Raw genomic sequence first — 57,671 nt, forward strand, 5'->3', positions numbered from 1 at the left:
CGATGGATACCGCTGACCGAACGCAGTCCGATGTTGCTGAGGCCAAGACCAGCCGCCTTCAGGACAAAATCGAGAAGCTCCGGCAGCAGATGCAAGCGCTCAAGGAGATGGAGCAGCAGCTACGTGAAGCGCCGGATGGACAGGTGTCATTGACCGATCCGGATGCGCGCTCCATGGCCACCAGTGGAAAAGGCACCGGCACGGTTGGCTACAACGTGCAGACTGCGGTCGATACCCGGCATCACCTGATCGTCGCTCACGAAGTCACTAACGTCGGTCATGACCGCATGGCGCTAGCCACAATGGCCGAGTAGGCACGCGAAGCGACCGGAGCTGAAAGTCTCACCGTCGTTGCCGACCGTGGCTACTTCAGCGGGCTGGAAATCCTGGCCTGCGAGCAGGCCGGCATCACGCCCTTCGTACCCAAGCCGATGACCTCAAGCAGCAAGGCCGAAGGGCGCTTCGACAAGCAGGACTTCGTCTACCTCCCGGCTGATGACGAGTACCGCTGTCCCGCCGGCCAGCGTGCGATCAAGCGTTTCTCGACAGTGGAGGACGGCCTCGAGTTGAATGCTTACTGGAGTTCTGCGTGTCCGCGCTGCCCGATACGCAAGCAGTTATCGGAGACTCAAGCGCTGGCGACACGAGGCGGTACTGGAGGCCATGCAGCAGCGGCTGGACCGTCAGCCGGAGATGATGCGCGTGCGCCGCCAGACCGTGGAGCACCCGTTTGGCACGCTCAAGCACTGGATGGGCGCGACGCACTTCCTGACCAAAACGCTGCCTCGGGTGAGCACGGAGATGAGTCTCCATGTGCTCGCCTACAACCTCAAACGGCTGATGAACATCTTTGGCATCCGTGGTGCGGTAGAGGCCCTGCGGGCCTGAGGCGGCCCATTTTGACTCGTTCCCCCGCCTCAGGATGCCGTAGATGGCGCCAGGCGGCTCAGGTAGCGGTCTGCACCGAGCTGCCGTGCCTAAACCTCACCCGACCTCGGGTCAAAGGCTGCTTGTAGCTCTGGTGTTCGCACTTCGCTGTTTTCACACAGCCTGGGTCGACTCCGGCCTTTCATGACCGGCAGCACGCGACCCCTAGCAGTCAGAGGCCGCAGTTATTCCGTATGAGCTTGGAGGTTCCCAAGGATACGAGGTCGGAGCAAAGGAGCCTTGCCGCCCAATCGATCTTGAACCTCTTTCCGATTGTCATCCGACGGGATGAGTTCTACGCGAAGCGAACTGGCGTCGACGAGCCCCCAATTATCGAGGTCGTGACATCTGGATCCGGAGCAAATCGCCTGAAACAGTACTTTGGGGACACCGTGCGCATCGAATACGCAAGCTGCGCCCAGAAAGTCGACATTTTCACGATATTGCAGAACCGTTTGATGTCCCTGCGTCTCGACAGTCAGTACACCAGCGTAATCGAAGTCTTTAGTGCGATCATTGTTGAGCTCGGTAGCGACAACCACCCGCGCAGGTCCACAGGAGAACTGCTGACCTGCCATGGCCGCAGTGCAAGTCATGACACACAGAAGCGAAAGGATAGAGCGCTGAATAAACTACCTCCTTGTTACTGGCGCGCATTCTGCACGAGAGTAGGCACGCTTGGAATCACAGTGGTGGCCAGTATTCACATGCCTGTTTCTGGCCGATTTCTGCCGGGCATGACAGGCCGCTTAGGACCACGAGAGGCGCGGAACCAACACTTTCCTGTCCCGGCCGCCTTGCTCTCTGCGCGGTGAGGATGGAGCCATTTCATTCCGCTCGGCAGACCGGCGCTCCGGCCTTCGATTGATCAGTCATCGCCAATTTCACGCCAAAGCTGGCGCTGCGCCCGCACCAGCTTCTTGTTATCCAAGATCGGCAACACTTCATTCATGGCCTGTTCTGCTGATATTCCATCTGGCTCAAACCATCTGGCGAGAATGTCCTGGGCCTGCTCCAGGGCGGATAAGACGGCCTTGCTGCTGGTGGTCATGGGCGTTTGAGGTAGCAAATTGATAGCTGTCTAGGGTAGCAAAGTGAGCGTTTCTACAGGAGGGAATTGATTGCTCGGACGGGCGAGGAGGGGCAAAAAAGAGTGCTAAAAGTCAAACAGGGAGGCCCGTAGAATGGGGCCTGCAGAGGCGTTATTTTCTTTCCGTTTTAGCACGCCGCTTCGCCTGTAAGCCTCGTGATGACTGGCTTTTTATTTGCGCGCCGGAAAGCTCCCTGTGACTGTTCATTTTGGGACGCATCCCAAAACTCTTCTATTTTGCGGACTACGTAACAGCTCCGCCGCGGCTGTAGTTGCGCTTTGCTGGGTGTTTTTTTCTCTGGCGCGAGTCTCGAGACTCCTGGCTGCTCGTAAGGCCGAATAGCCGCAGCAGCTTGATGGCGGTGACCTTGGTTGGCTCTCTTCAAGAAAGTCGAGGCTTGACCTCTTGATGCGCTTTGATGCGCTCCCGCAGCACTTTATGGCGCTGCGAGGCTTCGTGGCGGGTGTTCAGTGCTGAGCTGTAGCATCCGGTCCGTGGGGCGGCATCGGTTTCGCTGCGGCCGGTTTGATCTCTGCACTCGGGTTGGCCAGCTCGTGTTGCAGGCGCTCGCTGTCCAGCTGGCCGCACCATTTAGCTACGACAATGGTGGCTATTCCATTACCGATCAGGTTGGTCAGCGCCCGGGCTTCCGACATGAAGCGGTCGATGCCGAGAATCAGCGATAGACCAGCTACCGGTAGACCGCCCACGGCCGATAGTGTGGCGGCCAGCACGATGAAGCCGCTGCCGGTGACGCCGGCGGCGCCCTTGGAGGCGATCATCAATATCGCAATCAGTGTTAACTGATGGGTCAGATCCATCGGGGTGTCGGTGGCCTGGGCGATGAATACCGCAGCCATGGTCAGGTAGATGGAAGTGCCGTCCAGGTTGAAGGAGTAGCCGGTGGGGATCACCAGACCGACCACCGACTTGTGGCAACCGAGTTTCTTCATCTTATGGAGCATGTGAGGTAGCGCCGACTCGGACGATGAAGTGCCAAGGACAGTCAGCAGCTCGTCACGGATGTACCTGATGAAACGCAGGATGCTGAAACCGTTGGCTCGGGCGATGCTGCCCAGCACCATCAGAACGAACAGGATGCAGGTGATGTAGAAGCACAGCATCAGTTGGCCGAGCTGCACCAGGGAGCCGACGCCGTACTTGCCGATGGTGAAGGCCATGGCGCCGAAGGCGCCGATGGGCGCCAGCTTCATGATCATGCCGATGATGCCGAACATCACCTGGGCGATGCCGTCGATGAATTCCAGTACGGGCTTGCCGTGTTTGCCCATGCGCTGCAGGGAGAAGGCGAACAGCACGGAGAAGAACAGCACTTGGAGGATGTCGCCCTTGGCGAAGGCGCCGATCACTGTCTCGGGAATCATGTTGAGCAGGAAGCCCGCGGCGCTCTGCTCGGTACCAGGCTTGGTATAGGCAGCGATACTGCTGGCGTCCAAGGTAGCAGGATCGATATGCATGCCGGTCCCCGGCTTGATCAGGTTTACCACCACCAGGCTGATGGCCAATGCGACGCTGGACACGATCTCGAAGTACAGCAAGGCGATTCCGCCGGTCCTGCCCACGGCCTTGACGTCCTGCATGCCGGCGATGCCGCTCACCACGGTACAGAAGATGATCGGCGCGATAGTCATTTTGATCAGTTTGACGAAACCGTCGCCTAGCGGCTTCATGGTGGCGCCGATTTCCGGATAGAAAAAGCCCAGTGCAATACCGATCGCGATCGCGAGCAATACTTGGGCATACAGGCTCTTGTAGAGCGGTTGACGAGACACGCAGGTTCTCCTCTGAGGCAACTCCGAGCAGCTCCCTGCGCACGGATGTCACCGAACATTTCCCTCGGTACAGGGACATGGGTTCCTTTGGGAATGTTACGCCTCAGGCTCGGGCCCTGCGTCAATCTTAAGGCGTAGCCGGCGGCTGAGAGCGCCGTACTCGTGATGGTGGCCGTAACCTAGGTGGGTAGGAGGACCGGCTGGAGTTCATCGTTCCTGACGTTCTTTTTGGCTCTGTGGCGCGGTGATAAGGCGCCTCTACCGGGCAATCGGGACCCGGCAATCCAATAGGTGAGGGATTACAGTATCAACGAGTCGGGAACGTTTATGACCGTGCCGAGACTTGCGGTAACTATCACTCGGCAGGCGGCGATCAGCGGGGTTTCTGCGGTGCAGCTATCGAAACTGACGCTGCCCTCCTGATCGGAAATGCGGATAGTCGCTTCCCATTTTTCTCCGATCACTTCGATCCGACACACTTTCTCTATCAGCGGTCCTCCCTGGCCCCAGTCGCAAGATGGCCTGTAGCTGCCGCAGAACTCCAGGCTTGATACGCCCACAGCGGCTTGTGGCCCGACGAAAACCACGGGCGGTCTCGTTCCGGCGGCTGCTTCGGCAATGATGTGCGGATTGTCGCTTTCTTCCAGCCCCAAGCTGATGGCAACGGCCCAGTCGAGGGGTGGCCCCAGCAGATCGCACGTTTTTATCGAAACCCTTGCCATAGGGAACTCCATGCAGACTTGGCTATGGCGGTGATGTGATAAGGATAGCTCTAGATCATGCCAAGGTGCGTTGACGCCGCCTGTGTCTCCGGTTGGGCGACCTGGGCATCTACTTGTTCTTGGGGCTGAGCCAATAGGGCCTGTTCGCCGCTGTGTCGACTCCTTCAAGTCAGGCTGCGGCCGATCAGCGGTAGAACTTCGGAAGGGGGTTGGCGGTCTGTTATGACCCAACTGACTTTTCGAGAGGACGGAACCTGTGAGTCGATCAGTGAGAAGCTTTCGCAAGACCCTGGATTCAGTGGCTGCCAATAATGAATCGGCCGCCATCGAGGTGATGCGTGTGGTTGATCAGGTGAGTGATCAGCTGCTTCGGCAGAAACTGCTGAATGTCGTCCACCAGCTAAACCGGGATGCTGATGATCTGCGGGTTATCCGTGACGATGTGCCGGGTCAGGCTCTGCTTCGGGCCTGACCCTCGGAGCGAAGCCGCCGCATCTGTCGGCCGGCGGCATGCTGATGCGCGGGGAGTTGGCATCAGGTGGAGGAGGGAAGCTTCCCCTGGCGTTCCAGTTGTTCGCGCAGGGCACTGAGTATGATTTGAAGCTCGGTATGGCCGTCCAGGTAGCTTTCGAGCGCCTGGACTGCGAGGGTGTTCATGCTGACGTGCCGTGCGAGAGCCGCATCAGCAAGGCGGTTGCGCATTCCCTCTGGAAGACGGACGACAAACTTATCGGTATCACGGGAAGTAGACATAGGCTCCGCTCTTCAAATCAAGGGCGACCAGGGGCTGATCGCAACGTCACTGGCACCGTGAAACCTTCTTTTTAAGTCGCTCGGGCTTATCGATGCCGGTTCTCTATTGTACGGATCAGCTGATCCCTTTTAGAACCTTGTTTCATAAAAATGGTGGCTGGATTTTACTGCGAATGATTCAGCGCCTTCCCGATATGGAGTTCGCGACCACCGCGTCCCTGCTAATGATTGCAATGTGGCTCTAGCGCTGATCGAGCGATTGCCGGCAGCTGGGGTCATCGTGGTGGACACGAGTCGCGGCGGCGAGCGTATCCACGAGCGATTCGAAGCTGGAGCGCCTGCTTCGTCGTTTCCCCGGGTGGAATTCGCTCTAGGCAATGCGGATCTGGATCGAGGGCTATATCGCTACCGGCACCTGGTCGAGACGGTTTTGGCTCGTCGTAAGCGGTAGCGGGCTTCGTCGTTCTCCGATACGAGAAGCTATAGCAAAGTCGTGAGGGCAGGGTCCCGATGGCTTGTTCGCTCCGTCGCGAGCCCCTGGGCTGGTACGTGATTTGCAGCGTGCAAGGTGTGGTTCGAGGTATCCTTCCGCCCGCTTCCTTGTTGTTGTTCATAGGAGATTGCAGTTTTGGTACATCACTGGCTTGTCGTTGTATGCGAGTGGTTGCTCGTGGGGTCGTTCCTGTTCACCGTCGCATCGACTGCGCAAGCGTCGTCCAGCAAGGGTAAAGCCAGCGCCTATCCCCATATCCCGGAGCCAATGGTCTTTGACATGATTCGTCCGCTCGGTGCGCACCAGGGCGAGTTCGAGACCAATGCGCTGGCCACCTCCCCATTGTCCGGATCCGATCGGGTGACTCACTGGGCTCCGGAGGCCGAATTGGCGTTCGCTGATGGCATGGCCATCGAGTTCGAATTTCCCTTTCAGGATGACCGGTTGACCGAATACAAGCTGGGACTGCAATCCACGTTCGGCACCTTCAATCATGGCCGCTCCGTCCATGGCGTCCAATATCTGGGCATTTACGATCGTGAGCGTCACACCTATCTCAACAGCCTGGTCTATATGCTGGGCAACCGTTTCAACAGCCGCTGGAGCACCATGAGCATGATCGGACTTGCCGATATCAGCTGGTCACGCTCCAGCCGGCGCAATGATCTGATCCTCAATCATTCGACCTTCTACGATGCGACCGACAGCACCGTTCTCGGGCTGGAGGTCAATTATCTAACCGGACATGATAGCCATATCCTGTTGATGCCCCAGATTCATCGGCGGCTCACTCGGCTGGCGAACATCCAATTCGGTCTCGGGGTCAACAAAAACCGTAGTGAATCGGCACGCCCCGAAGTCGGCATGCGCCTCATTCACCAGTTCTGAGCGATAGCTACCCCGACAGGCACGTCGGCGTGCGGCTTGCGCGGTTTGGATCAAGCGCTACACCAAGCCGGGCTGCGGAGCGGGCAGGTCGAGCTGCTGCTATATGCTGCTGCCTGTGAAATTTGAAAGGCGCTACTTCCAGACTCTGAAGAATATCTAGGAGAGCCAGTGATTCATCCTGGCACGTAGAGATTCTGGGCCGTCAATTGCAGATACCCGCAATGGCAACCGGCCCCCTCCAAGGCAGAAAACCCGCTGCTGAATCCCGGACATGACAAGGCCCCTGCCGGAATAGCAGAGGCCCTTGTCAGAAGGGGCAACGGCATTCACTGATTCGGGGAGCATCAATAATCCTCGAATCAGCAACCATGCCCACTCCTGTGCTCAAGTAGCGGGCGTGGCTCTGTATCAGCGCAGGAAACGCCGTACTAACCGCGCTATCTTCGGCATGAAGGTCGGACGCAGCAGGCGCGAATCGTAGCCATCCAGCCGGCGCCAATCCTCTGCCAGGCACAGCTCCAGTAACTCGGACAGATTGAGATCAATGCCGATCTGTTGGTGGCCGGTGAGAGTGAAATTGGCATCCTGCATTTCACCACCGTTATCCAACCCTCTGGCGATGCCGATGCGCTCCCAGATCAGGAAGGCCCATACCCGGGCGACCTTCAGCTCGAAGGCGATTCGGCGCCACCAGGACAGCTGGCGACGATGCCAGGCGATCCAGTTGGCGAAGAACAGGATGTGCCGGGCCTCTTCCTGCATGACCGGCTCGAACGTTTCGACGAGCTCCTCCGGGAAATAGCCGGTCCGTTTGGCAGCTTCGAACAGGCCGAAGGCGAAGAAGCTGTCGATACACTCGCTGTAGCCGGTGACCAACCATCCCCATTCGATATCTTTGGGCATTTGGTAGATCGGCTCTGGGGCCAAGGGGATGCCGTAGGCTTCGACCAGCTTGCTGAGAACCACCTTATGGCGCTCTTCTTCACCGCCATCCATGATCATCGCTTCATGCAGGAGCGGATCTCTCACCCTCTTGGCGTAGGCGTGTACCCGCAGCTGGGCCCGGCCCTCGGTCTGCACGGCGATGTCCCAGATCGGCAGCGAAGTAATACGCTTCAGCGCTTCGGGTTCCAGCTTCGGCCAATCCATCACCGCCGGCTTATAGGGGTTGTGGGTTTCCAACAGCATGCGGCAGAACAACCGCTTGTGCTCCTCGCTGCCAACCCAGATCCAACCCGGCTCTTCACTGCGCCAAAAGCGTGACTTGCGGTCGATTTCGGCTGCTTCTGCATCAGTCGGACGCAGAGGCTTGCTTTCCTCTGCCTCAGATACCTTGCTTTCCTCTGCCACTAGCGTATCACTCAAAACGAGTACCTCTTTTCTTTGAAAAAATCACCTACGCCGCTGAGAACAGCGTGCGGGCCGCGTCGCTGGGCTCTTTCGTCCGCCAAGCGGGCTGATGGCAATGTATTTCCCAACATTGGTGCTTCGCCATAGCACCAGTGTCTGACGCCAGGCATACGGAAGGGGATGCAAAGCCAGGATCAGGTATCAGGCCTATGGCACATCACTCTGAGCAAGGGCAGATCGCAACGGCAGCCAATCATTGGAAATGTACTAAAGTGCAGCCTTGATTGTTTGACTGGAGTCAAAGCCCAGGCCGTTCATTCGGCACGGTATAGGGCTCGCGACTGGCCAAAATGAATGTCTGATGTCTTGCACACCAGGTTGACGTGCTACCACCGCTCTGCATGGCTGCGCTGATACGGTAACGGAAGCTAGTTTTTTCGATTCAGGCCGCATCGATCTCGATCGCAATACAGCGGCTTTTTAGGTGCCCGGCACCAAAAAGCTGTTTTCTTTTGCAAATCAGTTGGATAGAATGCATCGCCCGCATGCATCGCCCATGTAGCTCAGCGGTAGAGCACTCCCTTGGTAAGGGAGAGGTCGGCGGTTCAAGTCCGCCCATGGGCTCCATCTCACGCAGCTTGGCAGTTACCTGTCAGCGCGATCTCAGCGTAATCTCACGCATCACCCATTCATGTCATCGAATGCCTACTCAAGGCAGGCGAAGCCTGTATGAGTATTCAGCCGTCTTCAATGCTTCTGGACCGGCGCCGTAGTGCTTGCAGTGCATTGACTCAGGCCAAGCCTTCCCCTAGTAAACGAGGGTAAATTGCACTCGCTGAAAGTCTGTCGCCAAGGATGGCTCACTCCAGCATGATCTTTTCGCTAGCTGTCATTTCTCTGCAGGTTCTTCACGGGGCCTGTCCGGCGATTCAGGCCACAATCATCAACTTCAATCTGCGATTCCTAACGATGGCCATCTCCGGCCAGATCATCCCGCTATCCATGACGGCTCGAGCTCTGTCCGCTCAACACAGCAAAGAGGCTGCGCATTAGGTGATCGACTGGGATACCGCAGGAAGCTTTGTGAGTGCGACGAAGCGGCCAACTGGCCAAGCCTCTGCTGATATCAGAAAACGAGTGTGCCTAATGAGTTTTTTGCTTCGCGGAGGCGTTGGGCGCCGAGTTGGTCGAGGAAAAGCTCCGCATTGCGTATGAAGTCGAGTTCCTCGCATGGCAGCTGACGGGCTTGGCCTGTTGCCAAGTCGAGTTCCAGTAGGCTGCGCATCAGGATGAGGCTTCGCAGCTGGCTATCCAGGCGTTTGACGATCTTTCCCGGCTCTTTATAGAGCCCCCACTTATGCTCGTAGAAATCGTCCAGCACTGCTCGGGTATCGCAGATGAGTCTATCCAGGCGCGCCTTGAACTGAGGGCCGAGAAGCGCGTCGGTTGGGGTTGATCTTGTTGCTGGCTGTTGAGCGGGTTGCCTGCTCTTGGTTAAGAACATGCTCATGCAGACGGTGTCCATGCGGTTCTAGTGTGAACTGCATCACTGTATCAAGTCTTTGCTTTATGGCGAAGGGCCATCATTTGAGTTTATAGGGATTTTTCGCTTGCTGAGGGATTGCCTGGACGAGAGAAGCGGGTGCATCTGTGCGATGGCCCCAGTCCGCATTGTTCGCGGCTCTGGGGGCGCTGGCCGATGGGAGCTCCTGTTTCAAGCACCTGTCGGCCGAGCAATCGGGGAACTGGCAAAACCGGGAATCGTCCCTGTCGCTTACAGCTCCGGTTCATTCAACCTCGTCGAGTAGTAATCCCGAAGCTGCTCTTCGAGAGCGCGCAGCATCTCCTTGTCGATTCTCACGCAGCCTTCTGAAAGGAAAATTGCGGAGCCTGGCAGATAGCCTCCTGCAATGAGTGCATTCATGGTGTCTCGGGCATGCTGCTCGATCGTTTTGTCGGTCATATCGGCCTCCAATATCTCAGTGGCAAGTAAAGGCGAAACCATATCACGCCAATCCTGCACTGAATTGATTGGGAGCATGGGTAGCGGGGAAGCTATTGTCAGGGGCGATGAGGGCGGCGGTAAGTTGCCCGAGCGAGGCGGTGAAGGAGCTATAAAACTGCAATTGCGGTAAGGTTTTTATTTGCGGAAATAAAATGAGCGGGAAGAGAGGGGGCTGAATAGCTGTAACCCGCGCAATTACTGGTGCCCGGAGCCGGGATCGAACCGGCACGCTGTTGCCAGCGAGGGATTTTAAGTCCCTTGCGTCTACCAATTTCGCCATCCGGGCGGAGGCTGGGGATGAGCACCCCAGCGGCGAGAGGCAGGAATATATACAGGCGTACCCCATGAAGCAAGCGGCCATGTTTGCGAATGAGGGTGGTCTATCCAGCCGAAGCGGAATCAAAAGGCTCGATGAATCAGTCGGATACGAGGTTTTCCGGCAGTAGCGCTGTTTCCGGGCTAACTGGACGGGATCTCTGCCAGCCTTGAGTCGACATGCCATCGGCCGTCACATTCCGCCTCCAACTCATCTTTCAAACAGGTCTGGTCCTCTACTGGCGATCCATTGGACGGCCGGCAGCCCGAGTCTGCGAACGCCAAGCCGGAAGAACTCTCTCACCTACATGGCCAATCCATGGGCCAGTAAGGAGGTGCGCATGGCTGATCCAAATAATCCGAACGAGATCCCGGTCGAGGGTGAGATTCCCCGGTCGCGGGACGAGAAGGGCGAGCGCGAGTCCGAAGAGGTCGCGGAGGTGGAAAGCGGGCACAGTCCGGACGACATCGATACCGAGGGTGATTTCGGCGGCGAATCCGTAGTCGATGCCGAGGGCGTCGCACTGGGCATGCCCGATGCGCCGAGCCTGGCTGGGGCGTCACTGTCACAGGAGGATGACGGCGACGAGTATCTACCCGATCCGGATCTGCTGGTGGAGGACAAAACGAAGGTTGCCCACACCAGCCGGCGTTGAAGCGGCCGACTCTCGAAGTCGCGTACGGGGCGGGGCTCCGAGCCGGGCACGGAATCAGTCCAAGGCTTCGGGCTGCTTGGCTGCCGTTGCCCGGCCCTCGGCCTCCGCCAGCGCGGCGCGGCAACGCTCCTCGGCGGTATCCAGTTCCAGCTGCATCTGGCGGATGTCCAGCAGTTGCTGCTCCAGATGGCGGCGCCGTTCGGCGATCAGGGCGAGCATCGTGTGGAGCTGTTTCTGGTTGCCGGTCTGCGGGTCGTAGAGTTCGATCAGCGTCTTGCATTCGGCCAGGGAGAAGCCCAGGCGCTTGCCGCGTAGGATCAGCTTGAGGGTCACGCGATCCTTGGGGCTGTAGATCCGCTCCTGGCCACGGCGGGTGGGGGATAGCATGCCTTGTTCTTCGTAGAAGCGGATGGTCCGGGTGGTGACATCCAGTTCCTGGGCCAGTTCGGAGATGCTATAGGTCTGCTTGTTCATCGGATTTCCTGATACTTCATAGGGAGACCTCACCGCCGGGATCATCTGCGGCGCGGTCGGCATGGCCTCAGTCCTGCTGGCAGCGCCGGGCGCGGGCGACCCGCGAGCCGTTTTCCCGGCCGAGTACCGCGCAAATGCGCTCGCCGGCCGCAATCAGCCGTTCGAGGTCGACGCCGGTGTGGATGCCGAGTCCGTTCAGCAGGTACAGCACGTCCTCGCTGGCCACGTTGCCGCTGGCGCCCCTGGCGTAGGGGCAGCCGCCCAGACCGGCCACCGAGCTGTCGAATATCTGGATGCCTTCCAGGAGGCTGGCGTAGATGTTCGCCAAGGCCTGGCCATATGTGTCGTGGAAGTGGCCGGCGAGCTTGTCGCGCGGGACTTCCCGCGCCACCGTCTCGAACAGTTGGCGAGTCTTGCCGGCGGTGCCGGTGCCGATGGTATCGCCGAGCGACACTTCGTGGCAGCCCATGTCGAACAGTTCGCGCGCCACTGTGGCGACCCGATGCGGCGCAACTTCGCCCTCGTAGGGACAGCCGAGTACGCAGGAAACGTAGCCGCGCACGCGGATGCCCTGCTCGCGGGCGGCGTCCATCACCGGTACGAAGCGATCCAGGCTTTCGGCGATGGAGCAATTGATGTTCTTCTGGGAAAAGCTTTCCGAGGCGGCGGCGAACACCGCGACTTCCTGCACGCCGGCGGCCATCGCCGCCTCGAAGCCCTTGAGGTTGGGCGTCAGCGCCGCGTAGGTGACCCCCGGTCGCCGCCGGATGCCGGCGAACACCTCCGCACTGCCGGCCATCTGCGGCACCCACTTGGGCGAGACGAAGCTGCCGGCTTCGATGTATTCCAGGCCGGCGGCGGTCAGATCGTCGACCAGTCGCACCTTGTCGGCCACGCCGATCGGCTGTTGCTCGTTCTGCAGGCCGTCGCGTGGGCCGACTTCGACCAGGCGGACGTGGCGGGGCAGGGCAATGGTTGTCTTCATGGTTCGGTTTCCGTCTCGACGTACAGGCCTGGTGGGGCGAGTAGGGTGGACAACGGCGCCGCCTTGTCCACCAAGGCGGGGCGATGGTGGAAAATCGCTGCGCGAGTTTTCCACCCTATCGGCCTAGGCTTCCTCCAGCTCCACCAGCGCGGCTCCTTCGCTGACCATCTCGCCCTCGCTGCAGTACAGGCCCTTGACCACCCCGGCCTGCGGCGCGCGGATGCTGTGCTCCATCTTCATCGCTTCGAGCACGACCAGGGCGGTACCGGCCTCGACGCGCTGGCCGGCTTCCACCAGCACGCGGACGATGCTGCCGCTCATCGGCGCGCTTAGGCCCCCGTGCTGGGCGTGGCTGGCCGCCGCCTCGGCGATGGGATCGACGCGGGTCACGGCATGCAGTTCGCCCTGCCATTCGAGATAAAGGGTCTCGCCCTGGCGAATGGCACGCAGGCGGCGTTGAACACCGGTCGGGGCCGACTCGCTCATCCCTGCACCCTGGCGAGCGATTTCGCCGGGGCATGAGAGCCATTGGCCTTCGAGCCGGGCGCTGCCGCCGATGCGGACCTTGCGCGTCGTCCCCTCGCAGGCCAGCTCCAGCATGGTCTGCGGCGGCAAGCCGGCTCTCCAGGCCATGCGGGACGACCAAGGGGACTGCGGGTCGTCGCTGCGCAGGCCGGGTTTCCCACTCTGGACGAAGGCCTCGCCGGCCAGTCGCCAGAAAGCGTCCGGCAGTTCGCCGGACAGGGGCAGCAGCTGCGTCTGGTGGCGCGGGATGAAGCCGGTGTCCAGCTCGGCGCGGGCGAAGGCCGGGTGGGCGAGCACGCGGCGCAGGAAGGCCAGGTTGGTCCTGATGCCGCCCACGGCGGTCTCGGCGAGCATGGCCAGCAGGCGCTGGCGGGCTTCCTCGCGGCTCTCGCCCCAGGCGATCAGCTTGGCCAGCATCGGATCGTAGAAGGGGGAAACCGTATCGCCTTCGGCCACGCCGCTATCCACCCGGCGGCCAGGGCCGGCGACCGGCTCGCGGTACAGGTCCAGGTTGCCGGTGGCAGGGAGGAAGTCCCGCTCCGGGTCTTCGGCGTACAGGCGCACCTCGATGGCGTGGCCGTTCAGCGGCACCTGCTCCTGGCCGATCGGCAGCGGCTCGCCGCGCGCGACGCGGATCTGCCAGGCGACCAGATCGAGTCCGGTGATGGCCTCGGTGACCGGGTGTTCGACCTGCAGGCGAGTGTTCATTTCCATGAAGAAGAACTCGCCGCGCGAATCCAGAAGGAATTCCACGGTGCCGGCGCCGACGTAGCCGATGGCCTTGGCCGCCTTCACCGCCGCCTCGCCCATGGCGCGGCGCAGCACCGGCGACAGGCCCGGGGCCGGCGCTTCCTCGACCACCTTCTGGTGGCGGCGCTGGATCGAGCAGTCGCGCTCGTTGAGGTACAGGCAGTTGCCGTGCTTGTCGGCGAACACCTGGATCTCGACGTGGCGCGGCTTGAGCACGTACTTCTCGACCAGCATGCGCGCGTCGCCGAAGGCGGACTTGGCCTCGCGCTGTGCGGAGGCCAGCGCCTCGGCCAGTTCGCTCTCCTGTTCGACCACCTTCATGCCCTTGCCGCCGCCGCCGGCGGCTGCCTTGAGCAATACCGGGTAGCCGATCACCTCGGCGGCGGTGCGGAAGGTCTCGTAGTCCTGCGCCTCGCCGTGATAGCCGGGCACCAGCGGCACGCCGGCCTTCTCCATCAGCGCCTTGGCCGCCGACTTGCTGCCCATGGCCTCGATGGCGCTGGCCGGCGGGCCGAGGAAGATCAGCCCGGCCGCCTCACAGGCGCGGGCGAAGACTGCATTCTCGGAGAGGAAGCCGTAACCGGGATGGATGGCCTGGGCGCCGCTGGCGCGGGCGGCGGCGATCAGCTTGTCGATCTGCAGGTAGCTGTCGGCCGGCCTGGCGCCGCCCAGGTCGACGCGGATGTCGGCTTCCCGAGCGTGGCGGGCTTGCGCATCCACGGCGCTGTGCACCGCCACCGTGGTCAGACCCAGCGCCTTGGCGGTGCGCATCACCCGACAGGCGATCTCGCCGCGGTTGGCCACCAGGAGGGTGTCGATGGGCTGGCTCATGGCTGGCTCTCCTGCCAGGCCGGGCGGCGTTTCTCCAGGAAGGCGCGCAGCCCCTCCTGGCCTTCGGGACTGACGCGCAGGTGGGCGATGGCGCTCTCCGTGCAGCGACGCAGTGCGGGGGCCAGGGTGCCGCTGCCGACTTCCTTGAGCAGGTCCTTGGTCGCCCTCATCGCCTTCGGGCCGTTCTGCAGCAGGGTGGCGATCCACTGCTCCAGCGCGGCATCCAGCTCGGAGGCCGGGTAGCACTCGGCGAGCAGGCCCAGCTCGCGGGCGCGCTCGCCGCTGAAACGTTCGCCGGAGAGGGCGTAGCGGCGCGCGGCGCGTTCGCCGATTGCCTGCACCACGAAGGGGCTGATTACCGCCGGGGCCAGGCCGATGCGCACTTCGGACAGCGAGAACTGCGCGTCGCTCGCGCCGATGGCGATGTCGCAGCAGGCCGTCAGCCCCACCGCGCCACCGAAGGCGGAGCCCTGCACCACGGCGAGGGTCGGCAGCCTGAGGTGGTAGAGGTTGTACATCAGTTCGGAGAGGATCTGGGCATCGTGCAGGTTGGCGTCGTAGTCCAGCTCGGTGGCCGTGCACATCCAGGCGAGATCGGCGCCGGCGCTGAAGTGCCTGCCCCGCCCGCGCAGGACCAGGAAGCGCAGCGTGGGGCTGTCCTTCACGGCGTCCAGGGCACGGATCATCTCGCCGATCATGACGGCGTCGAAGGCGTTGTTCTTGTCCGGACGGTCCAGCCAGAGGGTGGCGAAGCCGCGCGGGTCGAAGTCGAGCTGGATGGTTTGGATAGCGCTCATGGTCAGGTTCTCTCACATGCGGAATACGCCGAACTGGCTCGGCTCGATGGGGGCATTCAGGCTGGCCGAGAGGGCCAGGGCCAGCACTTCGCGGGTCTGCGCCGGGTCGATCACGCCGTCGTCCCACAGCCGCGCGCTGGAGTAGTAGGGATGGCCCTGGCGCTCGTACTGCTCGACGATGGGCCGCCGGATCGCTTCCTCCTCCTCGGCGGACAGCGCCTGTCCGCTGCGTTCGGCCTGTTCGCGCTTGACCTGGGCCAGCACGCCGGCGGCCTGCTGGGCACCCATCACGCCGATCCGCGCGTTGGGCCACATCCACAGGAAGCGCGGGTCGTAGGCGCGCCCGCACATGCCGTAGTTGCCGGCGCCGAAGCTGCCGCCGACGATCACGGTGAACTTCGGCACCTTGGCGCAGGCCACGGCGGTGACCAGCTTGGCGCCGTGCTTGGCGATGCCCCCCGCTTCGTATTTCTGCCCGACCATGAAGCCGGTGATGTTCTGCAGGAACAGCAGCGGGATGCCGCGCTGGCAGGCCAGCTCGATGAAATGCGCGCCTTTCTGCGCCGCCTCCGAGAACAGAATGCCGTTGTTGCCGAGGATGGCGACCGGATAGCCGTGCAGGCGGGCGAAGCCGCAGACCAGGGTGGGGCCGAACAGCGCCTTGAACTCGTCGAACTCGCTGCCGTCGACCAGGCGGGCGATGATCTCGCGCACCTCGAACGGCTGCTTGGCGTCGGCCGGGATCACCCCGTACAGCTCGCTGGCGGAATACAGCGGTGCGCGCGGTTCGTCGGCTTCCAGACGGCCGAGCTTGCGCCAGTTGAGATTGGCCACGCAGCGGCGGGCGATGGCCAGCGCGTGGGCGTCGCTCTCGGCGTAGTGGTCGGCCACCCCGGAGGTCTTGCAGTGCACGTCGGCGCCGCCCAGGTCCTCGGCGGACACCACTTCGCCGGTGGCGGCCTTCACCAGCGGCGGGCCGGCGAGGAAGATGGTGGCCTGCTCGCGCACCATGATGGTCTCATCGGCCATCGCCGGCACGTAGGCGCCGCCGGCGGTGCAGGAGCCCATAACGACCGCGATCTGGGGAATCCCCATCGCGCTCATGTTGGCCTGGTTGAAGAAGATCCGCCCGAAGTGCTCGCGGTCGGGGAACACCTCGTCCTGGCGTGGCAGGTTGGCGCCGCCGGAGTCCACCAAGTAGATGCACGGCAGGCGGTTCTCCCGGGCGATGGCCTGGGCGCGCAGGTGCTTCTTCACCGTCAGCGGGTAGTAGGTGCCGCCCTTCACCGTGGCGTCGTTGGCGACGATCATGCACTCGACACCCTCGACGCGGCCGATACCGGCGACTACCCCAGCGGCCGGTACGTCCTCGCCGTACACCTCGAAGGCGGCCAGCGGCGAGAGTTCGAGGAAGGGCGAGCCGGGATCGAGGAGGGTGTCGATGCGCTCGCGAACCAGGAGCTTACCGCGCGCGCTGTGGCGCTTCTGCGCCTCTCGGCCGCCGCCTTCGGCGATGCGGGCGAGGCGGGCGCACAAATCCTCGACCTGGGCCAGCATGGCGTCGCGGTTGGCGGCGAAGTCGGGGCTGTTTCTATCCAGGGAACTGGTCAGGATGCTCATGTTCACCTCAGCTCGGCGTGCCCAGGTAGGCGAGAGTTTCGTAGTCGAAGCGCACGCGGCCCCCTTGCTGGTGGCGCTCGAACAGCGCCCGCAGGCCTTCGCGCAGCGACAGGTAGCCCGGCTCGTCGGGGCCCGGCACGTAGGACGTGGAATGCAGGCGGGCGAGCAGGGCCTCCCAGTCGTATTCCAGCGGATTGGCGAAGGCCAGCAGGCGGCAGCCTTCCGGGCCGAAGAAGTGCGCGAGCACGGCCGGATGGAGGTTGCGGTGCTCCACCTGGGCGTAGTCGGTGCCGTACTCGCGCAACAGCGCCTCGTAGCCGCGCATGAAGTCGCTGCTGTCGGAGAGGCGGTCGTTCCAGACCAGGGCGATCTGCCCGCCGGGGCGCAGGATGCGCAGGAACTCGCGGCGGGTCGCCGCGCGGTCGAACCAGTGGAAGGCCTGGCCGACGACGATCAGTCCGACGCTGGCCGATGCCAGGCCGGTGGCCTCGGCGCGACCGTTGCGGATCAGAACGCCGGGCTGGCCGGCGAAGCGGCGTGCCGCGGCCTCGCGCATCGCCGCGTTGGGCTCGACCGCATGGAGCGGGTGGCCGCGCTCGACGAAGGGCTCGCCGAGCAGGCCGGTGCCGGCGCCGATGTCGGCCACCACCGCCGACTCTGCCAGACCGCGGCACAGCCGGTCGATCAGGGCCCGCGGATAGCGCGGGCGGCCGCGGTCGTAGGCGGCGACCCGGCCGGTGAAGCGTTCGCTGCTGTCCATCGGGCTTCCTCAGCGGGTTTCCTGGAAGAGTTCGCGGCCGATCAGCATGCGGCGGATCTCGCTGGTGCCGGCGCCGATCTCGTAGAGCTTGGCGTCGCGCAGCAGGCGCCCGGTGGGGAAGTCGTTGATGTAGCCGTTGCCGCCGAGGATCTGGATCGCCTGCAGGGCCATCTGGGTGGCGGCCTCGGCGGTGTAGAGGATCACCCCGGCGGCGTCCTTGCGGGTGGTCTCGCCGCGGTCGCAGGCCTGCGCCACCGCGTAGAGGTAGGCGCGGCTGGCGCCCAGCTGGGTGTACATGTCGGCCACCTTGCCCTGGATCAGCTGGAATTCGCCGATGGCCTGGCCGAACTGCCGTCGCTCGTGGATGTAGGGCAGGACCACGTCCAGGCACGCCTGCATGATGCCGACCGGGCCGCCGGACAGCACCACGCGCTCGTAGTCGAGCCCGCTCATCAGTACTCGCACGCCGCCGTCGATCTGGCCGAGGACGTTTTCCTCCGGCACCTCCACGTCGTCGAAGAACAGCTGGCAGGTGTTGGAGCCGCGCATGCCCAGCTTGTCGAACTTCTGGCCGCGGCTGAAGCCCTTCCAGTCGCGCTCGACGATGAAGGCGGTGATGCCGTGCGAGCCCTTGTCCGGTGAAGTCTTGGCGTAGATCACGTAGGTGTCGGCGTCCGGGCCGTTGGTGATCCAGGTCTTGCTGCCGTTGAGGACGAAGCGATCGCCCTTCCGCTCGGCGCGCAGCTTCATGGAAACCACGTCAGAGCCGGCATTGGGTTCGCTCATGGCCAGCGCGCCGACGTGCTCGCCGGAGATCAGTTTGGGCAGGTAGCGGGCCTTCTGCGTCGGATTGCCGTTGCGGTTGATCTGGTTGACGCAGAGATTGGAGTGGGCGCCGTAGGAGAGGGCGACCGAGGCCGAAGCGCGGCTGATCTCCTCCAGGGCGACCACGTGGGCCAGGTAGCCGAGGCCGGCGCCGCCGTACGCTTCGGGCACGGTGATGCCCAGCAGGCCCATCTCGCCGAGCTTGCGCCAGAGGTCGGCGGGAAACTGATTCTCGTGGTCGATGGCGGCGGCGCGCGGCGCCAGTTCGGCAGCGACGAAGGCGCGTACCTGGTCGCGGAGCATGTCGATGGTTTCGCCGAGGGCGAAATTGAGGCTGAAGCAAGTCATGGAACCACCTTGTCTGTCTTGTTGTACCGGTGCTGCCGACTTGGCGGGGCGGGCCGGAGCCACCCCGAGCGGCACTGTCTCGCCTTGACGCGGCTTGGTTCGCCGGTCATTGCTTATGGGGTCGTCAGGTGCCTTGGCATCCTTGTTTGGTCATTACCTTTACGTTAACGTAAAGCCGTCTTCGGCCGACTGTCAACCCGTTCCAACGGCACGAGGGGCACGAGGAAGTCTGATGATGTGAAGTAGTAGTACGCCCGATAACAACTATAAGACCGAGGGATTCTATGAACCTTCCGAGTTACACCTGCGGAGCGCAGGACAAACCGCTATTGGCCATGACCATCGGCGAGGCGTTCGACCGCACGGTCGCTCGCTACCCCGAGCGCGAGGCGCTGGTCGTCCACCACCAGGGATTGCGCTACACCTGGAGCGAGCTGGCCGAGGCGGTGGATCGCTGCGCCCGTGGCCTGCTGGCGATCGGCATGCGACCGGGCGAGCGCCTCGGCATCTGGGCGCCGAACTGCGCCGAGTGGTGCATCGCCCAGTTCGCCAGCGCCAAGATCGGCGTGATCCTGGTCAACATCAACCCGGCCTACCGTCTCGGCGAGCTGGAGTTCGCCCTCAAGCAGTCCGGTTGCCGCTGGCTGATCAGCGCCGACACCTTCAAGACCTCCGACTACCACGCCATGCTCGCCGAGCTGCTGCCGGAGCTCGCCGGCGCCTCTCCCGGCGCCCTGCAGAGCCCGACATTGCCGAAGTTGCGCGGCGTGATCAGCCTCGGCGGCCAGCCGGGCGAGGGCATGCTCGGCTGGCGGCGGCTGCAGGAGTTGGCCGAGCGGGTCGGCCCCGAGCAGCTGCGCGAGTGCGGCCGGCGGCTGCAGTTCGACGAGCCGATCAACATCCAGTACACCTCGGGCACCACCGGCTTTCCCAAGGGCGCCACCCTCAGCCATTACAACATCCTCAACAACGGCTACCTGGTCGGCGAGAGCCTCGGGCTGACCGAGCGCGACCGGCTGGTCATCCCGGTGCCGCTGTACCACTGCTTCGGCATGGTGATGGGCAACCTCGGCTGCCTGACCCACGGCAGCACCATGATCTACCCGAGCGCGGCCTTCGATCCGCTGGCCACCCTGCGCGCGGTGGCGGAGGAGCGGGCCAGCGCGCTGTACGGGGTGCCGACCATGTTCATCGCCATGCTCGACCGGCCCGAGCGGGCGGACTTCGACCTCACCAGCCTGCGCACCGGGATCATGGCCGGCGCGACCTGCCCGGTGGAGGTGATGAAACGGGTGATCCGCGAGATGCACATGGCCGAGGTGCAGATCGCCTACGGCATGACCGAGACCAGCCCGGTATCGACCCAGACCGGCCCGGCCGACGACCTCGAGCGTCGCGTCACTACCGTCGGGCGCACCCAGCCGCATCTGGAGAGCAAGATCATCGACGAGCAAGGGCGGGTCGTGCCGCGCGGGCAGATCGGCGAGCTGTGCACCCGCGGCTACAGCGTGATGCTGGGCTACTGGAACAACCCGGAAGCGAGCCGCGAGGCCATCGACGGTGCGCGCTGGATGCACAGCGGCGACCTGGCGGTAATGGACGAGGAGGGCTACATCAGCATCGTCGGGCGCAACAAGGACATGATCATCCGCGGCGGCGAGAACATCTATCCGCGGGAGATCGAAGAGTTCCTCTACAGCCACCCGGCGGTGGCCGACGTGCAGGTGGTCGGCGTGCCGGACGACAAGTACGGCGAGGAGATCGTCGCCTGGGTCAGGCTGCATCCCGACCGGGCGGTGGAGGCCGAAGCGCTGCGCGCCTACTGCAAGGAGCGCCTGGCCCATTTCAAGACGCCGCGGCACATCAAGTTCGTCGACGACTTCCCGACCACCATCAGCGGCAAGGTGCAGAAGTTCCGCATGCGCGAGATCAGCGCCGCCGAACTGGGGCTCGCCCCCCAGCATTGAGCCGGCGCCGTGCCGTCACGCTCCGTTGCCGCGCTCCGTCCGGCGCGCGGTGCGGAGCCTTGATCGCGGATATTCCGGGATTCCGGCAGGCCGGCGTCCGCTGGCGGTCCGGTGCCGGTAGACAGCTATACCGGCAGCAACGGCATCGAGTCGTTGTGCCAAGCAATCGGCAACTTGGCCGGCCGCTCCCGGATATCATCGGCACTTTGCCGATGCCGCCTGGCGATCGCCCCCTCACTGCCTCATCGAGAATCCCCCGCCAGATGCCGAGCAAGACGCCTTCTCCTCCCGCTCTGGTCCATGCCGCGCTGACGGTCGTGGGCCGCGTGCGCCAGCACAACGAAGACGCGCTGCTCTGCCAGCCGCGCCTGGGCCTGTGGGCCGTCGCCGACGGCATGGGCGGGCACCGGCGCGGCGAGGTGGCCAGCGCCCTGGGCCTGGAGACCCTGCGCAAGCGGATCGCCCGGGGCGACGACCTGCTCCGGGCGATCCACTGCGCGAACGAGGCTATCCTGAGCGCGGCGAAGGAGGAGGACGGCAGTCGCGGCATGGGCACCACCCTGGTCGCGGTACGCTTCCAGGGAGCCGATTTCCAGCTGGCCTGGGTCGGCGACAGCCGCGCCTACCGGGTCGGCGCCGGCTCCATCGAGCAGCTGAGCCGCGATCACAGCTGGGTACAGGCGATGGTCGACGCCGGCCGCATGAGTCCCGAGGAGGCCGGCCGGCATCCCCGGCGCAATGTCGTCACCCAGTGTCTCGGCCAGGAGGGGCTTGATCTCGACGTGGATTCGTTGGAGGGGACGCTGGGCCGCGACGAGCTTCTGCTGCTGTGCAGCGACGGGCTGACCCGCGAGCTCAGCGATGCGCGCATCCAGGAAGTCTGCGCCCGTGCCGGCACGCTCGAGGAACTGGTGTCGGAGCTGGTGGACACGGCCAACCGCATGGGCGGCAACGACAATATCTCCTGCATTGTGCTGGGACTGGCTCCGTCGTCGTCTGAATCCCTGCCCGAGCGGCCGCGCGGCTTCCTCGACAAACTGTTCAAACCCGCTAAAACCTGATTCGGCGCCCCATCCATGAGCGACAGCGCACTCGAAATTCCCGGCTACACCCTGCATGGCCTCCTGGGCAAGGGCGGCATGGCCGAGGTGTATCTGGCCACCCAGGAATCCCTGCGACGCAAGGTGGCGATCAAGGTCCTGAGCAACATCGAGGACCGGGCCTACATCCTGCGCTTCATCAAGGAAGGCCATCTGGTCGCCTCCCTGCATCACCCGTCGATCATCACCATCTACGACATCGACCAACTGGCCGACGGCCGTTATTACCTGGCCATGGAATACCTGTCCGGCGGCGATCTGACCCGCCACAAAGGCGAAGTCTTCGAGCCGGAGCGTGCCCAGGCGATCATCCGCCAGATCGCCAGCGGCCTGCAGGTGGTGCACGACAAGGGCCTGATCCACCGCGACGTCAAGCCGGCCAACATCCTGTTCCGGGCCGACGGCACCGCGGTGCTGACCGACTTCGGCGTGGCCAAGGACGTCGATATCGACAGCGAGCTGACCCATTTCGGCATCGCCGTCGGCAGCCCGGCCTACAGCAGCCCGGAGCAGGCGCAGTGCGAGCCGCTGGATGCGCGCAGCGACATCTACAGCCTCGGCGTGATCTTCCTGGAGATGCTCACCGGCAGCAATCCGTTCCGCGGCGGCAGTTACACCCAGACGGTGATGAACCATCTGCAGATGCCGGTGCCTGAGCTGCCCCAGGCCCTGGCGCCGCTGCAGGGCGTGCTCGAGTGCATGCTGGCCAAGGAGCCGGCCGAGCGCTTCTCCGATTGCCGCGAGCTGCTGGCGGCGCTGGACGAGAGCGAAGCCCACGACCTCGGTAAGACCCGCATCTCGCCCACCGCAGCGGCGTCCCGGACGGACGGCACCAAGCGGCGCGGCCGGCTGCTGCCGATCTCCCTCGGGGTTCTGCTGCTGGCCGCCGCCCTGGCCAGCGGGGGCCTTTACCTGCGCCAGCAGATGCGGATCGACGACCTGCTGGCCCAGGCCGAGTTGCGCCTGGGCCAGCACCAGCTGGTGGAGCCGGTGCAGGACAGCGCCGAGCACTACTTCCGCGAAGCGCTGCGCCTGGACAGCGACAACCCCGAGGCGCTGGCCGGCCTAGAGCGGGTGCGCCAAGCCCGCATCGACGACTGGCTGGCGCTCGGCGAGCAACGCCTGGCAGAGGGCCGTCTGGTGGCACCGGCCGACGACAACGCCGATTTCTACTTCCGTCAGGCCCTGGCCCTGGAGGACGGCAACGCCAGGGCGCTCGACGGCCTGCAGCGGGTGCTCGAGGCCCGAATCGCCGGCAACCTGGCGCGGGCCGAGCAGCGCATCGCCGAGCGGCGCCTGCTGCAGCCGGAGGAGGACAGCGCCGTGCATTACTACCGGGAAATCCTCGGCTGGGTGCCCAATGAACCGCAGGCCCTGGCCGGTCTGCAGCGCATCGCCGCGCTCTTCCGCGACCAGGCCAACGGCGCCTACCGGCGCGGCAACTTCCCCGAGGCGCTGGCGATGATCGAGCGCGGGCTGCAGGTGCAACCGGAGGATCCCGAGCTGCTGGCCATGCAGCGCGAGCATCGCCAACTGCTGGCGTCCGCCCGGGCCGAGAAGTCGGCCCGGGCGCGTCGCGCCGCCGCTATTCCTGCCAAGGCCAGCGAGCCCGAGCTCGAAGAGGCCCCCCAGGAAAATCCCATCAAGCGCGTCTGGAACAACCTGTTCGGCAACTGACCGGCAGCGCCGCGGACACGGCGACTGCAGACAAGAAAAGAGTTCACTGCCCATGCTCAAGCTGCATTTCAAGGACAATCGTCAGGCCCCCATCTGGCTGGTCGAGGGACGCTTCACCATCGGCACGGACCGGCGCAATCACCTGGCGGTCAACGACCCCGGGGTCGGCGCCTTCCATGCCGAGATCAGTCACCGCGACGGTCAGCACTACCTTTCCGACTGCAACAGCGCCAGCGGGACTTTCGTCAACGAGCAGCGCATCACCAGCCAGTATCAGCTGCGCTCGGGGGACTGGTTGCGGCTCGGCACCCTGGAGCTGCAGCTGCTCGCGCCGAGCCAGCCGCGGCCGATGGTCGGGATGGGCGCCACCGTGCGCTGGTACCTGCAGGTGCTCTCCGGCGAGCAGGTGGGCAAGAAGTTCCAGATCCAGCCCGGCAGCATGAGTCTCGGCCGCTCGACCAAGTGCGAGCTCTGCTTCAGCGATCCCGAGCTGTCGCGCCGGCATGCCGAGTTCTTCCTCAAGGACAATCTGCTCGAGATCAGGGACCTGGCCTCGGTCAACGGCGTCTTCGTCAACCAGAAGAAGATCAACACGGTCCTGTTGCAGCCCGGCGACCAGGTCCGCACGGGCTCGGTCACCCTGCTGGTGATCGGCCCCAGGGTGGAAGTACCGCAGCCCGAGGACGAGGACGCCACTCTCTTCGTGCCGATGGTCGATCTGCTCAAGCCGACCAGACCCAGGTCCTCGGGCGCAGACGTGGCCAATCCGCTGCGCGCCGCGGCGCAGGCCACTGCGGCTCCGACGCCGGAAGCCGGGACGGGGAGCGCTCTGCCATGGGCGGTCTGGGTGGGCGGCGGGGCACTGGCGATCGGGCTGGCGGTAGCGGCGGCACTCCTGCTGTAGCGAGCGAGTCTCCCGCTTGTTGCAATCCAGTGGCCCGCCGTTCGCCGCGGGTCACTTCCGCTTTACAGCGGCATGGCCGTTCGCTCCGAACTACATGGCATATTCCGATGGCATATCGGCCGATTCATTCGGCCGTATCGCACTTCGACTCGATATAACTTCCGCTCGATAAAGAAGTTTTTCTTCGAGTGGGGTGAATGAACTTCCTATATGTTAGTCGATGTTCCGTTAGTGTTGGTCTGCTTGTTTCGATTGATCTGATATTCCCTTGATACTTGAATGATGTTTTTTAAGGGTGTTTTGCCGTCATGTGGGATGGCAATTGCAATGCCGGCCCGTATATATGATTTTTCAATGGAATCGCCCGGATATGGTCGGCGGATATTGATGAAGTGATGAGCGGCGCTTCATTGAGTTGAACCCATCATGGGGAGCGGTCGTAACTTGGTAGTTAACTATCGATATCGGAGTGGCGCAGTGTCAGTGGCTTCATATTGATGTTAACTAGTTGATCTGGCGGGATTTACATGTTTGCGCTTGCCCGGTCGCCAGGTTTGCGGTTTCCTCAGGCTCGTGTCATGCGGGCGCGGTCGAGGGGGTGGGTATTCGGCAACTCCGGCGATAGTCTTCAGGCGATAGCAACCCATATGCCCCGAACGATCTTGGCGGTCGAGAATCAATTTCCCGTTACATGGGAATAAAATCCGGCGATTAGTTCAATGTGGTCTATGATCGTATTTACCGCTTCAAGACAAGAAGAAGTGGTCGTGAAGTCGGCGGCCATTGTGCCTGGCACAACTCCATGTAAATAACGGCCGTTGAATAGGCCGGTTTCTCTTCACCTTGGCTCGCCAGTCCGGCAATGACTGGTTCTGTAAATTGGACTTACAACCCCGTATCCGGTCGCGATATCGGCCATTCAGGTGCGCGATGCGGTTTGTATTCGACTCGGGGCACGAACAAAAAACCGTGCACTAGTTGCACCTTTTTTGAGAGCAGGACGATCACATGCCTAGTCATATCTCCGTAACACCTGTCGGGTGCCTCGATCCTCGCATTGCCATCGCTGCCTGTCGTGCGGGGGAAATCGGCATCCTCGATCTCGGATGCCACAACGCCCCGGACACCATCCGGGACGCCGTTGACCGCCTGGCCGGCGCCGCCGGGACGGGCGCCCAGTGGGGGATCCGCTGGGACACCCTGGGCTCTCCGCAGCGCGGTCTGGCGCAACTGGCGGAAATCGTCAGCAAGCGCGTGCCGATCCTGGTGCTCGCCGGGCTCAAGCCGGACGACCTGGTGTTCGCGGGGATGCAGCCGAAGGAGCGGGCGGTGCTGAAGAAGCGTCTGAAGCGGCTGGCGCGCAAGATCTTCGTCGAGGTCTGGGATCTGCCCTCGGCGATGGCCGCCGAGGCTTCGGGCTGCGACGGGCTGATCGTCAAGGGCCACGAGTCCGGCGGCTGGGCCAGCCGCCACTCCAGCTTCATCCTGCTCCAGGAGCTGAACGGCCGGGTCAACATCCCCTACTGGATCCAGGGCGGCATGGGCCCGCACAGCGCCGTCGCGGCGGTGCTCGCCGGGGCTAGCGGCGTGGTGCTCTGCGAGCAGCTCTGGCTGGCCGACGAGAGCCCCTTCGCCGGTGCTCCGCAGGCCAGGACCTGGGCCGCCCTGGATGGTAGCGAAACCGTCCTGCTCGGGCCGGAGCAGCGGCAGTTCCGCCTGTTCAGCCGCAGCGCCCGCGAGCAGCTGGAAGCGCTCGAACAGGCGGTGATCAAGGGCGAGCCCTGGGAAGAACAATTGCTGCAGCAACTGCAAGATGGCGTCGAACTGCAGCCGATGGGCGAGGACATCGCCCTGGCCGCCGGTCTGGCGCACCGCCACGGCACCGTCGGGCGGATTCTTGCGGCCTTCGCCGAGACCATTGACGAGGCCCTGCGTCAGGCCCGCGGGCAGCAGGCGCTGGGGCCGGATTCGCCGCTGGCGCGTATCCACGGCACCCGCTATCCCATCGTCCAGGGCCCGATGACCCGGGTCAGCGACGTGGCCGGCTTCGCCAAGGCGGTGGCGGACGGCGGCGGCCTGCCGTTCATCGCCCTCTCGGTGATGCGCCAGGACCAGGTGCGCAGCCTACTGGTCCAGACCAAGGCCGATCTGGGCGGGCAGCCCTGGGGCGTCGGCATCCTCGGCTTCATGCCGCTGGAACTGCGCCAGCAGCAACTGGAGGTGGTGCGCGAGGTGCGACCGCCGTTCGCCCTGATCGCCGGCGGCCGTCCCGGCCAGGCCCGCGAGCTGGAGGAGCTGGGCATCAGCACCTACCTGCACGTGCCGTCGCCCGGGCTGCTCAAGGGCTTCGTGAAGGACGGCGCGCGCAAGTTCATCTTCGAGGGCGGCGAGTGCGGCGGCCATACCGGGCCCCTGAGCAGCTTCATCCTCTGGGAGTCGGCCGTCGAGACCCTGACCGGCGCCGACATCCCCGACCCGGAGAACGTGCAGATCCTCTTCGCCGGCGGCATCCACGACGAGCTGTCGGCGGCCATGGTGTCGGCACTGGCGGTGCCGCTGGTCGCGCGCGGCATGAAGATCGGCGTGATCATGGGCACCGCCTACCTCTTTACCGAGGAAATCGTGAAGTCCGGCGCCATCCTGCCGGAGTTCCAGGCCCAGGCCATCGCCTGCCGGGAGACCACCCTGCTGCAGTCGGGCCGGGGGATGTACACCCGCTGCGCGGTGACGCCCTTCTGCGAGGAGTTCAACCGCACCCGGCGCGACATGCTGCTGGCCCTGGAGGCGCCGGAGAAGGTGCTCAAGGTCCTCGAACTGTTCAACATCGGTCGCCTGCGCATGGCGTCCAAGGGCGTCAGCCACAACGCCGATCGCACGGAAGGCGCGTCCCGCTACGTGCAGATCCCGGTCGAGGACCAGCGCCGGGAGGGCATGTACATGCTCGGCGAGGTCGCCCGCCTGCGCGCGCAGACCCTGAGCATCGCCGCCCTGCACGCCGCCGTGTCGGAAGGCTGCGACAGCGCGCTGGCGCTGGCCGATCGGTTCCTGCCGCGCAAGCGCGTGCCGCGGCGCGTGCCGGCCGAGAGCGACATCGCCATCGTCGGCATGGCCTGCCTGCTGCCGGCCGCCCAGGACCTGCGCAGCTACTGGCAGAACATCCTGCACCGGGTCAACGCGATCCGCGAGGTGAGCGAGGACCGCTGGCGCCCCGAGGACTTCTTCGATCCCAAGCGCGGCACGGCCGACAAGTCCTATTCCAAGTGGGGGGGATTCCTCGACGACGTGCAGTTCGACCCGTCGCTCTACGGCATCCCGCCGGCCAGCCTGAAGTCCATCGAGCCGATCCAGCTCCTGGCCCTCGACGTGGTGCGCCAGGCCCTGGCCGACGCCGGGCTGGACCGCCGCTCCTTCGCCAAGGACCGCACCGCCACCATCTTCGCCGCCGGCGGCATCAACGAGCTGGCCTGCGACTACATCTTCCGCGGGATGCTCAGCCATTACCTGCCGCGGGTCGAAGGCCTGTCCGAAGAGGCGCGCCGGCAGGTGATGGAGGCGCTGTACGAGCACGAACTGCCGAAATGGACCGAGGATTCCTTCCCCGGCATCCTGGAGAACGTCATCGCCGGGCGGATCGCCAACCGCTTCGACCTGCGCGGCACCAACTTCACGGTGGACGCGGCCTGCGCCTCGTCGCTGGCGGCCCTCGACGCCGGCATCCGCCAGCTGCGCAGCCACGATGCGGACGTCGCGGTGGTCGGCTCGGTGGATGCTTCCAACAACGGGGTCGGCTTCCTCTGCTTCGCCCAGACCCACGCCCTGTCCCCGCGCGGCCGCAGCCGGCCGTTCGACGACGGCGCCGACGGCATCGCCCTGGGCGAGGGCATCGTCTCCCTGGTGCTCAAGCGCCTGGGCGACGCCGAGCGCGACGGCGACCGCATCTACGCGGTGATCAAGGGCATCGGCGCCTCCAGCGACGGCCGCAACCGCAGCCTCACCGCGCCGCATCCCCAGGGCCAGCTGGCCGCCCTGCAGCGAGCCTACGAGGACGCCGGAGTCGATCCGACCAGCATCGGCCTGATCGAGGCCCACGGCACAGGCACGGCGCTGGGCGACAAGTCGGAGATCGAGTCGCTCAACCTGGCCTTCGGCAAGACCCGCATGGCCCGGCAGTCCTGCGCCGTCGGTTCGGTGAAGTCGATGATCGGCCACACCAAGGTGTCCGCCGGCCTGGCGGCGATGGTGAAGACCGCGATGGCGCTTAAGCAGCGCGTGCTGCCGCCGACCCTGGGCGTCGAAGTGCCCAACTCGCGGATCGACTTCGAGCGCTCGCCGTTCTTCATCAACACCGAGCCGCGGCCCTGGCTGAACACCTCCAATCATCCGCGGCGCGCCGGGGTCAGCGCCTTCGGCTTCGGCGGCACCAACTTCCACGTGGTGCTGGAGGAGTACACCGGCGCCTACCGCGACAGCGACGTCCTCGACCTCAACCCGCGCGACGCCGAGCCGTTCGTCTTCCACGGCGAGGATCGTCAGCAGGTGACCGAACAGGTCCGGCGGCTGCTGGACGGGCTGGAGCATCCCGAGCAGGTGGACGTCGCCCAGCTAGCCTACGCGCTGCACCTGGAGCAGGGCGGCGCGTCGGCGGCATCCGCCCGCCACTGCCGCCTGGCCCTGGCCGCCGCCTCCGGGGCGGACCTGAAGAAGAAGCTGGAGCTGGCGCTCAAGGTCCTGGCCGGCAACGAGACGGAGCTGAAGCATCCGCAGGGGCTGTACTTCCGCCTCGGCAGCGCCAGTCCGAGCGGCGTCTGCTTCCTCTTCCCCGGGCAGGGTTCGCAGCGGATCAACATGCTGGTCGACCTGGCCACCACGCTGCCCGAACTGCACGGCCTGTTCGAGCATGCGGACCGGCTGCTCGCCGAGTGTCTGGAGCGTCCGCTGTCGAGCTACGTCTACCCGGTGCCGGTGTTCAGCGACGAAGCCCGCGCCGTCCAGCAGAACGAGCTGAACGCGACCCGGGTCGCCCAGCCGGCGCTCGGGGTGGTGGAGGCCGCGGCGCTGCGGGTGCTCGGCGATTTCGGCCTGAAGCCGGACTTCGTCGCCGGCCACAGCTACGGCGAATACGTCGCCCTGCACGCGGCCGGGGTGATCGGGCTGGACGACTTCATCCGCCTCTCGGAGATCCGCGGGCGGCTGGCCGGCGAGGCCGGACAGAAGAACCCGGGGGCCATGGCCGCCATCGACGCCGACGAGATCCGTGTCCGCGCCCTGATTGAGCAGTTCGATCTGAAGGTCAGCCTGGCCAACCTGAACGCGGCCGACCAGACCATCGTCGCCGGCTCCGTGGAGGGGATCGAGGCCGCCACCAAGATTCTCGCCCGGCAGTCGCTGCGGGTGACCCGCCTGCCGGTCAGCGCCGCCTTCCACTCCGCGGCCATGGCCGATGCCCGCGACGGGCTCGCCGAGGCGCTGGCGAAGATCGAGTTCAAGCCGGCCCAGGTGGAGGTCTACAGCAACACCACCGGCGAGGCCTATCCGGAAGACCCGGAGAAGATGCGCAACCTGCTGGTCGAGCACATGACCGAGCCGGTCAACTTCGTCAAGGAGGTCCAGCAGCTCTACGACGCCGGCGCGCGCATCTTCATCGAGGCCGGGCCCGGTCTGGTGCTGAGCGGGCTGGTGGATCGCATCCTCGGCGACCTGCCGCATACCGCCCTGGGGGTCGAGGTGGCCGGGCGCGGCGGCTGGGTGCAGCTGGCCCATGTCTTCGGCCAGCTGTACGCCCTCGGCCTGCCGGTGGATTTCGCCCGCTGGTTCAAGGGCCGCGGCTACCCGGCCCTGAGCGTGGCCGAGGTGTTCGCCCGGGCGAGCGCCAGGGCCAACCCGGGAAAAATGATCTGGCGCGTCAACGGCGCCCGGGCCGTCTCCTGGCATGCGCCGGCGAAGCCCCGTGCGGTCGCTGCCGACAAGCCGGCCACTGCGCAACCGGCCGCCGGCGCGGCTCCCGCCGCGGTCCCGAATCCGAAGTCGGCACAGGCCGGTCCTGTGGCGACCGTGACGCCCATCAGCCATACCCGTCCGGCGGTTTTGCCGGTCAACAGCCCACGCCACGCGCCACATCGGAGGTACAGCATGGCAAATGACAACGCACTGCGCGCAGGGATGGAAGCACCATCGCTGGTGGATGTCGCGCAGGTCCAGGAAGTCATCGCCCAGTTCATCGCATTGCAACGCGAGCAACAGGAGTCGCTGCGTCGCTTCCTCGACTTCCAGTGCAGTCTCGCTGGAGGCGAGCGGCCCGCCGTGGCCGCCGCGCAGGGCCTGGCCCAGGCCGTGCAGCAGGCCTCGGCGGCCCCGACGGCGATACCGGCCGCGCCGGTGCTGCCGGCCCAGGTGCTGTCCCTGCACAGCGCCAGCCTGCCGGTCGGTCGTGCGTCGCAGCCGTCCACTGCCGAGCCGCAGCCGGCCGCCCAGCCCCGCGTCGAGGCCGCCCAGCCGGCTCCGGCCGCCGCTCCGGCGCCCGCGCCCGCTGCCAAGGCCGCCGCCAGTGTCAGCATGGCCTCAACCGAGCAGTTCAAGGCCGATCTGCTGCAGGCCGTTTCCGAGCGTACCGGCTATCCGGAGGACATGCTCGACCTGGACGCCCACATGGAAGCCGATCTCGGCATCGACTCCATCAAGCGCATCGAGGTGCTGAGCCAGCTCAAGGATCGCCACAACCTGGCGGCCGGCCGCGACGAGGAGACCATGTTCGAGGAACTCGCCGCGCTGAAGACGCTCAACGAGATCGTCGCCTGGTACGACAAGCTGCAAGAAACCGTCGGCAAGGCGCCGGCCGGAGACGCCGGCTCAAAAAAAGCCTCGGCTCCACTGTCGGCATCGCCGGCTGAGACAGTGGAGTCCGCAACTGCAGTTGCGCCGGAACAGGTGGTGCGGGCCTACGGCCTCAGGGCCGTCGCCGCACCGTTGGGTAGCGTGGGGGCCGAGTGGCCGGCAGCCGGTCTGCCGGTCCTGCTGGTCGGCCCGGAGTCGGAACTGGCCCGGGCCTTCGAGTCCGCCCTGGGAGCGGCCGGGCAGCGGGTGGTGCGGGTCTTGCCCGGGCAGGCGACCCGTGCCCTGGGCGATGGCCGTTTCGAGCTGGATGCCGGCTCGCTGGAGTCGGTCCAGGCCCTGCGCGCTCTGCTGGGCGACGGGGCAGGGCCCGCGGCGGGAACCCTGATCAGCCTGCTCGGCATGCTCGCCGCCGGGCAGGACGAGGGGATCGCCCCGGCCAAGGTGCTGTTCCTGCTGTGCAAGGTGTTCGACCGGGACCTCAAAGCTGCGGCGAAAAGCGGCGCCGGCTGGCTGCTCAGCCTCAGCGCGCTGGACGGACGCTCCGGACTGGCCGGTTGCGGCGAGCTGCCCTTCGAATGCGCCGGTACCCTGGGGGTCGCCAAGTCGGCGGCGCGGGAGTGGGGCGACGAGGCCTGCGTGAAGTGCATCGACCTGGCGCCGTCGCTGGCGCCGCAGGAGGCGGTCGAGCGGGTGCTCGGCGAGTGGGCCGGCCGGGCGCCGGTTCTGGAAGTCGGCTACGACGGGGAGGGGCGCTGGCAGCTGGAGCTGGTGCCGCAGGCCGTCGCGCCGGTAGAGGACCGATCCGGCCTGGACGAAGGCTCGGTGGTGCTGATCACCGGCGGCGCCGCCGGCATCACCGCCGAGATCGCCCATGCCCTGGGCAGCCGCTACCGCCCGCTGCTGGTGCTGCTGGGGCGCAGCGCGCTGCCGGAGGAGGAGGCCGATGACACCCGCGCTGTCGCCGATCCGGCGCAGCTCAAGCAGGTGCTGATCGCCAGGCTGCGCGAGAGCGCCGGGGGCAAGGTCAAGCCGGCCGAGGTGGACCGGGTGTTCAAGCGCCTGCTCAAGGACCGCGAGATCCTCGCCAACCTGGAGCGGCTGCGGGCTACCGGGGCCCGGGTCGAGTACCACGCGGTGGACGTGCGCGACGGCGAGGCCTTCGGCGCCCTGATCGATACGCTCTATGCGCGCCACGGACGGATCGACGGGGTCGTCCACGGCGCCGGGGTCATCGACGACAAGCTGATCCGCGACAAGACGCCGGAGTCGTTCGCCACCGTCTACGACACCAAGGTCATCGGCGCGCGCATCCTGGCCCGCCGGCTGCGCCCGGAGACGCTGAAGTTCGTGCTGTTCTTCTCCTCCATCGCCGGACGCTTCGGCAATGCGGGGCAGAGCGACTACAGCGCCGCCAACGAGGTGCTGAACAAGCTGGCCGACAGCCTGAGCCGGGCCTGGCCGGGAGTGCATGCCCTGGCCATCGACTGGGGCCCCTGGCGCTCGGGCATGGTGGGCGACCAGATGCTCCAGTTCTACGCCGAACGCAACATCCATCCGATCCCCCTGGCGATCGGCACCGGACACTGCCTGGAGCAGATCCGGCGCGGCAGCGGCGGCGACTCGGAGATGGTGATCACGGCGAGCCTCGAGCAGATCGTCGAGCAGATGCAACCGCGCAAGCGGCGCGACACGGGCAATCAGACAGCAGCCGAGAAAGCCCCGAGCTAGCCTTGTCCGCGCGAGGACGCGGCAAGGCAGTCGAGGCATCGCTCACTCAAGGAGGAACCCATGAGCAATTCGAACAGCGCCGTCATCGGCGGCTTCACTCCCGTGCAGTTGGCCAAGCACGTCCCACAGCGCCTGACCCTCGAGGTGTCTGCCTTCGCCGTGGCCAAGGCCCAGTGCCTGATGGACCGGATCGAGGACGAGGAAACCCTGCGCCAGGTCTACGCGGCGGTGAAGGAGAAGTTCGACAAGTACGCCCTGTCGCCGGCGCAGATCAAGCAGCGGCAGCTGATCTTCTTTCCCAAGCTCACCGACCTGAGTTTCGGCGAGAACGGCGGCTTCGACATTGCCGATCCCGCGCCGGAGGAGGCGCACCTGCGGGTCTACGACATCAAGCACGACCCCCACGGGGCGGACATCAAGAGCCGTCACGAGAGCTACGCCAAGGTGGTCACGCAGACTCTGGAACGCATGTTCGAGGGCGCCGAGGCGCCCAATGATCTGATCCACGTCACCTGCACCGGCTTCATGGCGCCCAATCCGGTGGAGCGCATCGTGTCCCAGTGGGGCTGGCGCGACACCACGGTGAGCAACTGCTACCACAAGGGCTGCTACGCCTCGCTGCCGGCGATCAAGATGGCCCACGGCCTGCTGGCCCTGTCGCAGCTCGGCTTCACTACGCCCAAGCAGCGGGTGGACGTGGTGCACACCGAGCTGTTCTCGGTCCACAGCAACCTGCTGGAGCCGCGGGCGGACAACATCATCGCCATGACCCTGTTCGCCGACGGGCTGATGAAGTACTCGGTCTACACCGAGGACGAGGCGCGCCGGCAGGGCATCCACGGATTCAAGATCCTGACCATGGACGAGAAGGTGCTGCCGGACTCGACCGAGGCCATGACCGGGATTCCCGGGCCGTACCAGCTGAACATGGGCCTGTCGCCGATCGTGCCGGTGGTGATCAAGCGCCACGTCAAGGCCTTCACCGTCGAGCTGCTGGCCCGCGCCGGGATGGACTACGAGCAGGACAAGCCCAAGCTGAACTTCGTCATCCATCCGGGCGGGCCGAAGATCGTCGAGCATGTGCAGAGCGAGCTGGAGCTGAACGAGGAGCAGGTGGCGATCAGCAAGCGCGTCTTCCACGAGAACGGGAACATGTCCTCCGCGACCATTCCCTACATCCTCATGGACACCCTGGAGCACGTGGCCGTCGGCTCGCGTGTCGTCTGCCTCGGCTTCGGTCCGGGGCTCACCATCGCCGGACTGGTCCTGGAGAAGATATGAGTAGCGATCCGCTTTCCCATCTGGTCATCGACGCGGATGGCGACATACCGGTGATCGCCCGCGTCTATGAAGTCGAGTCCGCCGAGGAACTGCGGCGGCAGGATGCGTTCGACGAACAGCCCGAGGTGCCCGCCGCGCCGCGGCCGGAGGAGGCCCAGGCGCAGGTCGCCGAAGTCGAGGCCCCGGCCGTTCCCGGCTGCGAGCCGCTGGAAGAGGGCGGTCTGCCCTTCATCGGCAAGGTGCTGTCGTTCGAGCCCAACCAGTCCATCGTCGTCCAGCGCACCCTGGATCTGGCCGAGGACCTCTATCTCGCCGACCACGCCTTCGTCCAGGCGTCCGGGGTCAAGCCGCTGTCCGCCTGCATGCCGGTGCTGCCGCTGACCATGAGCCTGGAGGCCATCGCCGAGGTGGCCGCCTGCCTGACGCCGGGCCTCGGGCTGATCGGCTTCGAGAACGTCAAGGCGGTGCGCTGGATCGAGGTCTCCGACCGCGACAGCGAGGTGATGAACATTAGTGCGCAGTTGCAGGAGATCGACGTGGAGCGGCACGTCTGGCGCATCGGCGTGGAGGTCCGGCTGGCCGGCCAGGAGATGCCGACCACCACGGCGACCGTGCTGTTCTCCACCGTCTACCGGACGGATCTGGACTTCGCCTTCGGCGGCTTCAGCAACGCCTATCGCGGAGACAAGACCGGGGAGGATATTTACCGGGAGCGGCACATGTTCCACGGGCCGCGCTTCCATTGCCTGACCGGCGAGATCCTGATCGCCGACGAGGGCGCGGTGGCCCAGCTACTGACCAGGCCGCAGGACGACCTGTTCCGCTCGCTGCGCCAGCCGCAGCTGCTGCTCGATCCGGCCCTGCTGGACGGCGTCGGCCAACTGATCGGCATCTGGGCCGGCGAGCAGGACCGCTACGTGCTGCCCATCGGCTTCGCCAAGCTGGAGATCTACGGCGCTACCCCGCCGCCGGGCACGCTGGTGCCGATCCGCATCGAGATCACCCGCGACGAGGCCCTGACCCTGTACGCCGATGTGGAGGTCCAGGACGGCGCGGGCGGCGTGTGGATGCGCATCAGGGACTGGGGCAGCTTCAAGTTCCGCTATCCGTCGCAGGCACTGGACTTCCGCCGCCATCCGACCCGCTACCTGCTGAGCCGGGGGCTGGAGCTGCCGGGCCTGCCGGCCGGGGCGGTGAGCCATCTGGTGTCCAAGGCGGACGTCAACGGCTTCGACGCCATGCTGCTGGCCCGCCACGTCCTGCATTTCGACGAGATGCCGCTGTTCGTCGAGAAGGGCGAGGTGCCGCAGCGGCAGTTCCAGTGGCTGCTCGGCCGGGTGGCGGCGAAGGACAGCATCCGCGCCTGGCTCGCCGCTCGCAGCGCTACGGACGGCCTGCTGCACCCGGCGGCGCTGCTGGTGGCCAACGAGGAGAGCGGCCAGCCGGTCAGCGTCCCGGTGGACGGCCAGGCCGCCGTGCCGCGGATCAGTCTGTCCCACTGCGAGGACCGCGCCGTGGCCATCGCCAGCGAGCAGCCGGTCGGAATCGACATCGAGATCGTCCGACCGAGGGAACCTGGCTTCGTCGATAGCCTCTGTACCAACGGCGAGCGCGAATTGTTGTCCGCGGTGTGCGGCGAGGACGACGAAGCCTGGAGCGAGTGGCTCAGCCGGTTGTGGTCGGCCAAGGAGGCCGCCGGCAAGCTCTTGGGGCAGGGCCTGAACGGCTCGCCGCATCGGATCGAGGCGATCACCCTCAACGGCAGCGGCAGTTTCATCGTCCAGATCCAGGAAAGCGACCGGCTGATCGGCGTGAACAGCGTGCGCGACGGCGATTTCGTCATCGCCTACACCACGGGACAACGGACGGGGATGTTCGGCTGACCCGCAGCACGTCCGGGCGTCGGCGGTACGACCGCGGCCCGGCCGTGTCCGGTTGCCGGAAGCTGGTTTTCGACAGTGGCTGCGCCCGGCTCGTCGTGGGAACGGGCTGCACGGGCCACCAGGGCATGGGACGAATAGGGAAGACCGACCATGAACACGCTTAGCAAGATTGGGATGGTGCCGCTGGTGGAACTGCGGCGGGTCACCAAGCGCTACCAGATCGGCGAGAAACCGGTCATCGCCCTCAAGGGCATCGACTTCGTTATCCAGCCACGGGAGTTCGTCGCCATCTGGGGCCCGTCGGGCTCCGGCAAGTCGACCCTGTGCAACCTGATCGGCATGCTCGATTCGCCGACCACCGGCAACGTGCTGATCGACGGCGAGGAAGTGAACGGCCTGACCGACAACGCGCGCAGCGAGCTGCGCAACCGGAACATCGGCTTCGTCTTCCAGAGCTTCAATCTGGTCCCGGTGCTCTCGGCGCTGGAGAACGTCATGCTGCCGCTGCAGATCTCCGGCGCCCCGGTCGCCGAGGCCCGCGAGCGGGCCCTGCAGCGCCTGGCCGAGGTGGGTCTGGAGGAGCACGTCGCCCACCGCCCGGCCAAGCTTTCCGGCGGCCAGCAGCAGCGCGTCGCCATCGCCCGGGCTCTGGTCACCGATCCGGCGCTGGTGATCGCCGACGAGCCCACCGCCAACCTGGATTCCGGCAACGCCAGGCGGATCATCGAGCTGATGCTCAAGATCAACAGCCGCCAGGGCACCGCCTTCGTCTTCTCCACCCACGACCAGCGCCTGCTGGAGAGCGTCAAGCGCCGCGTGCAGATGGAGGACGGCGTGATCGGCAGCGACAGCATGCCCCCGCGCTCCGCGCAGACCCGAATCGCAGGTACCCACCCATGATGACCTGGCTCAAGCTCGCGACCCGCAACCTGTTCCGCAACGGCCGCCGGTCGCTGTTCACGGTAATGGCGATCGGCCTCGGCTTCGCGGCGGTCAACGCCCTGGGGGGCTTCACCTCGTACATCTTCACCAACCTGGAGGACTCCTACATCCACATCCAGGGCAACGGCCACCTGTCGATCTTCAAGAAGGGCTTCCTCGACGAGGGCAAGCTCGACCCCACCCGCTACCTGCTCAACGAGCAGGACGTCGGGGCGATCCGCGAGGTGCTGCAGCAGCACCCGGAAATCGTCGTCGCCACCCCGGAGTTGAACATCTCCGGCCTGGTGAGCAACGGCGAGGTATCGACCATCTTTCTCGCCAGCGGGCGGATTCCCGACGACGTGGCGCTGATCCGCAGCCGCTCGCGGACCAAGGTCGGGCGGATGAAGCTGTTCGACGGCGAGCCGCTGGCGAACGATAAGATCAACGGCGTCGGCATGAGCAAGGGGCTGGCCGACCAGCTCCGCTTCGGCCCCGGCGACACCGTGGTGGTGATGGCGCCGACCGTGGACGGGCAGATCAACGCCCTCGACGGACAGCTGCGGCAGACCTTCAACTCGCCGGTGGAGGCCCTGGAGGACAAGCTGATGCTGGTCACCCTGGAGTTCGCCCAGAGCCTCTACGACACCACCAGCGTCGACCGCATCAACGTCCTGCTCAACGACGGCCTGCTCACCGAGCCGATGCGCACGACCCTCGGCCGCGAGCTGGCCGCCCGCGGGCTGAACGTGGAGATCAAGACCTGGAACGAACTCTCGACCTTCTACACCAAGGTCAAGGACATGTTCGACGTGATCTTCCTGTTCGCCTTCCTGATCGTCTTCACCATCGTGGTGATGAGCGTGATCAACACGGTGGGCATGGCGATCATGGAGCGCACCCGCGAGATCGGCACCCTGCGCGCCCTGGGCGTGAAGCGCCGCGGCATCGTCGGTCTGTTCGCGGTGGAGAGCATGCTGCTGGGCCTGATCGGCTCGCTGGTCGGCGTGATCCTCACGGTGATCGTCTGGACCGTGATCTTCACCGTCGAGCCGACCTGGGTGCCGCCGCAGATCACCCGGCGCATTCCGCTGGAGGTGTATCTGGTGCCCCGGGAGATGTTCTGGAGCATGTGCGCGCTGTTGCTGCTGTCCCTGCTGGCTGCCAGCTTTCCGGCGCGCAAGGCCGCGCGCATGGAGATCGTCGGCGCTTTGGGGCACGTGTGAACCGGATCAGGGAATAGAGGTTTCAGGCAATGAAAGGGATCGTCAATTTCGCATCGGTGCTGTTCCTGCTGCTGGTCATCACCGCCTCGTCGCTGGTGGATGCCGATACCGGCGACCATGTCGCCCAGGTGGAGCGCCACGGCTTCTTCGGTCGGCTGTTCTCCTTCGGTTCCGACTCCGAGGCCGAGGCGGAGCGGCCCAAGCCGGCGCCGAAGCCGGTCCAGACGGAACCGGCCGGGGGTAAATCCAGTCAACTCAACGGCGGCAGTCAGGTACGGATCAGGCCGGTGGCCGATAACACTCTGGCCCTGGCCAAGGCTCCGCCGGCTTCCAGCTTCGCCGATCCGGTGGACGCCTACGCGATCCTCAAGCGGGCCGACGAGTCCCGCGGCAATCTGCAGGGCATCGCCTGGAAGGTGGAAGTGGAATCCAACGAGAAGGGCCGCAAGGACAGCATGCTCTACGACATCAAGGCGCGCGGCTTCAACATTTCCGGGACCAACATGGCGCCGCCGAAATCCAAGGGACAGAAGCTGCTGATGCTCGACAACAACATGTGGTTTCACAAGCCGGGGCTGAGCAAGCCGATTCCCATCTCGCTGCGGCAGAAGCTGATGGGGCAGGCCTCCTACGGCGACGTGGCCTCGACCAACTACGCCGAGGACTACGAGGCGACCCGGCTGGCCGACGAGACCGTGGACGGCGCTCCCTGCTACGTCTTCGACCTCAAGGCGCGCAATTCCCACACCACCTACGACCGCATCAAGTACTGGGTGGACAAGCAGCGTCTGGTCGGGGTGAAGGCCGACTACTACACGCTGTCGGGCAAGCGCTTTAAGTCGGCCAACATGAATTACGGGAGCACGGTGATGATCAACGGCGAGGCGCGGCCGTTCATCTCCCAGATCGCCATCTTCGAGGAACTGATGAGCGGCGACGTCACCACCCTCAGCATGACCAAGCCGCAGCTGACGCCCTTGCCGGACTACATCTTCAACCTGAACCTGTTCATGAAATAAACGAAGCCTGGGATGAGTACAAATGACATGGATGTCACTAAGGGTACGGAGGGGGCTCTGGGTATCGCCGTTGCTGGCGGGTTTTGCGATCCAGGCGGGAGCGGCTGAGCCGGCCGGTACGCCGCAGGTGCTGCCGGCCCTGGCCGAGGCGCCGATGAGCCTGGCCAACGAGCTGAGCAACGGCTTCTACTCGCGGATCAACCTGCTCGCCTACTCGATGGTCCAGAAGCCTACGGACTCGACGATCAACGTCGACAACGCGGCGGAAATCCCGCGCTACCAGGGGGTGTTCAACCCCCGCGCGGATCTGCTGCTCAATTTCCGCCGCTGGGAGTTCGGCTTCAAGCCGCGCGCCCTGTTCGTCTGGGAGGAGTGGGAAGATGGCGCGCGGGAGGGCGATACCCGCTGGAGCTCGGACTATTACTACAACGAGGGCTGGGTGCGCTACCGGCCCTTCGACCAGCTGCTGGTCTCCTACGGCCGCGAGAACCTGCAGTGGGGCCCCTCGGTGATCATCTCCACCTCCAACCCCTTCACCCGCGACAACGGGCGCAACAACCCGCGGGTCGAGGTGCCGGGACGCGATTACGCCCGAGCGGTGTGGATTCCCAGCGAGAACTGGTCGCTGTCCGCCATCGCCAACACCGGCGAAGGACGGGCGAACAACGTCCAGAGCTTCACTGCCGGGAACATGATGTACAACGGCCTGCTGAAGGAGGAGTTCGAGAAGGTCTATGCGCTCAAGCTGGACTACACCGGCTCCTCGACCTACTTCTCGCTGATTCCCTCCTATCGCGAGAGCGACCAGTACCGGCTCGGCTTCTTCGGCGGCTGGAACGCCACCGACGCCATGCTGCTGTACGCCGAGGGCAACTCGCGGGAGAAGGGCAAGACCGACTACCAGGTCGGCGCCTCCTACACCCTGGAAGCCGGGCCGACCATCAACGTCGAATACCTGCGCAACAACAACGGTTGCGAGAACGAGCCCATGTACCAGTGCTTCCTGAACCGGAAGGTCTCGCTCAGCGACGTTCTCTATCGCAAGAACTACGGGATGATCCAGTACACCGATACCACCACGGTGCGGGATATGGAGATCAACCTGCGCTTTCTGCGCAACCTGGACGACGACTCCAACCGGCTGATCGCCATTTTTCAGTACGACGTGAGCGACAACGTGCAGCTCTATCTCATCGGCAACGGCTTCACCGGCGGCAAGGACGACGAGTTCGGCAGCCTCATGAGCTATTCGGTGTTCACCGGGGTGGGCTACACGTTCTGAAGACCGTCGGCCAGACAATACAACAGAGGGAAACCGGGGGCTCCGGCAGTGCCCCGCGTCTCCCGCGGACGGAAGGCTGGAAAGATGAGCGGCAAACCGACCTTCGCTTTCGTCACCATCGGCGGCGGCCTCCACCCCGGCCCCGTGGTGCGTGATCTGACCCTCGCCAACCGGCTCCACCGGCGTGGCTTCAAGGTGCACGTCTACTGGCTGCTGGAGGGGCGCCGCGACCTCGTCGATCCGGGGATCGAGCAGTCCCTGCTGTGTCATGGTGCCCGCTATCGGTTCGGCCGGCCCTCGGAGATCATGGACCGGCTGGGCCTGCTGGCTGCTCTGCTGCCAGAGGGGCTGGGGCAGCGGGCGGTTCTCGGCCGTGAGGGCGGCGAGCGCAGACTGGTCAACCTGCTGTGGGCACTGATCGGCACGCCGGAGAGCGATACCGCGCTGGCCCGCCGCCTGGGCGATTTCGTAACCCGGGACGGGATCAGCCACCTGATGTTGGGCTGCGCCACCCTGGGGCCGCTCGCCCTGGCGGCGAAGCGCCTGGGCGGAGACACCTTCGAGTACGCGCTGACCTTCCAGGGCGACGCCCGCTTCGCCGACTGCGCCCGCAGCCAAGGCCTGTTCGAGCGTTACCGGGAACGCCTGCAAGCGGCGGCGAAGGGCTCGCGCTGGCCGTCGCTGGTGGCCAGCGCCGACGGCCTCAAGCGGGTCGCTGCCGAGCTGGGGATCGCCGAGGAGCGCCTGCGGGTGATCCACAGCGGCGTCGAGGTGCGCCGCCAGGCCGTCAGGCCGCCGCTGTGGATGCTGAAGAACGTCTTTCCCGGGCTGGTCGAGGACGTGCCCATCGTCACCTGCTTCGGCCGCCAGGACGCGGGCAAGGGCCACGACCTGCTGCTCTATGCGGTGAAGCAGCTGCAGAGCCGCGGCGTCCGGCTGCAGCTGGTGATCTGCGGCGGTAGCACGGTGGCCGCCTCCGGCGGCCGGGCGATCGTCGATCTCGCCGGGCGGCTCGGGGTCGCCCTGCACCATGCCGGCCCGGTTTCCGCCGCGGTGCGCGACAGCCTGCTCGCCCATAGCCACTGCTTGGTCTATCCCGCGGTCGACCGCGAGGCGTCGGGCCTAGTCGTGGCCGAGGCCATGAGCCATGGCACGCCGGTTTTGATTCCGGACCATGGCGGCATCACCGAGCTGATCCGCGACGGCGACAGGGCCGGCGGTCTGGTGTTCCGCCGCTGGGACAGCGGCGATCTGGCCTGTCAGCTCGGTTACCTGCTGGCCAACGAGGTGCTGCACCGGGAGCTGGCCAGGAACGCACGGGCGATCGCCGAGCGCTACGACGCCGAGCGCATGGTCGATCGCGTACTGCAGCATCTCGGCGTTCCGTCCCCGACGGAATGCCCCGAAGTCGACGGTGTGCCTTCCGCCGTGGCGCGCTGAATCCGGGCGGTCCGCCCGGCCGTGGCGGCCCGTGTGCACGGGCCATTGACCCATACAGGGAGGTTCTCCATGAGCCAGGTTTCCAGACCCAGCATTCTGTACGTGTTCCCCGGGCAGGGCTCGCAGTATGTCGGTATGGGAAGCGACATCCACCGACGCTTCTCCAGCGTCCGCGAGCTTTACGAGCGTGCCAGCTCGACCCTCGGCCTCGATGTCGCCCGGCTCTCCTTCGAGGACCCGGACGACCAGCTCAATAACACCGAATTCACCCAGATCGCCCTGCTGACGCACTCCATCGCTTGCCTGGAGGCCTTCCGCGAACTGACCTGCGACGAGTGGGCGCCGAGCGTGGTCGCCGGACACAGCCTCGGCGAGTATTCCGCCCTGGTCGCCGCCGGCGCCCTGACGTTCGAGGACGCCCTGAAGCTGATCCGCGTCCGCGGGCATCTGATGTCCTGCTACGGCCGCGGCCAGATGGCGGCCTTCCGCCTCGACCTGGAGTCCATCAAGCCCCTCGCCGAGGCCCGCTACTGCGGCATCGGCGGCTGCAACCTGCCGGACCAGACCGTGGTCTGCGGCTTCGAGAACGATCTGGAAGCCCTGATGGAGGACGTGGCCGCGCGCTTCGGCCGGCACAAGACCGGGCGCTATCTGAAGACCGAGGGCGCCTTCCACACCTACCTGATGATCGGCGCCGCCGAGCGCTTCCGCCCGCATCTGGACGAGACGCCGCTCGAGCCGCCCAGGGTACGGGTGTTGTCCAACTACACCGGCGACTACCACCCGGACGATCCGGAGCAGATCCGCGCCTCGCTGTTCTTCCAGATGTTCCACCCGGTGAAGTGGATGGCCGGCCTGCAGCGGGCTCTGGACGACGGCGTCAGCCTGGCCATCGAGTTCGGCGGCGGCATCGGCCGCGAGCAGCCGGGCCGGACGCCGTCGCCGGCGAGCCGCAAGCCCAACCTGGAGAGCATCATGCGCAAGGCCTACCGCAGCGCCAACCGGCCTGGGCTGTACCTGCCGGCGATCAGCAGCCGCAGCCTGCAGCAGAGCGTGCGCCTGCTGGAGGTGCTGCGCCAGGCCGACTGCGCCGCCAACGCCGCCCGACCGCTGGATACGGCCTGGGTGGACGAGCGCCTGTTCTCGCTCTACCTGCCCGCCGCCCTGGGCGTCGCCAGCCAGAGCGCGCTGGATCTCGGCACGCTGGTGCAGGACTTGGGGCTGGGCGCCTTCGTGCGGACCCTCATGGAAGCGGAAGAGAACAGCCTGCAGACCCTGCAGGCCTGCTGCGACCCGCAACTGGCCAGTGCCGAACCCTATCTGGAGGTCATCGTCAGCGGCCAGACCGGCGCCTTCCTGCATTACCACGGAGAGGACATCCGCCACGAACTGGCCGGTCTGGCGCATCGGCTAGCGCGCCCCGTTCTTCGCGTATCGGCAGGAGACTTGCGATGATCGCTCTCGATCTGATCTGCCGTCCGAGCCTCGTCCGGCGGCTCTGCGTGTGCTGCGCCTTCCTCGCCTTGCTCGCCTCCAGCGCCGCGGCCAGCGCGATGGACAAGGACCAGCTGGTCGGGCTGTGGCTGGTCAAGGACCACCGCACCGGCAAGCCGCGCGCACTGCTGCGCATCGCCAAGCACCGGGACGAGTACCACGGCGTCATCGAGAAGGGCTTGCGCGAGCACGGCAAAGAGTCGCCCTACTGCGACAAGTGCAAGGGCGAACTGCGCGGCCGCCCGCTGATCGGCATGACCATCATCCGCGGACTGAAGAAGAAGGGCGATTCCTACGGCGGCGGCACCGTTCTCGACCCGGACAGCGGCAAGGTCTACGACTGCCGCCTGACCCTGATGGACGAGGGGCGCAGGCTGAATCTGCGCGGCTACGTCGGCAACCCCATGCTCGGCCGCAGCCAGATTCTGGAACGGATCGAGTAGGGGCTGAGCGCCAGCACGGGCAATGAAAAAGAAAAACGCCGGCGCGAGGCCGGCGTTCGGGCTTGCGCACCCTGGCCGTCAGGCCGGCGCCGAGGTACGGATCAGGTGGTCGAAGGCGGCCAGCGAGGCCTTGGCCCCTTCGCCCAGGGCGATGACGATCTGCTTGTACGGCACCGTGGTCGCGTCGCCGGCGGCGAACACGCCGGGCAGCGAGGTGGCGCCGCGCGCATCGACGATGATCTCGCCGCGCTCGCTCAGCTCCAGGGTACCCTTGAGCCATTCGCTGTTGGGCAGCAGGCCGATCTGCACGAAGACGCCTTCCAGGTCGAGGCGGCGGGTCTCGCCGCTGACCCTGTCCTTGTAGAGCAGGCCGTTGACCTTCTGCCCGTCACCGGTCACCTCGGCGATCGGCGCGTTGAGGATCACCTGCACGTTCGGCAGGCTATGCAGCTTGCGCTGCAACACGGCGTCGGCGCGCAGCTGTGCGCCGTGGGTCAGCAGGGTGACGTGGGCGACGATGCCGGCCAGGTCGATGGCCGCCTCCACCCCGGAGTTGCCGCCGCCGATCACCGCCACGCGCTTGCCCTTGAACAGCGGGCCGTCGCAGTGCGGGCAGTAGGCCACGCCCTTGGCCCGGTATTGCTCCTCGCCGGGCACGCCGAGGGCGCGGTAGCGGGCGCCGGTGGCGAGGATCACGGTCTTGGCCTTGAGCGCGGCGCCGTTCTCGAAGCGCACCTCGTGCAGGCCGTCGGCCCCGGCCGGCACCAGCTGGGAGGCGCGCTGCAGGTTCATGATGTCGACCTCGTACTGGCGGACGTGCTCTTCCAGGGCGCGGGCCAGTTTCGGTCCCTCGGTCTCCGGCACCGAGATCAGGTTCTCGATGGCCATGGTGTCCAGCACCTGGCCGCCGAAGCGCTCGGCGGCGATACCGGTGCGGATGCCCTTGCGCGCCGCGTAGATGGCCGCCGAGGCGCCGGCCGGGCCGCCGCCGATCACCAGCACGTCGAAGGCGGCCTTGGCGTTGAGCTTCTCGGCCTCGTGCGCGGCGGCGCCGGTGTCGAGCTTGGCGAGGATCTGCTCCAGCTCCATGCGGCCCTGGCCGAAGGGTTCGCCGTTCAGGTAGACGGTGGGCACGGCCATGATCTGGCGCGCCTCGACCTCGTCCTGGAACAGCGCACCGTCGATGGCCACGTGCTGGACGCGGGGGTTGAGCACCGCCATCAGGTTCAGCGCCTGGACCACGTCCGGGCAGTTCTGGCAGGAAAGGGAGAAGTAGGTCTCGAAGCGGTACTCGCCGTCGAGGCGGCGGATCCGCTCGAGGGTGTCCGCGTCGGCCTTGGACGGATGACCGCCGACCTGCAGCAGGGCGAGCACCAGCGAGGTGAACTCGTGGCCCATGGGCAGGCCGGCGAAGCGCAGGCTGATGTCGCCGCCGAGGCGGTTGAGGGCGAAGGAGGGGACGCGGGCATCGCTGCCGTCGGTGCGCAGGGTGATCTTGTCGCACAGGCCGGCGATGTCCTGCAGCAGGCCCAGCAGTTCCTGCGATTTCGGGCCGTCGTCGAGGGAGGCGACGATCTCGAAGGGCAGGGTGACCTTCTCCAGGTAGGCCTTCAGCTGGGATTTCAGGTTGGCGTCCAACATTTCAAGGTTCCTCGGCAGGGGAAAGATTCGATGGAATAACAGTATCCTGCCGAGGGTTTTTTCTGAAATCGATTAATTATTTCAGGCCCATCGTTTTTTTCTATCCAAGGACGCGCCGCCCGGGCTCAGCGCAGGGCGGTCTGCCAGGCGAACCGATAGACCTTGGCGGCCTCGCCGCGGCACTGGCCGTTGTCGGCATCGGCGCCCACCAGCAGCCACTCGGCGCGCGAGGTGCCGCCGACCTTGCGCGCCTTTTCCGGATCGAAGCAGCGGACCAGCTCCCGCGCCGGCACCAGGGCGAAGGTCCCGGGTTGTTTGCGCAGCCATTCGGCGGCCTTGTCCACCGAGGCATCGGCATCGAAGCCGAAGTGCACGATCGGCTGGCGGGCGAACAGCCAGTGGCCCTCGCGCCAGTGGGTCAGCACCAGATCGGCGCCGCCGGTGGATTCGGCCACCTCCCGCATGATGGTCTCGTGGGGGTTGCTGCCGTCCTTGAGCGGCTCGACGAAGCCGCGGGCGAACCAGGCGCAGAACCAGAACAGGGTCAGGCCGACGAAGACCTGGCGCCCCCGCGGGCGCCGGGCGAACCAGCGGCGCAGCAGCCAGGGCACCAGGGGCGCCACCAGCAGGACCAGGCCGGGCAGCGCCGGAAAGATGTACAGCTTGCGCTTGCCGCTGCTCAGACTGAAGAACAGCAGGACCAGCACCACCCAGCCGAGCAGGACCAGCACCCGGCCGTCGCGCTTGGCCAGTTGCCGGCGCCAGGCGGGAACCAGCCAGGGCAGGGCGAGGACGAGGGGCAGCCAGTACTTGGGAATGACCTCGGCGAAGAAGTACCAGAACGGCTCGCGGTGATGCCAGGCGTTGGCGTAGCGCTGGGCAGTCTGGCGCAGGAGGATTTCCCGCACGTAGGCCAGGCTGTCGGCGTCGCCCGTGAGCGACACCGTCACCAGCAGGGGCACCAGCCAGACCGCGATCGCCGCCAGGGTCGCCGCCAGGCCGAGCGCCCAGGCGCGGCCCCGACCGGGCATGGCCACCACGCCCGGCCAGCCCTTGCGCACGGCATAGACGTAGGGAATCAGGATCAGGCTCGGCAGAAAACCCACGCCCTTGCTGATGATGCCGAAGCCCATCGCCGCGCAGGCCAGGTAGAACCACCTCCAGGCCGGGCCGAGCAGGAGGTGGCGGATCAGGCCGTACAGCCCGAGGCTGGTCCACAGGCAGAGGAACCCGTCGATCTGCCCGGCGCGCAGCACGCTGTAGGTCTGGTAGGTGGCGAGGAACAGCAGCGCGGCGATGGTGCCGATGCGGCGGTTCCACAGCCGCCTGCCCAGGTCGTACAGGCAGAGGGTGGAGACCACGCCGGCGAGCAGGGCCGGCAGGAACAGGGCGATCCGCGGCGCGCCGGTGAGCTGCGTCAGCGAGGCGACCGCCCACATGAACAGCGGCGGCTTGTCGGGGTAGATCTCCCCGGCGCGGTGGGGAATGAACCAGGAACCGCTCTGCAGCATCTCCAGCGACACGCCGAGAAAGCGCTCCTCGTCCACGTTGAGCGGCTGGCGCAGGCCGAGGCCTGCGCCGACCATGAGCAACGACAGCAGTGCCAGCCAGATCCAGTTGCGCCGCTGCGACAGCATCGACTTCATGGCTGTTCCTTCTTGTTCCGGGCGATCAGCTGCAGGTTGCGCAGGTAGACGACGAAGCCGAAGGACTGCCCGAGGATGAATACGGGGTCCTCGCGGTAGATGGCGTAGGCCAAAAGCAGGGCGCTGCCGATCAGGCTGAGGTACCAGAAACCCACCGGGATGAGGCTGCGCTTCTTGTATTCGCTGTACAGCCACTGCAAGGCGAAACGGCCGGTGAATGCCAGTTGGCCGGCGAATCCCAGCGCCAGCCAGAGAGATTCTTTTCCCATGTCAGCTCTTTATCTCGCGGGGGGACAACTCGAGGCGGGTACGCTTGATGAGCCACCACACGCCGAACAGATCGAGGATGCCGACCAGGGCGCGGTCCAGGTTTCCGTACTTGGAGACGCCGGCGGTGCGCGGCCGGTGGTTGACCGGATGAACGACCATGAGCCCGTTGTGGCGCTGGATCAGCGCCGGCAGGAAGCGGTGCATGTGGTCGAAGTAGGGCAGGCGCAGGAAGGCGCTGCGTTCGATCAGCTTGAGGCCGCAGCCGGTGTCGGGGGTCGCGTCCTTCAGCAGATGGCTGCGCAGGGCGTTGGCGAAGCGCGAGGCCCAGCGCTTGCTGGCGGTGTCCCGCCGGTTCACCCGGTGCCCTGCCACCAGCTTGATGCCGTCGTCGGCCCGGCTGCGCACGATCTGCAGCATGCCGGGAATGTCGGCTGGGTCGTTCTGCCCGTCGCCGTCCAGGGTCGCCAGCCAGCGGCCGCGCGCGGCCTGGGCGGCGTGGTAGAGGGCGGTGCTCTGGCCGAGGGAGTGGCTGTGGCTGAGGATGCGCAGCTGGGTGAAACCCTTTTCCCTCAGGGCGAAGAGCTCGGCGGCGGTGCCGTCGGTACTGCCGTCGTCCACGACGATGACTTCATAGGACTCGTCGGCCAGGGCGCGGCGCACTTCCTCGAGCAGCGGCGGGAGATTGCCTGCTTCGTTCTTCGCCGGAATCAGAACGGAAACGAATACGGAATCGCTCAGGTCGGGACGATGAAGAGAGTGGTGGTTCTCGATAATTGGCTCGCTGTAGCGCATTCCGATCCTCATTGGTGGCATGTCTTGTCCGGTAGACCGCGCAATTCTCAGGTATTCCGTGGCATCGGTACAAATTTGTGGATGCGGGTCAGGCAAAAACGGCGAAAGAATGTGATCGGACGACGAATCCGCACGAGCGAAATTAAGCTGGTGGCCGGGAGTGGCGCTGATCGCCCGGCCCGCCAATCGCCTCCCGAGCGCGACCTCGCTACGGACCTGGGCCGATTCGTCCCGACGGCGGCATGGCCGGGCTTCAAGCATCAGTTGTCGTCGGGCAAGAACGACTCCACGGGTAATCCGGAGCGTACAAAGCACCCTGTCGCAGGCGGGGCATTGAAGGGGATGGAGATGAAACTTTCATGACGGGCGCGCCTTCGCGCCGTCTATCCCGGCACGGACGTTTACCGGGAGGAGATTCCCGAAAGATGAATACCCTCGGCCGGGCCATCGTTTTTCACGCGGCTTTGACAGTCGGGTAGGGCATTTCGATTACCCTCTCGCGCAACGTTTCCCGTGCCACAAGGTTGCTCGATGCCCCGGCTCCATTTCGCCCAGCTGCGCTATCTCTCCATCATCCTGCTCGCCTGGCTGGTGGTCTTCCTCCTCACCCGGACCGCGCTGCTGGTCGGCCATCTGAACGATGCCCATGCCAGCTTCGGCGAAATGCTCGGCCTGTACGGCATCGGCATGGTCTACGACCTCGGCTTCCTGCTCTACGCCAGCTTGCCGCTGGCCGCCTACCTGCTGCTGTGCCCGGCCTGGCTGTGGAGGCGCTCCTGGCACCGCGCGTCGCTGCAGGGCCTGGTCGCCGTCTCCCTGTTCGTCATGCTGTTCGTCGCCGTGTCGGAGTGGCTGTTCTGGGACGAGTTCGGCGTGCGCTTCAACTTCATCGCGGTGGACTACCTGGTCTACTCGGACGAGGTGCTGAACAACATCCTCGAGTCCTACCCGATCTATCGGCTGCTGGGGTCGCTGGCGGTCCTCGCGGTCGTCGGGGCAATCCTGCTGCGCAAGGCCGTCGGCGCCGCCCTGGACGCGCCGCTGCTGTCCTGGAAGGGGCGCGGCTCGGCGCTGGCGGCGGTCGGCGGGCTGGCGCTCCTGACCGCCCTCGCACTGAGCCAGGACTTCCCCCGCGGCTCGGGCGGCAACGCCTACCTGCGCGAACTGGCCGCCAACGGCCCGTACCAGTTCTTCGCCGCCTTCCGCAACAACGAGCTGGACTACCCGCAGTTCTACGCCACCCTGTCGCGCTCCGAGATCGAGCAGCGGCTGCGCGAGGAAGTCAGCGAGCCGAACGCCCGCTTCGTCGGTAGCGATCCCCAGGACATCCGCCGGCTGATCGACAACCCCGGCGAGCCGCGCAAGTTGAACCTGGTACTGGTGACCATCGAGAGCCTCAGTGCCAAGTATCTGGGCAGCTTCGGCGACCCGCGCAACCTGACCCCGAACCTCGACCGGCTGCGCCAGGAGAGCCTGTTCTTCAACAACCTCTACGCCACCGGCACGCGCACCGACCGCGGTCTGGAGGCCATCACCCTGTCCGTGCCGCCGACCCCGGGGCGCTCCATCGTCAAGCGCCTGGGCCGCGAGTCGGGCTTCGCCAGCCTCGGCCAGCAGCTGAAGGTCAAGGGCTACGATGCGGTGTTCGTCTACGGCGGGCGCGGCTATTTCGACAACATGAACGCCTTCTTCGGCGGCAACGGCTACCGGATCGTCGACCAGAGCAGCATTCCCGAGGAGGAGATCCGCTTCAAGAACGCCTGGGGCATGGCCGACGAGGACCTCTACGCCCAGGCCCTGAAGCTGGCGGACGCCGATCACGCCGCCGGCAAGCCGTTCCTGCTGCAGCTGATGACCACCTCCAACCACCGCCCTTACACCTATCCGGAAGGGCGCATCGACATCCCCTCCGGCGACGGCCGCGAGGGCGCGGTGAAGTACACCGACTACGCCATCGGCCAGTTCCTCGCCCAGGCGCGGCAGAAGCCCTGGTTCGACCAGACCCTGTTCGTCTTCGTCGCCGACCACACGGCCGGCAGCGCGGGCAAGGAGGACCTGCCGGTGGCCAACTACCACATCCCGCTGTTCATCTACGCGCCCGGGTACATCCAGCCCCGCGAGTTCTCCGGGCTGACCAGCCAGATCGACCTGGCGCCGACCCTACTGGGCCTGCTCAATCTGGACTACACCTCGACCTTCTTCGGTCGCAACGTGCTGCGCGAGGACACCCCGCCCGGCCGGGCGCTGATCGGCAACTACCAGCACCTGGGCCTGTTCGACGGCAAGGATCTGGCGATCCTCAGCCCGCGCAAGGGCATCCGGCGGCACGACGACGCCCGCGGCCAGAGCCGCGAATCCGAGGCTACGGTCGCCGACCCGCTGGTCCAGCGCGACATCACCTACTACCAGGGCGCCAGTTACGGCTACAGCCGCGGGCTGCTGAGCTGGAAGCCCGAGCAGCAGTCGCTGCCGGTCAGCGAACGCTGAAAGGGAGATTCAGGTTCATGTCTAGCAGACCGTTCGATTTCCGCCTCGGCCTGGGGATTCCGCTGGGGGTGATGGCCCTGTTGTTGCTGCTCGACCCGGGCCCCGTCGACTTCGCCATCAGCAACCTGTTCTACGTGCCGGGCGAGGGCTTCGTCGGTCGGCACAGCTTCTTCCTCGAGGATTTCCTGCACGACCGGGCCAAGCAACTGGTCATCGTCATCGGCGTGCTGGCCATCGCCGGTTTCCTCCTCAGCCTGCTGCCGACGCGCCTGCGCCGTTGGCGCCGGCCGCTGGGCTACGTGGTGCTGGCGATGGGGCTTTCCACCAGCATCGTCAACCCGCTGAAGAAACTGACCGAGATGCACTGCCCGTGGAGCCTGGTGGAGTACGGCGGCAGCGAGGTCCATTCGTCGCTTCTCGGCCCCCGCGCGCCCACCGAGGATCCCGGGCGCTGCTGGCCGGGCGGGCACGCCTCGGCCGGCTTCTCGCTGCTAGCGCTGTTCTTCGTCCTGCGCGACCGCCGCCCGCGGCTGGCCCGCGCCGCGCTGGCCTTCGCCCTGGGGCTGGGCACGGTGTTCTCGGTCGGCCGGGTGATGCAGGGCGCGCACTTCCTCTCCCACAATCTCTGGACCTTCCTGATCGACTGGCTGATCTGCCTGATCAGCTACCGGCTGATCCTCTATCGCCCGGCCGTCCGGCTGGCGGGGGCACCGGCCGCTGTCGCCCCGGCGGCGTCGTGATTCAGGCTCTCGCCAGCTCCCGCAGTACCCGGGCGAACGCCTGCGCGCTGCGGACTTCGTCGGCATGTCGGCCCTCGCGCACCCGCCAGCGGCCGGCGACCATCACGTCGCGGACCTGGTGCGCGCCGCCGGCGAACAGCCAACGGTCGAGCAGCAGCTCGGCTTCCGTGTTCGCCAGATAGGGATCGTCGCCGTCCAGCACCAGCAGATCGGCACGCCGGCCCACCGCCAGCGCGCCGACCGGCTGCCCGCAGGCCTGCGTGCCGCCGGCCAGGGCGCTGTCGTAGAGAGCGCGGCCGAGCCTCGGCCGGTCGGCTCGGGCGAGACGGTAGCGGCGCCGGTCGCGCAGGCGCTGGCCGTATTCCAGCCAGCGCAGTTCCTCCAGCGGGCTGACCGACACCTGGCTGTCCGAGCCGATGCCGAAGCGCCCGTCGAGGGCGACGAACGCGGTGGCCGGAAACAGCCCGTCGCCGAGGTTGGCCTCGGTGGTCGGGCAGAGGCCGACCACCGCACCGCAGGCGGCCAGCCGCTCGACTTCATCGGCCTCGGCCTGGGTGGCGTGTACCAGGCACCAGCGCTCGTCCACCGGGCAGTGGTCGAACAGCCACTGCAGGGGGCGGCGCCCGCTCCAGAGCTGACAGTCGTCGACTTCCCCGGTCTGTTCGGCGATATGCAGATGCACCGGCAGATCGAGCGGGGCGTCCGCCAGCACCCGGGCGATCTGCTCCGGCGCCACCGCGCGCAGGGAGTGGAAGCCCAGCCCCAGGTATTGCCCGGCCTGCTCCAGGACCGGGCGCAGGCGCGCCAGCAAGGCGAGATAGCCATCGACGTCGAGGATGAAGCGTCGTTGCCCGTCCACCGGCGGCTGGCCGCCGAAACCGCCGTGGCTGTAGAGCGCCGGCACCAGGGTCAGGCCGATGCCGGCCTGACGGGCGGCGCGGGCGAGGCGCAGAGACAGCTCGGCCGGATCGGCGTAGGGCCGGCCGCCGGGGCCGTGGTGCAGGTAGTGGAACTCCACCACGCTGGTGTAGCCGGCCTTGAGCAGCTCGATGTAGAGCTGGCGGGCGATGGTTTCCAACTGGTCGGGGTCGAGTTGTCCGACCAGCCGGTACATCCGCTCGCGCCAGTTCCAAAAGCCGTCCGCGCCGCCGGCGGCACTTTCCGTCAGACCGGCCAGGGCGCGCTGGAAGGCGTGGGAGTGCAGGTCGGGCATGCCTGGCAACAACGGGCCGTGCAGGCGCTCGGCACCCGCGGCGGAGGCGTCGACTTGAATGTCGTCGATACGGCCGGCGGCGGAGATTTCCAGGCGCACATCCTGCGCCCAGCCCGATGGCAACAGGGCGCGTTCGGCGAACAGGGCTGTCATGCAGACTCAGCTCCTCAGGCGGGCGCTGGGCAGCCAGCGCTCGAAGGCGCCGCCCTCGACCCAGACGCGCGCAGCGGCGATGTCCGGGGCGAAATAGCGGTCGCGATGGTAATGCGGCACCTGGCGACGGATCAGCGTTAGCACCTCGGCCAGCGACGGCGAGGTGGTCAGCGGCGCATGGAAGTCCACGCCCTGGGCCGCCGCCAGCAGTTCGATGCCGACGATGGCGGCGGCGTTGCCGGCCATGTCCTGCAGGCGGCGCGCGGCGAAGGTGGCCATGGAGACGTGGTCCTCCTGGTTGGCCGAAGTTGGCAGGCTGTCCACCGAGGCTGGATGGGCCAGGCTCTTGTTCTCCGAGGCCAGGGCCGCGGCGGTGACCTGGGCGATCATGAAGCCGGAGTTGAGCCCGCCGCCTTCGACCAGGAAGGGCGGCAGGCCGGACAGCGCCGGGTCGATCAGCAGGGCGATGCGCCGCTCGGAAAGCGCGCCGATCTCGGCGATGGCCAGGGCCAGCACGTCGGCGGCCATGGCCACCGGCTCGGCGTGGAAGTTGCCGCCGGAGAGCACCGCGTCGTCCTCGGCGAACAGCAGCGGGTTGTCCGTCACGGCGTTGGCCTCGCGCAGGAACACCCCGGCGGCGAAGTGCAGGTGGTCCAGGCAGGCGCCCATCACCTGCGGCTGACAGCGCAGGGAGTAGGGGTCCTGAACCTGCTTGCAGTGGGCGTGGGAACGGTTGATCTCGCTGTCGTGGAGCAGTTCGCGATAGAGCGCGGCGACCTCGATCTGCCCGGGCTGGCCGCGCACCGCCTGGATGCGCGCGTCGAACGGAACGAAGGAGCCTTTCAGCGCCTCCACGCTCAGGCTACCGGCGATCACTGCGCCGGCGAACAGCCGTTCCGCGGCGAACAGCCCGCGCAGGGCCAGGGCGGTGGAGACCTGGGTGCCGTTGAGCAGGGCCAGCCCCTCCTTGGGCCCGAGGACGAGGGGCCGCAGCCCGGCGATGGCCAGACCTTCCCCGGCGTCCAGCAGCCGACCGCGGTGACGGACCTGGCCGACGCCGATCAGCGCCGCGCCCAGATGCGCCAGGGGCGCCAGATCCCCGGAGGCGCCCACCGAGCCCTGGCTGGGGATGCACGGGTAGACCCCGGCGTCGTACAGCTTGAGCAGGGCCTCGATCACCGCCGGGCGGACCCCGGAGTAGCCCTGCGCCAGGGCGGCGATCTTCAGCGCCAGGATCAGCGCGACGCTGGCGTCGTCCAGCAGAGGACCGGTGCCGGTGCAGTGCGAGAGCACCAGATTGCGCTGCAGTTCGGTCAGCGAATCCTCGGGGATCAAGGTGCGCGCCATCAGGCCGAAGCCGGTATTGATGCCGTAGACGGTGCGCCGGCCGGCGACGATCTCGCCGACCCGCCGGGCGCTGGCTTCGACGGCGCCGGCACAGTCCGGGTCGAGGGCGATGGGGACTTGCCGGCGGTGGATGGCGCAGAGCTGCTCCAGATCGAGCCGGCCGGGGCGCAGGAGGAGAGGGACGGACATGGGGCTTTCCGGGCGATGGCCTTTCTTTCGGTATAGGCAAAAAGCCGGGGGCGCGCCGCCGGATTCCGTGCCGGCGGCTGGGCGGGCCTCAGAATTCCACCTGCAACTCCCGGCTGGCCGGCTCGGCCTGGCACGCCAGCACCCATCCCCGGCGCACCTCGTCCTCGTCGAGAATTTGGTTGCTGCGCATGCTGGCGCGTCCGGCCACCACCTTGCACCGGCAGGCGCCGCAGAGGCCGGCACGGCAGGCGTTGGGCGGCTGCAGGCCGGCCTGTTCCATGGCGTCCATCAGCACCTGGCCTGGGGATACCTCCAGTTCGTAATGCCGTCCCTGCAGCCGGACGTCGAGCCTGCTGTCCCCGCCGGTCGCTACCGACCGCACTGGAGCTCCGACTCCGGGCGCGAAGCGCTCTAGGTGGATCCGCTCCTTGGGGATCGTCAGTCGCAGCAGGGCGTCCCTGGCGCTGGTCATGAACGCTTCCGGGCCGCAGATGAAGCAGTCCGGGTGCTGCCAGTCGTCGCCGCTCATGTCTCGGATGGCCGAGGCAATCACGGCGGCGTCCGGCAATCCCTCCGTGCTCGTCAGCCAGTTGACCATCCGCAGGCGCTGCGGATAGCGCTGCCGCAGGGCGTTCAGCTCGTCGGCGAAGATCGCCGAGGACTGGTCCCGGTTGGTGTAGAACAGGCAGATCCGTCCGCGGCCCCGTTCCAGCACCGACTGCAGAATGGCGAACAGAGGCGTGATGCCGCTGCCGGCGCCGATCAGCAGCAGATCGGCGTCCAGGCTGGCCGGGGTGAAGCTGCCGACCGGCGGCATGGCCTCGATGCTGTCGCCGGGCTGCAGGTGGTCCAGCAGCCAGTTCGAGGCGAGGCCGCCCTCGACCCGCTTGACCGTGATGCGCAGCGGCTGGCCGGCCGAGGGGGCACGCGACAGGGAATAGCAGCGCAGCATGGGGCCGCTCTCGTGGGGCACCCTGAGGGCCAGGAACTGTCCGGGCTTGCCGGTGGACCAGGTCGCGTCGCCGGCCGGCGGGATCAGCTCGAAGGAGCAGGCGTCGGCGGTTTCGGCGTGTCGTCCGCTCACCGTCAGGTGCTGGAAGGCCGTCGCAGTCGCCTCCCCGGTTGCGGGAGCGGCTTTGCGGGGAGGGACGGCCGGCGCCGGGCGTTTCGGCAGGCCGCGCAGCATCGACCATGCCATCTGCCAGCGGAACAGCAGGACAAAGCCGATATGCAGGCCGACCAGCCCCATGGCGAGATTGGCGAAGAATTCGTGCACCTCTTCCGGATCGTCCAGGCCGGCGAGGAAGTCGCCGCTGGCGGCGCCGAAGAGATCCGGTTGCACGCCGGGAATGGCCCTGGCCAGTACCTCTCCGTTGTCGACCATGCCCAGGCCGATCAGGCTGGCGACGGCGAAGCAGGACAGGGCGGCGAAGGTCAGCCACCTGCCGGCAGCGGCCCGGTCGGGCCTGCGCCACGCCCGAAGCGCCGGCGCCAGCCTGGGGAAGCCGCGAGGTTTGAACGGCGCCAGCAGCAGGCGTATCAGCAACAGGAGCAGCAGGCCGTAGCCCAGCCAGATATGCGCCAGTTCGGCATCGTCGCCGGTCAGGTAGACCGCGACGAAACTGCCGGCCAGCAGCCAGTGGAACAATCTGAAACGGTTGAATGCAGCCATGACTCCAGGCTCCGGTGGGAACAGAAAACCGATGGCGCTCTTGTAAGCCTCTTCCCTTAAACGGAGCTGAAAAATCCAGGTGGCCTTTTTAAGCCAGGTTTAAGCCAGCGGATCTAGCGTGCGCTCCAGGTTCCCCCCTGGACGTATCCCCATGAAATCAGCACTGCTTGCCATGTTCGTCACTCTCACCCTGCCGCTGGCCCATGCCGAGGGCCCGGGGGATCAGCTCCTCGCGGGCTATGCCGAACAGGCCCGCCAGGGCGATCCCGGCTTCGCCGGCTTTTCCGCCGAGCGCGGCAAGACCCTGTATTTCCGCGAGGAGCAGCGGGACGGCAAGACCATGAGCTGCACCTCCTGCCACACCGCCGATCCCCGCCAGCCAGGCAAGACCCTGGCCATGCGCAAGATCGACCCGCTGGCGCCGGCCGCCAATCCCAGGCGCTTCACCGACCCGAAGAAGGTGGAGAAATGGTTCCGTCGCAACTGCGACGACGTCTTCGCCCGCGAATGCACCGCGCAGGAGAAGGGCGACTTCGTCACCTGGATCAACACGCTGAAATAGGCCGCCCATCATGACCCGATCGACGTTTCTCGGTTGTCTTCTGGCCGCGCTAACCCTGGGCGGCCTCGCCGTCGCCGGCGACCACTCGTCTCAACGGGACGGCTACCGGCGTCCCAAACAGCTCGCCGTCCCCGCCGATGCGCCCGAGGTATGGAAGAGCGAATGCTCCAGCTGCCACATGCTCTATGCGCCGGGCCTGCTTCCCGCCGGCGCCTGGCAGCGGCAGATGGACAGTCTGTCCGAGCACTACGGCAGCAACGCCTCGTTGGCTCCGGAGGAGGAGCAGGCGATCCGCGACTTCCTGCTGCGCGCCTCGGCGGGCAACCGGCTGCCGGTGGAGGGCAAGGTAGGTTCCGGCGAGCCGCCGCGCATCACCGGCACCCGCTGGTTCCAGCGCAAGCATCACGAGATCGGCGCCGCGAAATTCCAGCGCGAAGCAGTAGGCGGCCCGCACAACTGCGTGGCCTGCCATCGCGATGCCGAGCGCGGCGATTTCGACGAGGACAGGGTAAAGATTCCGCGCTGATCCGGATGTCCGTTCCCAGGACGGAAGAAGGGCGGCACGACTCGCTCACGAGTGACGGATTACATGACCCTAAATCGAGATAGTTACCGTTTGGGAAGTTATGTCGATGTATTTTCAGCGATTGGCGTGTTTTTTAGACATTTCTACCCGTAATCGGAAGTCATGTGGCGGCTTAATGTTTTCGCCACCGCGGCGCTGGCTGAGTGATCAGGGGGAGGCGCAAGCGGCGGCGCGGCCGCGCCTTGAGGCAGGCAGTCTTTCAGGCTGCCGCTGCGTCTAGCGGGCGCTGGCGCGATCCTGGGCGGTCTGGCGGAGTGCCTGCCGCATAT

43 protein-coding genes, 2 tRNA genes and 1 pseudogene (1 of these 46 running past the window's edge) are annotated in these 57,671 nt (G+C 66.0%); 23 read left to right on the forward strand and 23 right to left on the reverse strand.

What is annotated here, in order from left to right; genetic code table 11:
* A pseudogene (locus ACFOJE_RS12555) lies at positions 1 to 888 on the forward strand (transposase); the annotation flags it as partial.
* Positions 889 to 1,795: 907 nt separating this feature from the next.
* On the opposite strand, the gene ACFOJE_RS12560 reads toward ACFOJE_RS12555, so the two are convergent.
* From ACFOJE_RS12560 to ACFOJE_RS12570, 3 genes are all read right to left on the reverse strand, one after another.
* Entirely contained in the window at positions 1,796 to 1,978 is a 183-nt protein-coding gene (locus tag ACFOJE_RS12560) for a hypothetical protein (protein ID WP_377814706.1), read from the reverse strand.
* Between the two features lie 507 nt (positions 1,979 to 2,485).
* Positions 2,486 to 3,811, reverse strand: a complete 1,326-nt coding sequence (locus tag ACFOJE_RS12565; protein WP_377814707.1) for a dicarboxylate/amino acid:cation symporter — start codon at positions 3,809 to 3,811, stop codon at positions 2,486 to 2,488.
* Between the two features lie 299 nt (positions 3,812 to 4,110).
* Positions 4,111 to 4,533, reverse strand: coding sequence for a phage protein NinX family protein (locus ACFOJE_RS12570; RefSeq protein WP_377814708.1), 423 nt, complete (start codon positions 4,531 to 4,533; stop codon positions 4,111 to 4,113).
* Positions 4,534 to 4,789: 256 nt separating this feature from the next.
* Here ACFOJE_RS12570 and ACFOJE_RS12575 point away from each other — a divergent pair, with 256 nt between their 5' ends.
* Positions 4,790 to 5,005 (forward strand): hypothetical protein, encoded by a 216-nt coding sequence (locus ACFOJE_RS12575; protein WP_377814709.1) that lies wholly within the window; start codon positions 4,790 to 4,792, stop codon positions 5,003 to 5,005.
* Between the two features lie 62 nt (positions 5,006 to 5,067).
* Here the strand turns inward: ACFOJE_RS12575 and ACFOJE_RS12580 are convergent, their stop codons facing one another.
* Positions 5,068 to 5,286, reverse strand: coding sequence for an Arc family DNA-binding protein (locus ACFOJE_RS12580; RefSeq protein ID WP_377814710.1), 219 nt, complete (start codon positions 5,284 to 5,286; stop codon positions 5,068 to 5,070).
* Between the two features lie 670 nt (positions 5,287 to 5,956).
* Between ACFOJE_RS12580 and ACFOJE_RS12585 the strand changes: the two genes are divergently transcribed.
* Positions 5,957 to 6,667, forward strand: a complete 711-nt coding sequence (locus ACFOJE_RS12585) for a hypothetical protein (RefSeq protein WP_377814711.1) — start codon at positions 5,957 to 5,959, stop codon at positions 6,665 to 6,667.
* A gap of 408 nt (positions 6,668 to 7,075) precedes the next feature.
* Here the strand turns inward: ACFOJE_RS12585 and ACFOJE_RS12590 are convergent, their stop codons facing one another.
* Positions 7,076 to 8,032: a ferritin-like domain-containing protein gene (locus tag ACFOJE_RS12590; protein ID WP_377814712.1), complete on the reverse strand. Its 957-nt coding sequence runs from the start codon at positions 8,030 to 8,032 to the stop codon at positions 7,076 to 7,078.
* A gap of 537 nt (positions 8,033 to 8,569) precedes the next feature.
* Between ACFOJE_RS12590 and ACFOJE_RS12595 the strand changes: the two genes are divergently transcribed.
* A tRNA-Thr gene (locus ACFOJE_RS12595) sits at positions 8,570 to 8,644 on the forward strand.
* Between the two features lie 499 nt (positions 8,645 to 9,143).
* Here the strand turns inward: ACFOJE_RS12595 and ACFOJE_RS12600 are convergent.
* From ACFOJE_RS12600 to ACFOJE_RS12610, 3 genes are all read right to left on the reverse strand, one after another.
* On the reverse strand, positions 9,144 to 9,527 hold the full coding sequence (locus ACFOJE_RS12600; RefSeq protein WP_377814713.1) for a hypothetical protein: 384 nt from the start codon (positions 9,525 to 9,527) through the stop codon (positions 9,144 to 9,146).
* Between the two features lie 264 nt (positions 9,528 to 9,791).
* Positions 9,792 to 9,980: a hypothetical protein gene (locus ACFOJE_RS12605; protein WP_377814714.1), complete on the reverse strand. Its 189-nt coding sequence runs from the start codon at positions 9,978 to 9,980 to the stop codon at positions 9,792 to 9,794.
* Between the two features lie 241 nt (positions 9,981 to 10,221).
* Positions 10,222 to 10,308, reverse strand: a tRNA-Leu gene (locus ACFOJE_RS12610).
* A 370-nt stretch (positions 10,309 to 10,678) separates the two neighbouring features.
* Between ACFOJE_RS12610 and ACFOJE_RS12615 the strand changes: the two genes are divergently transcribed.
* Entirely contained in the window at positions 10,679 to 10,993 is a 315-nt protein-coding gene (locus ACFOJE_RS12615) for a hypothetical protein (protein WP_377814715.1), read from the forward strand.
* Between the two features lie 54 nt (positions 10,994 to 11,047).
* On the opposite strand, the gene ACFOJE_RS12620 is transcribed toward ACFOJE_RS12615, so the two are convergent.
* From ACFOJE_RS12620 to ACFOJE_RS12650, 7 genes are all read right to left on the reverse strand, one after another.
* On the reverse strand, positions 11,048 to 11,467 hold the full coding sequence (locus ACFOJE_RS12620) for a MerR family transcriptional regulator (RefSeq protein WP_377814716.1): 420 nt from the start codon (positions 11,465 to 11,467) through the stop codon (positions 11,048 to 11,050).
* A 67-nt stretch (positions 11,468 to 11,534) separates the two neighbouring features.
* Positions 11,535 to 12,440, reverse strand: a complete 906-nt coding sequence (locus tag ACFOJE_RS12625; protein ID WP_377814757.1) for a hydroxymethylglutaryl-CoA lyase — start codon at positions 12,438 to 12,440, stop codon at positions 11,535 to 11,537.
* 135 nt (positions 12,441 to 12,575) lie between these two features.
* Complete coding sequence (locus tag ACFOJE_RS12630) at positions 12,576 to 14,558, reverse strand: acetyl/propionyl/methylcrotonyl-CoA carboxylase subunit alpha (RefSeq protein WP_377814718.1); 1,983 nt, start codon at positions 14,556 to 14,558, stop codon at positions 12,576 to 12,578.
* Entirely contained in the window at positions 14,555 to 15,355 is an 801-nt protein-coding gene (locus tag ACFOJE_RS12635; RefSeq protein ID WP_377814719.1) for a gamma-carboxygeranoyl-CoA hydratase, read from the reverse strand. Before ACFOJE_RS12635 ends, ACFOJE_RS12630 begins: the two co-directional genes overlap by 4 nt.
* A gap of 12 nt (positions 15,356 to 15,367) precedes the next feature.
* Positions 15,368 to 16,975, reverse strand: coding sequence for a carboxyl transferase domain-containing protein (locus ACFOJE_RS12640; RefSeq protein WP_377814720.1), 1,608 nt, complete (start codon positions 16,973 to 16,975; stop codon positions 15,368 to 15,370).
* Between the two features lie 7 nt (positions 16,976 to 16,982).
* Entirely contained in the window at positions 16,983 to 17,735 is a 753-nt protein-coding gene (locus tag ACFOJE_RS12645) for a class I SAM-dependent methyltransferase (protein WP_377814722.1), read from the reverse strand.
* Between the two features lie 9 nt (positions 17,736 to 17,744).
* Complete coding sequence (locus ACFOJE_RS12650; RefSeq protein ID WP_377814723.1) at positions 17,745 to 18,908, reverse strand: isovaleryl-CoA dehydrogenase; 1,164 nt, start codon at positions 18,906 to 18,908, stop codon at positions 17,745 to 17,747.
* 284 nt (positions 18,909 to 19,192) lie between these two features.
* Between ACFOJE_RS12650 and ACFOJE_RS12655 the strand changes: the two genes are divergently transcribed.
* From ACFOJE_RS12655 to ACFOJE_RS12720, 14 genes are all read left to right on the forward strand, one after another.
* A complete protein-coding gene (locus tag ACFOJE_RS12655; protein ID WP_377814724.1) occupies positions 19,193 to 20,875 on the forward strand; it encodes an AMP-binding protein in 1,683 nt (560 codons plus the stop codon).
* Between the two features lie 263 nt (positions 20,876 to 21,138).
* Complete coding sequence (locus ACFOJE_RS12660; protein WP_377814725.1) at positions 21,139 to 21,936, forward strand: PP2C family protein-serine/threonine phosphatase; 798 nt, start codon at positions 21,139 to 21,141, stop codon at positions 21,934 to 21,936.
* Positions 21,937 to 21,951: 15 nt separating this feature from the next.
* Positions 21,952 to 23,652, forward strand: a complete 1,701-nt coding sequence (locus ACFOJE_RS12665) for a protein kinase domain-containing protein (RefSeq protein ID WP_377814726.1) — start codon at positions 21,952 to 21,954, stop codon at positions 23,650 to 23,652.
* Between the two features lie 52 nt (positions 23,653 to 23,704).
* Positions 23,705 to 24,556, forward strand: coding sequence for an FHA domain-containing protein (locus ACFOJE_RS12670; RefSeq protein WP_377814727.1), 852 nt, complete (start codon positions 23,705 to 23,707; stop codon positions 24,554 to 24,556).
* A gap of 1,008 nt (positions 24,557 to 25,564) precedes the next feature.
* Positions 25,565 to 33,115: an SDR family NAD(P)-dependent oxidoreductase gene (locus tag ACFOJE_RS12675; RefSeq protein WP_377814728.1), complete on the forward strand. Its 7,551-nt coding sequence runs from the start codon at positions 25,565 to 25,567 to the stop codon at positions 33,113 to 33,115.
* A gap of 60 nt (positions 33,116 to 33,175) precedes the next feature.
* On the forward strand, positions 33,176 to 34,396 hold the full coding sequence (locus tag ACFOJE_RS12680) for a 3-oxoacyl-[acyl-carrier-protein] synthase III C-terminal domain-containing protein (RefSeq protein WP_377814729.1): 1,221 nt from the start codon (positions 33,176 to 33,178) through the stop codon (positions 34,394 to 34,396).
* Complete coding sequence (locus tag ACFOJE_RS12685; RefSeq protein WP_377814730.1) at positions 34,393 to 36,279, forward strand: 4'-phosphopantetheinyl transferase superfamily protein; 1,887 nt, start codon at positions 34,393 to 34,395, stop codon at positions 36,277 to 36,279. The genes ACFOJE_RS12680 and ACFOJE_RS12685 overlap by 4 nt, the downstream gene beginning before the upstream one ends.
* 150 nt (positions 36,280 to 36,429) lie before the next feature.
* Entirely contained in the window at positions 36,430 to 37,179 is a 750-nt protein-coding gene (locus ACFOJE_RS12690) for an ABC transporter ATP-binding protein (RefSeq protein ID WP_377814731.1), read from the forward strand.
* The gene (locus ACFOJE_RS12695) at positions 37,176 to 38,426 is read left to right on the forward strand and encodes an ABC transporter permease (protein WP_377814733.1); all 1,251 of its coding nucleotides are present in this window, start codon (positions 37,176 to 37,178) and stop codon (positions 38,424 to 38,426) included. The genes ACFOJE_RS12690 and ACFOJE_RS12695 overlap by 4 nt, the downstream gene beginning before the upstream one ends.
* 29 nt (positions 38,427 to 38,455) lie before the next feature.
* Positions 38,456 to 39,445 carry an outer membrane lipoprotein-sorting protein gene (locus ACFOJE_RS12700; protein ID WP_377814734.1) on the forward strand — a complete coding sequence of 330 codons (990 nt, stop codon included), beginning with the start codon at positions 38,456 to 38,458 and terminating at the stop codon, positions 39,443 to 39,445.
* 70 nt (positions 39,446 to 39,515) lie between these two features.
* Positions 39,516 to 40,727 (forward strand): hypothetical protein, encoded by a 1,212-nt coding sequence (locus tag ACFOJE_RS12705; RefSeq protein WP_377814735.1) that lies wholly within the window; start codon positions 39,516 to 39,518, stop codon positions 40,725 to 40,727.
* 84 nt (positions 40,728 to 40,811) lie between these two features.
* The gene (locus ACFOJE_RS12710) at positions 40,812 to 42,167 is read left to right on the forward strand and encodes a glycosyltransferase family 4 protein (protein WP_377814737.1); all 1,356 of its coding nucleotides are present in this window, start codon (positions 40,812 to 40,814) and stop codon (positions 42,165 to 42,167) included.
* A gap of 69 nt (positions 42,168 to 42,236) precedes the next feature.
* Positions 42,237 to 43,622: an ACP S-malonyltransferase gene (locus tag ACFOJE_RS12715; RefSeq protein ID WP_377814738.1), complete on the forward strand. Its 1,386-nt coding sequence runs from the start codon at positions 42,237 to 42,239 to the stop codon at positions 43,620 to 43,622.
* Positions 43,619 to 44,104, forward strand: a complete 486-nt coding sequence (locus ACFOJE_RS12720) for a DUF2147 domain-containing protein (RefSeq protein WP_377814739.1) — start codon at positions 43,619 to 43,621, stop codon at positions 44,102 to 44,104. The genes ACFOJE_RS12715 and ACFOJE_RS12720 overlap by 4 nt, the downstream gene beginning before the upstream one ends.
* Positions 44,105 to 44,182: 78 nt before the next feature.
* On the opposite strand, the gene ahpF is transcribed toward ACFOJE_RS12720, so the two are convergent.
* From ahpF to ACFOJE_RS12740, 4 genes are all read right to left on the reverse strand, one after another.
* Positions 44,183 to 45,745 carry an alkyl hydroperoxide reductase subunit F gene (ahpF, locus tag ACFOJE_RS12725; RefSeq protein ID WP_377814740.1) on the reverse strand — a complete coding sequence of 521 codons (1,563 nt, stop codon included), beginning with the start codon at positions 45,743 to 45,745 and terminating at the stop codon, positions 44,183 to 44,185.
* A gap of 125 nt (positions 45,746 to 45,870) precedes the next feature.
* On the reverse strand, positions 45,871 to 47,391 hold the full coding sequence (locus tag ACFOJE_RS12730; protein WP_377814742.1) for an ArnT family glycosyltransferase: 1,521 nt from the start codon (positions 47,389 to 47,391) through the stop codon (positions 45,871 to 45,873).
* Complete coding sequence (locus ACFOJE_RS12735) at positions 47,388 to 47,660, reverse strand: lipid-A-disaccharide synthase N-terminal domain-containing protein (RefSeq protein WP_377814743.1); 273 nt, start codon at positions 47,658 to 47,660, stop codon at positions 47,388 to 47,390. The genes ACFOJE_RS12730 and ACFOJE_RS12735 overlap by 4 nt, the downstream gene beginning before the upstream one ends.
* A 1-nt stretch (position 47,661) precedes the next feature.
* Positions 47,662 to 48,399 carry a glycosyltransferase family 2 protein gene (locus tag ACFOJE_RS12740; protein WP_377814758.1) on the reverse strand — a complete coding sequence of 246 codons (738 nt, stop codon included), beginning with the start codon at positions 48,397 to 48,399 and terminating at the stop codon, positions 47,662 to 47,664.
* A 585-nt stretch (positions 48,400 to 48,984) separates the two neighbouring features.
* Here ACFOJE_RS12740 and ACFOJE_RS12745 point away from each other — a divergent pair.
* Positions 48,985 to 50,940, forward strand: coding sequence for an LTA synthase family protein (locus tag ACFOJE_RS12745; protein WP_377814744.1), 1,956 nt, complete (start codon positions 48,985 to 48,987; stop codon positions 50,938 to 50,940).
* Positions 50,941 to 50,957: 17 nt separating this feature from the next.
* A complete protein-coding gene (locus ACFOJE_RS12750; RefSeq protein ID WP_377814745.1) occupies positions 50,958 to 51,680 on the forward strand; it encodes a phosphatase PAP2 family protein in 723 nt (240 codons plus the stop codon).
* Position 51,681: 1 nt separating this feature from the next.
* Here the strand turns inward: ACFOJE_RS12750 and ACFOJE_RS12755 are convergent, their stop codons facing one another.
* The 3 genes from ACFOJE_RS12755 to ACFOJE_RS12765 all read right to left on the reverse strand — a co-directional run bounded on the left by ACFOJE_RS12755 (position 51,682) and on the right by ACFOJE_RS12765 (position 56,254).
* Positions 51,682 to 53,046 (reverse strand): formimidoylglutamate deiminase, encoded by a 1,365-nt coding sequence (locus ACFOJE_RS12755; RefSeq protein WP_377814746.1) that lies wholly within the window; start codon positions 53,044 to 53,046, stop codon positions 51,682 to 51,684.
* Positions 53,047 to 53,052: 6 nt separating this feature from the next.
* Positions 53,053 to 54,582, reverse strand: a complete 1,530-nt coding sequence (hutH, locus tag ACFOJE_RS12760; RefSeq protein ID WP_377814747.1) for a histidine ammonia-lyase — start codon at positions 54,580 to 54,582, stop codon at positions 53,053 to 53,055.
* Positions 54,583 to 54,670: 88 nt separating this feature from the next.
* Positions 54,671 to 56,254: a 2Fe-2S iron-sulfur cluster-binding protein gene (locus ACFOJE_RS12765; protein WP_377814748.1), complete on the reverse strand. Its 1,584-nt coding sequence runs from the start codon at positions 56,252 to 56,254 to the stop codon at positions 54,671 to 54,673.
* 151 nt (positions 56,255 to 56,405) lie between these two features.
* Here ACFOJE_RS12765 and ACFOJE_RS12770 point away from each other — a divergent pair, with 151 nt between their 5' ends.
* Together ACFOJE_RS12770 and ACFOJE_RS12775 are read left to right on the forward strand one after the other, a co-directional pair.
* The gene (locus ACFOJE_RS12770) at positions 56,406 to 56,816 is read left to right on the forward strand and encodes a DUF1924 domain-containing protein (RefSeq protein WP_377814749.1); all 411 of its coding nucleotides are present in this window, start codon (positions 56,406 to 56,408) and stop codon (positions 56,814 to 56,816) included.
* Positions 56,817 to 56,826: 10 nt separating this feature from the next.
* Positions 56,827 to 57,342, forward strand: a complete 516-nt coding sequence (locus tag ACFOJE_RS12775; protein ID WP_377814750.1) for a hypothetical protein — start codon at positions 56,827 to 56,829, stop codon at positions 57,340 to 57,342.
* A gap of 276 nt (positions 57,343 to 57,618) precedes the next feature.
* Here ACFOJE_RS12775 and ACFOJE_RS12780 read toward each other — a convergent pair whose 3' ends face one another.
* On the reverse strand, positions 57,619 to 57,671 hold the 3' end of the coding sequence (locus tag ACFOJE_RS12780; protein ID WP_377814751.1) for an AarF/UbiB family protein. Its footprint extends 826 nt past the window's final position; only the last 53 of its 879 coding nucleotides appear in the window; the start codon falls outside the window, past its right edge; its stop codon occupies positions 57,619 to 57,621.

Origin of the sequence: Azotobacter bryophylli, assembly GCF_042643485.1 — a bacterium.
Classification (GTDB): Bacteria; Pseudomonadota; Gammaproteobacteria; order Pseudomonadales; family Pseudomonadaceae; genus Azotobacter; species Azotobacter bryophylli.

Coding starts and splice junctions, on each gene's coding strand:
- ACFOJE_RS12775 (WP_377814750.1), top strand. CDS start 56,827: ATGACCCGATCGACGTTTCTCGGTTGTCTTCTGGCCGCGCTAACCCTG.
- ACFOJE_RS12765 (WP_377814748.1), bottom strand. CDS start 56,254: ATGGCTGCATTCAACCGTTTCAGATTGTTCCACTGGCTGCTGGCCGGC.
- ACFOJE_RS12690 (WP_377814731.1), top strand. CDS start 36,430: ATGAACACGCTTAGCAAGATTGGGATGGTGCCGCTGGTGGAACTGCGG.
- ACFOJE_RS12695 (WP_377814733.1), top strand. CDS start 37,176: ATGATGACCTGGCTCAAGCTCGCGACCCGCAACCTGTTCCGCAACGGC.
- ACFOJE_RS12670 (WP_377814727.1), top strand. CDS start 23,705: ATGCTCAAGCTGCATTTCAAGGACAATCGTCAGGCCCCCATCTGGCTG.
- ACFOJE_RS12735 (WP_377814743.1), bottom strand. CDS start 47,660: ATGGGAAAAGAATCTCTCTGGCTGGCGCTGGGATTCGCCGGCCAACTG.
- ACFOJE_RS12570 (WP_377814708.1), bottom strand. CDS start 4,533: ATGGCAAGGGTTTCGATAAAAACGTGCGATCTGCTGGGGCCACCCCTC.
- ACFOJE_RS12580 (WP_377814710.1), bottom strand. CDS start 5,286: ATGTCTACTTCCCGTGATACCGATAAGTTTGTCGTCCGTCTTCCAGAG.
- ACFOJE_RS12640 (WP_377814720.1), bottom strand. CDS start 16,975: ATGAGCATCCTGACCAGTTCCCTGGATAGAAACAGCCCCGACTTCGCC.
- ACFOJE_RS12755 (WP_377814746.1), bottom strand. CDS start 53,046: ATGACAGCCCTGTTCGCCGAACGCGCCCTGTTGCCATCGGGCTGGGCG.
- ACFOJE_RS12600 (WP_377814713.1), bottom strand. CDS start 9,527: ATGAGCATGTTCTTAACCAAGAGCAGGCAACCCGCTCAACAGCCAGCA.
- ACFOJE_RS12635 (WP_377814719.1), bottom strand. CDS start 15,355: ATGAGCGCTATCCAAACCATCCAGCTCGACTTCGACCCGCGCGGCTTC.
- ACFOJE_RS12660 (WP_377814725.1), top strand. CDS start 21,139: ATGCCGAGCAAGACGCCTTCTCCTCCCGCTCTGGTCCATGCCGCGCTG.
- ACFOJE_RS12730 (WP_377814742.1), bottom strand. CDS start 47,391: ATGAAGTCGATGCTGTCGCAGCGGCGCAACTGGATCTGGCTGGCACTG.
- ACFOJE_RS12720 (WP_377814739.1), top strand. CDS start 43,619: ATGATCGCTCTCGATCTGATCTGCCGTCCGAGCCTCGTCCGGCGGCTC.
- ACFOJE_RS12675 (WP_377814728.1), top strand. CDS start 25,565: ATGCCTAGTCATATCTCCGTAACACCTGTCGGGTGCCTCGATCCTCGC.
- ACFOJE_RS12605 (WP_377814714.1), bottom strand. CDS start 9,980: ATGACCGACAAAACGATCGAGCAGCATGCCCGAGACACCATGAATGCA.
- ACFOJE_RS12715 (WP_377814738.1), top strand. CDS start 42,237: ATGAGCCAGGTTTCCAGACCCAGCATTCTGTACGTGTTCCCCGGGCAG.
- ACFOJE_RS12770 (WP_377814749.1), top strand. CDS start 56,406: ATGAAATCAGCACTGCTTGCCATGTTCGTCACTCTCACCCTGCCGCTG.
- ACFOJE_RS12685 (WP_377814730.1), top strand. CDS start 34,393: ATGAGTAGCGATCCGCTTTCCCATCTGGTCATCGACGCGGATGGCGAC.
- ACFOJE_RS12630 (WP_377814718.1), bottom strand. CDS start 14,558: ATGAGCCAGCCCATCGACACCCTCCTGGTGGCCAACCGCGGCGAGATC.
- ACFOJE_RS12750 (WP_377814745.1), top strand. CDS start 50,958: ATGTCTAGCAGACCGTTCGATTTCCGCCTCGGCCTGGGGATTCCGCTG.
- ACFOJE_RS12680 (WP_377814729.1), top strand. CDS start 33,176: ATGAGCAATTCGAACAGCGCCGTCATCGGCGGCTTCACTCCCGTGCAG.
- ACFOJE_RS12650 (WP_377814723.1), bottom strand. CDS start 18,908: ATGACTTGCTTCAGCCTCAATTTCGCCCTCGGCGAAACCATCGACATG.
- ACFOJE_RS12745 (WP_377814744.1), top strand. CDS start 48,985: ATGCCCCGGCTCCATTTCGCCCAGCTGCGCTATCTCTCCATCATCCTG.
- ACFOJE_RS12710 (WP_377814737.1), top strand. CDS start 40,812: ATGAGCGGCAAACCGACCTTCGCTTTCGTCACCATCGGCGGCGGCCTC.
- hutH (WP_377814747.1), bottom strand. CDS start 54,582: ATGTCCGTCCCTCTCCTCCTGCGCCCCGGCCGGCTCGATCTGGAGCAG.
- ACFOJE_RS12620 (WP_377814716.1), bottom strand. CDS start 11,467: ATGAACAAGCAGACCTATAGCATCTCCGAACTGGCCCAGGAACTGGAT.
- ACFOJE_RS12615 (WP_377814715.1), top strand. CDS start 10,679: ATGGCTGATCCAAATAATCCGAACGAGATCCCGGTCGAGGGTGAGATT.
- ACFOJE_RS12645 (WP_377814722.1), bottom strand. CDS start 17,735: ATGGACAGCAGCGAACGCTTCACCGGCCGGGTCGCCGCCTACGACCGC.
- ACFOJE_RS12700 (WP_377814734.1), top strand. CDS start 38,456: ATGAAAGGGATCGTCAATTTCGCATCGGTGCTGTTCCTGCTGCTGGTC.
- ACFOJE_RS12560 (WP_377814706.1), bottom strand. CDS start 1,978: ATGACCACCAGCAGCAAGGCCGTCTTATCCGCCCTGGAGCAGGCCCAG.
- ACFOJE_RS12665 (WP_377814726.1), top strand. CDS start 21,952: ATGAGCGACAGCGCACTCGAAATTCCCGGCTACACCCTGCATGGCCTC.
- ahpF (WP_377814740.1), bottom strand. CDS start 45,745: ATGTTGGACGCCAACCTGAAATCCCAGCTGAAGGCCTACCTGGAGAAG.
- ACFOJE_RS12655 (WP_377814724.1), top strand. CDS start 19,193: ATGAACCTTCCGAGTTACACCTGCGGAGCGCAGGACAAACCGCTATTG.